Genomic DNA, 57,671 nt, shown 5'->3' on the forward strand with positions numbered 1-57,671 from the left:
AACGACCTCCCATAAACCCCGCAACGCCCGCCTCGATCGCCCCATCTTAATCGAGGCACCGAGACTTACGACCCATAACCACAGGGAGCTATGATTTGAAGAAGGTATCTACCCGCAGCGCCGCATAATATCCGCCGCGGGGTATGGGTCCCGGCGTTCGCCGCGACGACGTGGGGACACACCTTGCCCTAGTCCCGTGACAACCCCTGCAAAAACCCCGTCAAATCATCCGTGACATGATCGACATAGGCGGCGTCGCGGCCTTCCAGTTCCCAGTCCTCGCGGACCACTTCCTTGGCGCCGTCAGGCACCACCAGCACCGTCGTCATGCCGAGCTCGTGCGGCACCACGAGGTTGCGGGCGAGATCCTCGAACATTGCGGATTTTTGCGGATCGACGCCGTGCAGGCTGAGGAATTTCTGGTAGGTCTGCGGCGCCGGCTTCGGCTCCAGTTCGGCGGCGATGATGTCGAACACCGCCTCGAAATGCGCAGCCAGGCCGAGCCGCTCCAGCACGGCGCCGGCATGGTCGGTCGAGCCGTTGGTCAGGATCAGCTTGCGCCCCGGCAGCCTGGCGATCGCAGCTCCCATCGCGGGATTCGGCTCCAGCGGCGAATGATCGATCTTGTGCACGTAAGCCAGGTAATCGTCGGCGTGCACGCCGTGCTCGGTCATCATGCCGCGCATGCTGGTGCCATAGCGGCGGTAATAATCCTTCTGCAGCACCCGCGCTTCTTCCGCCGAGATCTTCAGGTAGGTGCTGATGAACTCGCCGATGCGGGCATCGACCTGCTGCCACAGATTGACGTGATGCGGGTACAGCGTGTTGTCGAGGTCGAACACCCAGGTGTCGATGTGGGTGAATGCGCGGGGTGAGTTCATGATTCGCTCTCCACCGTCGTCCCGGCGAACGCAGGGACCCATACGCCGTGCAGGTTTTTGTTGAGCACAGTGTGAATTGCCTTTTCTTCTGGCGCCGTCATCAACCAACACTCAGTTCGATGGCGGCTATGGGTCCCGGCGTTCGCCGGGACGACGATAGAGGGTGTTCCCATCATGGCATCGCAAACCTTAGCGTCCTGCCGCCACCCGACATATCGACGGCAGTAAAGCCGATCGGGCTGAGGCCGCGGCTGCCGCAATCGCCCTGTTCGTTGATCTCGAATTTGCTCTCGCGGGTGCAGAGCTCCTTGGTGCCGCCCCAGTTCAGCGGCTTGTCCTTCAGCTTGACCGTGCGGTTCTCGCCGTCGACGGCCTCGGCGAAACTGAACACCTGCTTCGGCTGGCCGGTCACGTCGGGATGCAGGCATTTGCCGGGATCGATCCGATACCAGCCGCGGCTGGTCACGGCCTTGCCGTCGTCGGTGGCGACCGCGGCCATGATCTTGTGCGGGGTGTCGTTGCACCAGGTGAGCCCCGTCGCCGACGGCGACTGCACCGCGTCGATCATGGCGGTGAAGAAGTTCGGCGACTGCACGATGTCGGGGCTAAGCCCGCGATTCTTCAGGAACGCGCTCAGCGCTGCCTGCGTCTTCGGGCCATCGACGCCGTCGATCGGGGCGGCGTCATAGCCCGCGATCACCAGCAGCCGCTGGATGCCGGCAAGGCGCGCCTGTTCGTCGTCATACTCGCTGCCCTCGGCGAGATAGGCGACCAGATTGCCGTCGTCAGTCTGCGTCGGCGTGACCTGGGTGAACGGCGCCGGGGTCTGTCCGGTCCGGCACTGGCGCGCCGCGGCGATGATGAAGTTCTCCGGTGCGATGCACAGCGTGTCGTTGCCGCCCTGCGGGATCGGCGAGGCGCCATAGACGCCGAGCGCGCGCGCATTGAGGAGGATGCGATCCGCGGTCAGCTTGCCCTGCAGCACCACGCGGCAGGCGGCGGGATCGATGCGAAACCAGCCCCGGGTGGCGGTCGCCGATTTGTCGTCGATGCCGATCGCAGCCTCGACCACATAGCTCATGCGATTGCAGAGCTTCAGATCGGCCAGCGCCGGCAGCGACGAGACGAACAGCGAGATCGCGGCGGCCGGCAGCGCCAGGACCGTGCGCCTCCCATACCGCCGCATTCTGGCGCGGAAGCGGCGCGTGAACTTCGCGGGCGGGGAGATCGCGCTTGTCACTTGTGGATCAGCGTGCCGGTGCCTTGATTGGTGAACAATTCGAGCAGCACGGCGTGCTGTGTCTTGCCGTCGATGATGACGACGCCCTGCACGCCCTGTTCGAGCGCATAGATGCAGGTCTCGACCTTGGGGATCATGCCGCCGGAAATCGTGCCGTCGGCGATCAGCTTGCGTGCGTCCTTCACCGACAGTTCCGGAATCAGCTTTTTGGACTTGTCGAGCACGCCGGGAACGTCGGTCAGCAGCAGCAGGCGTTTTGCCTTCAGCGCGCCGGCCACTGCGCCGGCAAAGGTGTCGGCGTTCACGTTTAGCGTCTGCCCGTCATGCGAGGTCGCCAGCGGCGCCAGCACCGGGATCAGCTCATAGCCGATCAGCTGGTTCAGCAAGGTCAGGTCAACCTTGTCGGGGTCGCCGACGAAGCCGAGATCGACAGCCTTTTCGATGTTGGAATCCGGATCGACCATGGTGCGCGTCGTCTTCGACGCCTTCACCATGTTGCCGTCCTTGCCGCTGAGGCCGACGGCCTTGCCGCCGGCTTCGTTGATGTAGCCGACCAGTTGCTTGTTGACCGAACCGGCCAGCACCATCTCGACGATTTCGATGGTCGCCGCGTCGGTGATGCGGAGGCCCGCGGCGAATTCGGACTGGATGCCGAGCCGCTTCAACATGGTCGCGATCTGCGGCCCGCCGCCATGCACGACCACCGGATTGATCGCGGTCTGCTCCAGGAGCACGATGTCGCGGGCGAAAGCCTTGGCGAGATCCTCGGCGCCCATGGCATGGCCGCCATATTTAATGACGATGGTTTCCTCGTCATATTGCTGCATGTGCGGCAGCGCCTCGGACAGGATGCGAGCCTGATCGAGCGGGCTGATATGTTGCGAGTCGGTCATGAAGCGGCTCTCGTCATTTCCAGATGTCGGGCCGGGTTCTAGCTGATTGGCGGGCAGGGCGCAAAGTGGGGATTTCTTGCCGCCGCTGCCGTTTTTTTCCTCCCCCCTTGTGGGAGAGGGTGGCGCCTCACGAAGTGAGGCGACGGGTGAGGGGTCTGTCTCCGTGGATGCAGACCTCTCATCCGGCGCGGACTGTGTCCACGCCCACCTTCTCCCACACGAGGAAAAGGAAGAGTCGTCTCATCCGCGCCTTGGCCACGCCGCAGCCACAGCCACCGCCAGCCAGCTCAGAATCAGTAGCGTCCCGCCGGTTGGCGCTGCCATCGGAAACAGGCCGTGTCCGGCATATTGCCGCAGCGTCAGGTCGCCGGCGAACAGGCCGGCGGCGATGACGAAGCCGAAGGCGGCCACGATGCCGATGCGGGGGTGGATGAGGCCACGTTCGGCCAACGCCACCGCAGCGAGAACGGCGGTGGCATGGAACAGCAGCATCGATGACGCCGACGCCAGCCGCGACGCGTCGGCCTGATGCGCGGAGGCCGCCGCCAGTATCACGCCATCGGCGCCCATGATGGCGGCCAGCACGATCAGGATACGACAGGCGCGTGACATCAGCTGCGCTCACCGAGCAGGCGCACCATCGCCGCGCGCAATTCCGGCATGCCGCTGCCATCGCGCGAGGAGGTTACCAGCACGTCCGGAAACGCGGCGGGGTGTTTGGCCAGCGCGGCCGTCGTTTCTTCGATGTGCTTTTCGAGCTCTGTGCGCTTGACCTGATCGGCCTTAGTCAGCACCACCTGATAGCTCACGGCGGATTTATCCAGCGTCTTCAGCACGTCCTGGTCGACGTCCTTGATGCCGTGGCGGGCATCGATCAGCACATAGACCCGCGCCAGCGTGGCGCGGCCCTGCAGGAATTGATGGATCAGCTTGGTCCAGGACGCGACCTTGGCCTTCGGCGCCGAGGCGTAGCCATAGCCGGGCATGTCGACCAGGCGCAGCCCGGCGTTCTCAGGGCCTTCGAAGAAGATCAGTTCCTGGGTGCGTCCGGGCGTGTGCGAGGTGCGCGCCAGCGCGTTGCGGCCGGTCAGCGCGTTGATGAGGCTCGATTTGCCGACATTGGAACGGCCGGCAAACGCCACCTCCACGCTGGCCATCGGCGGCAGCGTTTCGATCGACGGCGAGGCCCAGACGAACTGCCATTCGCCGGCGAAAAGTTTTCGCCCCTCTTCGATCAGCTTCGCATCGGTTTCCGCGGTCATGCGAAGGTTTCCTGTTCTTCGTCATGGCCGGGCTTGTCCCGGCCATCCACGCCTTCTCTTTTCGCGGGTCCCAAAGACGTGGATGCCCGGCACAAGGCCGGGCATGACGAGTTGGGAATATTCGCGTCCAACAACCAGATGCCGGTCGTCAGGTTTTTGAATCGGCCTTCTTGGCGAACGTCGCCTTGAGATTGTCGAACAACTCCACCTTGACGCCGTTCTTGCGCATGATGAAGCTCTGCTGCAGCACCGACAGCAGGTTGTTCCAGGCCCAGTAGATCACGAGACCTGCCGGGAAGCCGGCCAGCATGAAGGTGAAGATCAGCGGCATCCAGTCGAAGATCATCTTCTGGGTCGGATCCGGCGGCGTCGGGTTGAGCTTCATCTGGAACCACATCGTGATGCCCATGATGATCGGCCAGACGCCGAGCATCAGGTACGGGCCGACATGCGGCCCGAGCACCATGGGATCGAACGGGATGAGCCCGAACAGGTTGAAGATCGTGGTCGGATCGGGCGCCGAAAGGTCCTTGATCCAGCCGTAGAACGGCGCGTGGCGCATTTCGATGGTGACGAACAGCACCTTGTAGAGCGAGAAGAATACCGGGATCTGCAACAGGACGGGAAGACAACCGGCGATCGGGTTGATCTTCTCCTTCTTGTAGATCTCCATCATCTCCTGTTGCTGCTTCTGGCGGTCGTCGGGATAGCGCTCCTTCAGTGCGGCCAGTTGCGGCTGCACCGATTTCATCTTGGCCATCGAGGCATAGGATTTGTTGGCGAGCGGGAAGAACAGCAGCTTCACCAGCACCGTCACCAGCAGGATCGAGACGCCGAAATTGCCGACCAGGTGGAAGAAGTAATCCAGCGCCAGGAACATCGGCTTGGTGATGAAGTAGAACCAGCCCCAGTCGATCAACAGGTCGAAATGGTTCAGCTCGAGCTGCTTGTTGTAGCCGCCGTGGCCGGCGAAGGGAAAGTTGATGCCGACGACGTTGGCTTCCTTGGCGCCGGCGAACAGCCGCGCATTGGTGCTGCCGGTGCCGCCGATCGCGACGGTCTGCGGATCCTGCAAATAGTCGGTCTGATAACGGACCTTGGCGCCCGGTTCGGCGAGGAAGCGGGCCTTCAGGCGCGCCGACGTGTCAGGCAACAGCGCCGCAGCCCAGTACTTGTCGGTGATGCCGAGCCAGCCATTGGTGACATTGAACTCGAAGCCTCGGCCGCCACTGCCCAGAACCGGCGCCTCGGCGACGGCTTTGTAGCCGTGTTCCTGCAGGCCCTTGTCGCCGAGATAGCCGATCAGGCCTTCATGCAGGATGTAGTAGCCCGAGACCTCAGGCGTGCCGTGACGAGAGATGAGGGCGAACGGATAGAGCGTGACCGGCGCGGTGCCGACATTGGTGACGTCGTCCTTGACGCTGAACAGATAGCGGTCGTCGATCGAAATGGTGCGGCGGAAGGTAAGGCCTTCGCCATTGTCGTATTTCAGCGTCACCGGGTGGGTCGGCGAAAGCGCGCCGGAGCCTTCCTGCTGCCATACCGTCTCGCGGTCGGGAAGCCGCGCCGTCGAGCCTGCGGCCGCGACCCAGCCGAACTCGGCATAATAGGGATGAGCGGTGTTCGACGGAGAGAACAGCACGATCGCAGGCGATTTGGGGTCGACGGTGTCGCGGTATTGCACCAACGCGAGATCGTCGATGCGGGCGCCCTTCAGCGCGATGCTGCCCGTCACCCGCGGCGTGTCGATCTTGACGCGGGGGGTTGCGGCAATCGCGGCGTCGCGGCTGACGACCGGCGCAGCCGCGCCCGGCTGGGCGGGCGTGGTGGCGGACGGGGCCGAACCTGGCGTCGGCGCGGTGGTGGTAGAGCCCGGCGCTGTCTGCGGCGAGGATTTTGCGAGCTCGGCCTGGGTCTGCGACTGCAGGCGCTGCTTTTCCATCTGCGGCGCGTTGTAGAAATATTGCCACGCGATCAGCACGAGGCCGGACAGAATGACGGCGAGGATGGTGTTGCGATTGTCGGTCATCGTTTCAAGGTCTCGTCATTCAACTCGGGTTCCGGCTCGCGCCGTCGTCTTTATTTTGGTGTCTTTGGACGCGTTGTCTTGACGCGAACCGGTAGCGGCTTCGTTCGGAAGCGCTTTGGCCACTTTTGCCGGCTGCCGGTCGAGACGAAGCAGCGCCTGGCGAAGGTCGTCGAGCATGGTCGTAAAGTCGCGATGCAGCGCCGCGCGCCGCCCGACTAGCACATAATCATGGTGCGGTCGCATCGGTATGACGTCCAGCCGCTTCACCAGTTCGCGAAGCCTGCGCCGGATACGATTACGCTCGGTAGCGGTACCGTTCTTTTTGGTAACGGTAAAACCGATCCGGATCGGGCCATCATCGTCGCGGCAGCGTCCCTGCACCACGAAGGCGGCGCTGTTGGCTCGCGCGCCATTGGCAACGGCGAGGAAGTCCGCCCGCTGCCTTAGCCGATCCATAATAAGGTCTCCGGAGACGTCCGGCTCAGGCGCTCAGACGCTTGCGGCCACGCGCACGGCGCGCAGCGAGAACCTTGCGGCCGCCGGTCGTGGCGAGACGGGCGCGGAAGCCGTGACGGCGCTTGCGCACCAGTTTGCTGGGTTGATAAGTCCGCTTCACGGGTAGTTCTCCGCTAACCTGGCAAGCTGCCGCTGAATTGCAAACTGCCGCTGAATTGATGGTAAGTCCGGTAATGCTGGCCGGCCCAAGACGGGCCATCGACGGCCCCAAATGAGCCGCCCCCGGTCAGACCGGGCCATAGCGGACAATTGCGCGGCTTATACGGGAGCGACCTGTTTTCGTCAATGTTGCGCGGAGCCGCAATCGGGCTTCTTTGAAATGGCACAATTGGGGCGAATATTATTGTTTTCGCGGGGTTTTTAGGGACGGGACGGCAACTCGCCCCTGACATCGGAACCGGCCGACATTAGCGATCGGTAATTTGACCGGTCCGTGGCCGGAACGCATCCTCGCAAATCAGCGTGCGGGCGGCGGCAGTGAAGCCGGTCTTAAGCTCCGATCCTGTGCGTAAAACAAGGTTATCAAGGCGGATATTTCGTGTCAGCGACCGACGACCAGCCGACCATCGAAGCGCCGCGGCCAACGCCGCCGCGCCGGCTCGGCCTGTCCGGCAAGCTGCTGCTGCTCACCATTCCCCTCGTCATGATCGCCGGCCTGATGATCTATGTGCCAGCGATCGCGAATTTCCGCATCAACCGCCTGAACGACCGCATTGCCGCGGCGAGCACCGCGGCGCTGGTGCTGGACGCCGCACCCTCGGGCATGGTCCCGGAATCGCTGGCGCGGCAGATCTTGAAGAGCGTCGGCGCCCGCGCGGTCGCCATCAAGATGGGGCAGCAGCGCCGTCTGCTCGCGAGCGCCGATTTGCCGACGGCGATCGACCACGACATCGATATGCGGACCATCACGGTATGGTCCGCCATCGTCGATTCCATCGAAACCATGCTGGCAACCGACAATCATGTGATCCGCGTGGTGGGACCTGCGCCCGGCGGCGGGCAATTCATCGAGGTCGTCGTCGACGAGGCGCCGCTGCGGCAGGCGATGTACCGCTTCTCGCGCAACACGCTCCTGGTCTCATTGGCTATCGCCATGCTGACGGCGGCGCTGGTCTATTTCGCCATGCATCATCTGTTCGTGCGGCCGATGCGGCGGCTGACCGCGAACCTGGTCGGTTTCCATGAAAACCCGGAAAGTTCGGCGCGCATCATCGTGCCGAGCCAGCGCGGCGACGAGATCGGGGTCGTGGAGCGCGAATTGTCCGACATGCAGCGCGACCTGGTGTCGATGCTGCATCAAAAGAGCCGGCTCGCCGCACTCGGCCTTGCGGTCTCCAAGATCAACCATGATTTGCGCAATCTGCTGGCATCGTCGCAATTATTGTCCGACCAGCTCGCCAGCGTGCCCGATCCGCGGGTGCAGCGCTTTGCGCCAAAACTGATGCGCTCGCTGGAGCGCGCCATCGACTTCTGTCAGTCGACCCTCTCTTACGGCCGCGTGCAGGAAGCCGCCCCCGACCGCCGCATGATGCTGGTCGAGCCCGTGGTGGCCGAAGTGCGCGAATCCGCAGGCCTTGCCGCCGATGCCTCGATCGCCTGGGTCAGCGCGATCGAGCGCGGGCTCACTGTGGACGCCGATCCCGATCAGATGTTTCGCGTGCTGCTCAATTTGGTGCGCAACGCCGCGCAGGCGCTCGAAAGCCGCCCGAAGGGCGATGCGGCGGCGCTGCAGATTCGCATCACCGGCCGCCGCGAAGGCGCGGTCGCGATCATCGAGGTTTCCGATACCGGCCCCGGCGTGCCGGCGCGGGCGCGCGAGCATTTGTTCGAGGCTTTCCAGACCTCCGGCCGGCCCGGCGGCAGCGGGCTTGGCCTCGCCATCGCCGCCGAACTGGTTCGCGCCCATGGCGGCGATATCCATCTGGTCGAAGGCACCATCGGCGCCACCTTCCGTATCTCGATTCCGGACCGCCCGGTGGAACTGCAAAGCGTCCGCAACGAGCGGGCGCGGGCGTAAATCACGCTATTTGCTGCGTTTTGTGACCGATCTGGCCGGTTTGCCCCGGCCAAATCGTTTGCCAAAACCCGCGTTCCGGAGCTTGCCAATCGGACGCGGAGCGGGTAGCTAAAGCGCTCTTTCGCGACGTTTCCGACACCATTCGGATGCATCGGGGCGACTAGCCCACGATGGCCCTAGCGAAAAACGCGCCCGTAGCTCAGCTGGATAGAGCACCAGACTACGAATCTGGGGGTCAGGAGTTCGAATCTCTTCGGGCGCGCCATCAGCTTCAGAACCCCTTATTTTCTGGGATTAACTCGATAGCTCAATAGCTTCGTCCTGCCGCACTGGTATCAAGCGGTGGGATCAACGATGCGTGTAGGAATGGGTCTGATCAAGAACGAACACGGCGTATTCCATGTGCGCCGGAAGGTGCCGAAGGCTCTCGAAGGCGCTACTGCAAGGGTGATGGGCGCCGCTAAAGAGCGCGTCTCATGGCTCAAGAAGTCGCTGGCGACCAAGGACGCGAAGCAGGCGAAAGTCCTCGCGGCTCCCGTCATGATGAAGTTCAACCGGGTCCTCGCTCAGGCCGCGGCTCTGCTTGTTGAACACCCCGTTCGCACAGGACTTACCGAAGCCGAAGTGAGGAGCATGGCGGACTATCACTTCGCGGCTGTGCTGGCTGAAGATGATCGACAGCGGCGAGCGGGCCTGCAACCGTTCACGCCTGAAGACCAAGAGACACTTGAGCGCTTCGGGATGGACGCTCGGTCAGAGCACGATTTGGCTATCATGGAGATAGCCGACAATGCGGAGGGTGCGCTTGCGGCAACTGAGCTTGAGTACATCAAGGAAGAGGTGGAGGAGCTTCTAGACATTTTCCAACTGCGACTGGATGAACGCAGCGATGATTATAGGAAGCTGTCCCTTGCCGTCCTCAGAGAGCATGTACGAGCCTACCGCGCGTTACGTGGGCGGAGCAGGGGTGAGCCGGTCGAAACGCCAAGCCTTCCACCCACGGCTTCGCGGACGCCAAGTGGCGGACTGCTAAGTGCCGCCTACGAGGGCTGGAAGAAAGCCAAGAACGCAGCAGGAAGGACGGCAGATGAGTTCGAGCGGGCGGTGGCTCTGTTCATTCAGCTTCACGGCGATTTGCCGGTAGCGACAATCACACGCGCCCATGTGCGTCAGTTCGTGGAGGCGATGCAGGAGGTTCCTCGGAGGCGGTCCGGCAACTTGTTGAAGGCACCCCTCCCCCAAATCGCCCTGTATGGCCGGAACCATCCGGAAGTCCCAAAGATAACTGCTGCGACGATCAACAAGAACCTCAGCGGCGTGCAGGCCATAGCCGTGTGGGCTTGGGAGAAGGGTGGCTTCATCCACGACGATGTTCGTTGGGCTGATCCATTCGCCAAGATGCGACTGGATGAGGAAGACAGCGAGCGTGAGCCGTTCACGAGCGCTGATCTTTCTATGATCTTCGGCAGTCCCGTATTCCTCAAGGGTGATCGGCCTCAGGGTGGCAGAGATGAAGCCGCATTTTGGCTCCCACTGTTGGCGCTGTTCACGGGCGCACGTCTTGCCGAGCTTGGACAGCTTTCGGTTGATGATGTGACTGCTCTTGAGGGCGCGTCACCTCTGATCAAGTTCAGGAGGGATAGCAAACGGGGCAAGAGCCTCAAGAGCGACAACGCGGCGCGCGCGATACCGATACACCCAGAGCTTCAGCGTATGGGCTTCTTGGGTTACGTCGAGAGTATTCGCCGCACTCAGGGCGATGACGCTTGGTTGTTCATCGGAACTTCTCCCGAAGCGCCCCGAGGTTCCGCAGCCTACTCGAAATGGTTCGGGAGATACCTGCGGGACACTTGTAATGTGACTGATACCAACAAGGTGTTTCATTCGTTCCGGCATAGCTTCAAGGACGCCCTGCGAGCCGCTGAGGTGCCAGAGGACCTTGGGGATGCCTTAACGGGCCACAGCAATCAGAGCGTAGGCCGCAGCTATGGAGCGAAGGGCGCTGATGCCATGGTCAGGCGCTTCACATTGCCCCGCATGGTAGCAGCTATCGAGCGGGTCACGTATTCAGGGCTGGACTTGACAGCCCTCAAGTGGATTGAGAGCCAACACAAGACCGATGCGGAGTGAGATGACTAAACACGAATTTAAATCAGGCAAGCGCGCAGCGGTTCTGCGTCTTCATTCCGAAGTCACCTATGAGGACCTGAAGAGGATCGAGAGCACCGAGGAGAGGCGCGAAGAGCATCCCAAGGCGCTGCCTCGGTCCGCCATCATCGTTGCGGACAAGGTATTCCAATGGCGACCACCTGAAGAGGACATGACGCGAAGCGAGGAGCATGTCAGGACGCTTACGAGGGCCATTGGCACCGGCAAGGTGCGGAAGCCGCTTGATCCGGTTCTGGTCACAGCGGTGGGGCAGTTCTTCTATCTCGTGGACGGGCACCACCGCATGGAGGCGTACCACACAGCGAAGTGGAACAAGCCGATCCCCGTGGAGGTCTATCAAGGCTCGCTGCGTGACGCGCGGGATGAGGCGTTCTCTCGCAACTACAAAGACAAACTGCCCATGTCGCTGGAGGCGAAGAGCGAGGCGGCTTGGCGGCGATATCTTGAGGGCGACCTGAGCCGTAGGGACTTGGTGAAGCGCTTCAGGGTCGCATACGGTACAGTGCAGAACATGAAGCTCGCAAAGGAGGCGCTGAGGGCCAAGGGCGAGGACCCCTCCGAAGTGCGCTGGCGAGATGCGCGAAAGCACGATTGGAAGTCATATGAGGAGTTCGACTACAAGGCTCACGCGAGCAAGGCCGCGACAGAGTTGGCTGATCAGTTGAAGAACGTCAGCAACTTCACCAAGCGCCCCGAGATAACCGCGCGTGCCATAGCTCTGGTCAGTGCGGCCATGCCGCAAGCGTTGGCAGATCAGTGGCGGGAGGATGGTGCTGCGGCTTGGGAGGGCGATGAAGCTCCTTACGTGATTGAGCCGGACATTGCCACCGCTCTCACCATCGTCGCAGGACAGCTTCAGGCGAGCGGACACGGCGAGTTGGCGCGGCAGATCGAGGGGGCGCTTCAGGAGGCTCTTGAGGAGCGCGCCGAGAGCTTCAGGCTCTAAGTGGTACACTCATAGGCGATACATTTTGTACCACCTGCGCATGCCCTGATTAGGCCACAGATGATCCCGGTCGCGGGGTTTTCGTTGGCGTTTTCTCTTTATAGTCCAATAGGTAAGCGCTCACCGCATTGATGTTGTGGGTATGGGACAGCCGTTCAAGTAGTGGGGCTGACCTGTGATTAGGAGGGGGCCCAAAGGGCGTGTGATGGCTCGGGAGGGCTTTAGAGAGTGACCGGTTACACGGCCCTCACACACGCGCGGCTATTCAGGACCAGCCCCAAGCCGCTCCAGAGGGACCCGCCCTAAGCCGCTCCAGAGGACCCCTTGAGGGGCCCCAGCCCCGGGGGCATTCGCAACGCCGTTCGGTCTAACAACAACGCCAGATTTCAGTCGATGATTTGAATTCGATTTCAGGCGAAGGTTTCGAGTTCAAAGCGGCCGGAGGGACCCTAAAGTCCCTTGGCTCCTCGCGCCTTCGCGGGCGGTGGCAGGTCGCAGGTCGGGCAAGCGCCACGTGCGCCGCAGCGTCGGGTAGAGATGAGCCACGGAAATCCACCCAACGCCCACAGACATTACGCGACCGGGCAGCAATGGCTTCAGGTGCCGAGCACGACAGCGAACAGACCAACCAGCGAGATGACGAAGCCCGTATTGGAGCCGAGCAGAACGGACAGGATCAGAGACAGCGTTGCGACCTGCACAAGCATCTTGCGAACTCCCTCAGTCTTCAAGAGCGCGATAGACGGAAGCGCGACCGATCTTGAGCGCCTTGGCGATTGCAGAAGGCCCCATGCCATCGGCCTTCATCGCCTTGACCTTCGCAGGGTCGATGGACGCCTTACGGCCCTTGTAGACGCCTCGTGCCTTCGCATCGGCTATCCCTTCAAGCTGGCGTTCCTTCCGTAGGTTGGTCTCGAACTCCGCGAACACGCCGAGCATGTCGAGGAAGCATTTGCCTGCCGCCGTGCTGGTATCTATCGGCTGTTCCGTAGCCTTGAGAGACGCGCCGCGAGACCTCACGGTGCGAACGATATCTTGAAGGTCCCCAATACTCCGCGCGAGCCGGTCGATGCGCGTGACCATGAGCACGTCACCGTTGCGGAGGAAGTCCAGGACGGTGCGAAGCTCCTCACGTCCTGCGGTAGTTGTGCCGCTGCGCTTCTCTGAGCGGATCAGGTCGCAGCCTGCTGCGTGCAAGGCGCTCTCCTGCACTTCAAGGTTCTGGTCGGTCGTGCTCACTCGGGCATAGCCGATGACGGTCATCTCAGACGCTCCTGTCTCATTTGGCTCTAGACCATGAGACGATGCCGTCTCAGAACGATAAAGTCAACCCTATTGAGACATTATTTTCGTCTCACCGCAGCGTCTCACGGGGGTAAACCCATCTGATACGGCAATTATGGAACAAACCGGGGGAGAAACTACGGTACGGCAGATGAGTGGTTGAGGTTCAACCTTGATCTTCTAACCTGCGTCTCCAGGTTGTCTCATACCCAAATGCAATGACCCCCTCATGGAAACACGCCTTATCACGACCGAAGAGGCCAACATTATCCTTGGCTATGACGAAAACCATTTTCGCGATGCCAAGGCGAAAGAGATTGCGCCAGCGAAGCTCTCGCAATCAATCTCTGCTTTGGCCAATACCGCTGGTGGCGAGCTATTCGTAGGCGTTGCAGAAAACGGCGACGGCACTAGGTCATGGAGTGGCTTTGAGAACGTAGAAGCGGCGAACGGTCTTGTTCAGGTCCTAGAAAGCCTCTCCACTTTGGGCAACCTCTATTCCGCGCAATTCCTGACTGCGCGCGATAAGCAGGGTGTTGTGCTTCACATAGCGATCCTCAAGACGCGCGAAATCATCAAATCGACGCAAGGTGTTGCCTACGTTCGACGCGGCGCACAGAACCTGTCAGTCAATGGTGCTGAGGCTCTGAAACGCCTCGAACTGGACAAGGGCCTGTCCACTTTCGAGGACGACACGATCAACGTGCCCCACGATACGGTGACAAACTCCGTAACTACACTTGAGTTCGTACTCTCTCAAGTCCCAAGCGCGGAGCCCGAGGCTTGGCTGAAATCTCAATTTCTCCTGGTGAACGACAAGCCGACTGTCGCAGGCGTGTTGCTGTTCGCCGATGAACCGCAGGCAGCGCTACCGAAGCGGAGCGCAATCAAAGTTTTTCGCTACGCAACAAAAGAAGAAGGTGTTGACCGCGAAACTCTCTCTTTCGACCCGCTGACTATTGAGGGACCGATTTACGACCTGATCGTCAAAGCCGTCTCCACTACTAAAGAAATCGTTCAAGGCATCAAGCGTATGGGCGAAGCGGGTCTGGAGGAAGTCAGTTATCCTGACGAGACCCTACACGAAATCATCACAAATGCGGTGCTCCACCGCGATTACAGCCACCAAACAGACGTTCAAATACGCATCTACGATGATCGTATTGAAGTAGAAAGCCCCGGAAGATTTCCCGGCCACGTAACAGTTGCCAACGTCCTGACCGAGCAATTCGCTCGCAATCCAAAACTCGTTCGGTTGATCAATAAGTTCCCCAATCCGCCGAATAAGGATGTAGGCGAGGGACTAAATACGGCCTTCGCGGCTATGCGTCGTATTCGTTTAAAAGAGCCCGAAATCAACGAGGCGGACAACGCAATCATTGTTTTTATTCGCCATGAGCCTCTTTCCTCACCTGCTTCGATGGTCATGGAGTACCTGGAGGCCAATCCAACTATAACAAACGAAGTCGGGCGAGGCATCACGGGTTTGAGGCGGGACGTGCAAATGAAGGACGTTTTCGTCGCGCTCCGGAAACGAGGGCTGATTGAGCAGGTGCCGGGCCAAAGGGGACGCGCATCGGCGTGGAGGAAGAAGACCAGTACGTAGTGGTCGTACAGAGATAGCTTCCATAATCTCTGCGCCCCGCCCCACATCCCCGGGTATGGCGGAAAGCGATTAGACGACGTACGCCGGGAAATCGAAGATACAACCGACTGACAGCTATACGGGTCTTGTCGCTAGGGCTTTGCGCGTGTACGAGCACATCCCGATTGTCACACAGGGCACCTCGTCGCATGGAACTCTATTTGTCGGCCAAGCCGTCATCCGTACTCAGGGCCCTCACGGAAGCCCGGTTACTCATGGCAGACCACGATGCAGAATTGAAAGACGCCTTGGACGAGTTGGCTCGCGCAACAGCTTCCTACATCGACAAACAGTACGAGGATGCAAATCCTTACAAGCAAGCCGAAGAAAATAAGGTACGCGATAGTGCAGTCCAGGCCGCGCGAACGGTCGCGGAGATATTGATTGAGCATGGCTGTGATGCTGCGCGTGAAGCGCTCGGCTTTCCCCCTCCCAATCCGCTCGAACAAGAGGAACTACGCGCCACTATCCTACTCAACCCGGAAAGAGCAGCTGCGGGACTTAACTCGGTGATGCTTGAGATCGACGATGATGCGGACCATGGCGTAGCAGGCACTCATTATTGGGTCGCGGCTAACTTATATCTTCCCGCCCTTGTTGGCATTGATGCCTTGCCATTGAAGAGGGAATAAACGCGACTTCCTGTCAACATCCCAGCATCTTTGACGCTGTGTCCTTTAGTGGACGCAAATCTTCAATAAGCCGAGTGTTGGTTGGCTAGAGAACCGTCTTTCGCGGTAAGTACCGCAACTTGGCAAGGGTATCATTCGGTGGTATCACTCGGCGTGGCAGGACAAGATTTTCCTCAGTAAATACAGGGATTTGTGGTGTTGCGCATCGCCTCTCTTCGGGCGCGCCATTTGCCGTTTCAGTGACAGCTTATTTTTCCCGACATGAAGCGGGCCGAACTGCAAGTTGCCGTCGCGTGCTCACCGTCAGTCGGACGAGCCCGAACGGCCTTCGCGCTCGGCATGATCGCCTCCACCCAGGTCTTCGCCTTGCACGCCCGCCGGCGCCGACGCGCCGCGGGATCGAATGACGATCGCGATGATGTCGACCTCGACCTTGAGCAGGTCGAGGTCGCGCGTCATCTCGCGCAATTCCTGACCCTTGCGCGCAATTTCCTCCGAGACGTCGATAGCCATGTTGCGCTCGGTGACCCCGCCCGAGCTGCCGGTGAACATTTTGGCCTTGATCCACTCCAGCCGCGCCCGGTGTGTATCGCGCGTGAATTTCTTTTCGACGAATTGTCGCCGGCTTTCGACATAGGCGGCCAGCAATTCCACGTCGGACATTTTGTACAGAGCGTCGGCTGAAAGGCTCATGGTACCGTGCTGAGGCAGTTGAGATCATGAACTCGCCAGGCGGACGCGCCGCCCCGGCCATGTCGTTCGGAACCTTCTCCCCAGAATATTGACGCGTTAGCGCTCAACCAAGTGGAATCTTCGCCATATCATTCAGGAATTCCGAATCGCTGGAGGAATTGGCGATGGGATTATGGTGACAGTGCACCTAATCTCATAGGAGAGCGCGCCGACTCGGCAGGCGGAAATGGCAACATGGCGAAACACCGGATCTATACAACGAGCTTTGCAAGCGTCTATCCGCTGTACATTGCCAAAGCAGAGAAAAAAGGACGTACAAAAGCGGAGATCGACCAGATCATAGCGTGGTTGACCGGCTATGGTGGTGCAGAGCTGAAAGCGCAACTGGAAAAGCAAACGGACTTTGAAACCTTCTTTGCAAAGGCCCCTCGGCTGAACCCTTCACGAACCTTGATCACAGGCACGGTCTGCGGCGTCCGCGTCGAGGAAATTGCCGAACCAACGATGCGTGAAATCCGCTACCTGGACAAACTCATCGATGAACTCGCAAAGGGGAAAGCGATGGAGAAGATTTTGCGGAAGCCGTAATCGATTTGCTCGCGAGCGGCCGCTTCAGACGATGACGGCAGCAATTCGTTGTCGTGGGGCGGGCCGAAATCTGCGTCTCGGCCGTCCTAGCCATTCGGACGACGTGTGGCCTATGTCAGTCGAACGGAGATGCCGCCATCCACGATCATCGGGCTTCCCGTCATGAAGCTCGAGCGGTCGGAAAGCAGGAAAAGAGCCGCCTGCGCCACCTCCTTTGCATTCGCCATGCGCTTCATTGGATGCAGATTTGCGATGAAATCCAAAGCGGCAGGATTTCCCTCTCCGCCGCTTGGCGTAATCGTGCCGCCCGGCAACAGTGAATTGACCCGGACGCCATCTGCGGCGTGGTCGGATGCCAATGACCGCACCAGGCCGATCAACCCGGCTTTGGACGCCGCATAGGCCCCCATTCCCGGCATTCCCCCGTTGCTGAAGCCCACAAAGGAAGACGTGAAGACAATCGAACCTTGCCCTCGCTTCTTCATGACCGGTATCTGCGCCTTCGCGGCCAGGAACGCGCTTGTCAGATTGACCAACATGACATCGTTCCAATTGGCGATTCCCATATCGGCGACCGGCCCCATCTCTCCCACGATGCCGGCATTGTTGAATGCGCCATCCAACCCACCGAACTCCCTTATGGCGAGATCGACGAGAGCATTGGCGTAGTTTTCATCCCTTACATCGCCCGAAAGGAATACAGCCTTGCCATTGCCTTGATTGATTTGCCCGGCAAGCGTTTCCAGCTCCGCCGATCGGCGCGCGCCAAGGACCACATTGGCGCCCTCGGCTGCGAACAGCAACGCCGCCGCTGCGCCTATCCCACTGCTTGCGCCAGTGACGATGATCGACTTGTTTTTCAGTTCCATAACGAGCGCTCCAGAAGGTTGTGTCAGGGCGCTCTAACAGTTGCGTACGCAGCGCAGCCACCCGTTTCCCGACCTCAAACAACTGGTGTCGGCGACATCGCAAGAGAGACATCGCAAGAGAAATGGATCGTGCCAACCTGCCGATGAAGCCAGCCCATCACGGATGAGCAAAGGTTACGCCTCTCAGTTTCGCCAATCGCGAGGGGTCCGCCAGAACGACTGGCTTGCCTCGTAGTAGACAGTGCCGGGATCGAGGCCGACGTCGCGGAGCATCCGCTCGTCGAGGCTGGCGAGTTCGCGGCGCGCCACGCGGCGGTGGCGCCACTCGCGCAGCGTCGCGACGATCAGGTCCAGGATCAGGCTCCAGGTCGCGCGCGGCGTCACCACCGCGTGAGCAGGGACAGCGGCTGCCGGCTCGTGCGTGGCCGGTGTCCGCGGGGTCGAGCGTTGCGCCGGTATCCGGTCCAGAAGTTTGGGCGCGATGATCGGCTGACGGCGTTCTGACACCAATGTCGACATGATCGTCTCCTCTTCTCTGTGTTGCGGCCATTCGAAAGAAATATCGTAGTAATTTCAGTGTGTTATGTCGTATTTTGCCGACCCGTGACGGTGTCGGCGATTGCTGTTCTGATTATGCGCCGCCATACCTGACAGGATGTGTCAGGTATTTTCTGCTAGGCTGCGGAAATGCGCGCGAGCCGGCTGTTGTCGATCCTGTTGCTTCTGCAAGCCCGCGGCCGGATGACGGCCGAAGAGCTGGCGAGCGAGTTCGAGGTTTCGGTTCGCACCATCTATCGCGACGTCGATCAGCTCAGCGCCGCAGACGTTCCGATCTATGCGGATCGCGGCCCGAGCGGCGGATTTCAGTTGCTCGACGGCTACCGCACCAAGCTCACGGGCCTTTCGCCCGCCGAGGCCGAGACGTTGTCGCTCGCGGGCCTGCCGGGACCCGCTGCGCAACTCGGGCTCGCCGACGTGCTCACGGCGGCCCAACTGAAATTGAGCGCGGCATTGCCCGAACGGGCGCGTGCGAATGCAGGCCGTGTCGCCGCACGGTTCCACCTCGATCCCGTTGGCTGGTTTCGAAGTGCCGGTGACGCCAGGCTGCTGCCGGCGATCGCCAACGCGGTGTGGAACGAGAAGTGCATCGACGTGCACTACCGGCGCGCCGAGGGCGCGGTCGAGCGCCGGCTGCAGCCGCTCGGCCTCGTGCTCAAGGCGGGCATCTGGTATCTCGTCGCGCAGGTCGGCGATCAGCCGCGCACCTATCGCGTCTCCAACTTCATCGATCTTACAGTGACCGAGGAGTCGTTCGAACGGCGGAAGGATTTCGACTTGTCGCGCTTCTGGGTCACCTCATCGCGCGCGTTCGAAACCAGCGTCTACCATTCCAACGCCACGCTGCGCGTGACGGCGCGTGGCCTCGCCAAGCTCGAAGTCCTCGGCTCACTCGTCGCTCAGGCGGCCGCCGCGACGGCAACGCCGATGGATGCCGACGGCTGGATCCGCATTACGATCCCGATCGAGTCGGTCGAGCGGGCCGCGTCCGGTCTGATCGCGCTCGGCGCCGACGCCGAGGTCGTCGCCCCCCCCGAACTGCGCGAGCGGCTCGCCAAGACGGTGCAGGATCTGGTCCGCCTCTACGCGCCCATGCAGCTGGCGGAGCGCCGTCCGCGACAGCGCAAGCGCTGAAGGCCGCACCGCGCCCGACGGACCACCGCTTGCAATAAAAATTGCTTGTGAGTCAACTTTTATCGACGCCAAAGTTGCGACGGTGTTGATGCCGCGACGGCGACGCCCTTCAGTTCGGCGTTGCCACGATATCGAAATTTTTCATGGCCGGATTGCAGGCCATCTTGGCCGCCTTCTCGCAGCTTTCCAAAGCGGATCTCTGCGCGGGTTCAAGCCCGCCGGTACTCGCGGAATAGCTCGGGACGCCGTTCGGCGCGCGGACCAGCACTTTTGGGGTGTAGAGCGAGAAATATCCCTCGAGCCACGGCCGGCGGGTCGCCGGCATATTGTACTTCCGCATCAATGCGTCGAGCTGTTGCGCACTCCAGGTCGGCAGGTTCTGCGCGCGCAGGAAGGGGTCGAGCGCCGCCAGCCAATGCTGCCGCCCTGCCGGAAGTTCGAAGATGTTGTGACCGTCGGCCGGTTGCAGCGACGGAGCGATTTTCAAGGTGGCGACGCCGCCTTGTGCGACATAGGCCGCATGCACCTTGCGTGCGGCGTCGGGCCCGAAATTGCCGTCGTTCTCCGAATAGACCCACAGCGTCGGCGTCTTTGTCTGGCTGCCGAAAGACGCCAGCGCCGCGATCGGCATATCCTGCGGGCAGGCGAGTTGCCCTTGGGCGTCGGTAATCCGCATGGCGCCGGCGAGATTCACGACCGCTTTCAGCCCCGGGGTATTGCGCGCCGCAAGCGCGAGCGCGGCGCCGCCTCCCACGGAGCCGCCGATCGCGATCACCTGCGAGGCGTCGGCATCGGCGCGCCCGGCCACGACGCGCAACGCGCGCTCGAGATCATCGGCCTCCACCGAGAAGTAGCGGCGCAGGTCGGCATCATTGCATTTGGCATAGGCCGCATTGGTGGGTTGGCCCGTTGTCCCGCCCGACACCCCGTAACCGCGCCGCACCACGGCGACAGCGAGATAGCCGCGATAGGCAAGGTCGCGGGCCTGCGGCGCCATCAACGGGGCGCGCATGTTCATGAGTTCGGACGGCAGCCGAGGCTTGCCATGCGTGAGCAAAGCGACCGGCAACCGTCCCTTCGCGGCAGCCAGCCGTACGATCAAGGCTTCCAGCCGGTAGTTTCCACCCGGCGCGCGAATATCGAGGAAGGTGATTTCTTCGAGCAGGGCCGGGTGGTCCAGTGGCGAGGCAGGCCCGGCTTGCGTCAGGCCGGGCGTGGAGACTGCCATGGACATGATCATTGTCACGGCGGCCGCGATCGCAGAAATGGACCTCATCGTCGAACCTCCGCAGGCGCATTGCGCGGCGTGGCCTGAAACATGCAGCGCATCACAGCCATCATGTCGCACGATCATCACCGCCACACGCTTGGCCCGCGCCGATCGTGTGGTCCAATCATCAACCTCACTCGGGTGGCATAGAACCGTGATCTGGCTCACCTAGCCAGGCATTAAACCGTGTCCACGGATGAGATGCGACACGATCCGTTCGACCGGATCGTACGGCATGGTAATCGCGAGATACCGCACCGGCATGTGGCGCACCAGTCGTTGCCGAGATTGCCCGGTTCGCAGCCCCGTCTCTGGTCAAACGGCGGCGGACAAACTATCGTCGCTTCATGTCAGTCCCAAAGCGCGTCCATGCCGATCGGTGTTGCGGCGCGATCATCGACTATCAGGATTTCTTTTTGGCGCAGCTCGAGCCGCGCAACCGCTCTCGCCTGCGCAAAAACATGCGCAACTTCGCGCGCCTTCTTGCGTATATGCGTATTCCGACGGTCGTCACACTCGAGCGGCCGGTCCACCGAAAAGGCGCGGTGCCGCAGGATATCAAGGCGCCGCTCGGCAGCGCCGCAAAGGTTTTCGAGAAGGATTTCTTCGACCTCACCAAGGAGAAGCCGATCCGGGCCCATCTGAAACGGCTGAAGAAGACGCAAATCGTCGTTGCGGGTTGCGAGACCGATGTGTGTGTCCTGCAATCCTGCCTTGGTCTTCTCGAAATGGGTTTTGAGGTTTTCGCGGTCGAGGAGCTGCTGTTTTCGTCGGCGCGCAATGTCGATGCGGCGTTGGTGAGGCTGAGGTCCGAGGGAGTGATCATCCTGTCCTACAAGACGCTGTTCTTCGAGCTGGTCGAGGCCGTGGCAGGTGCGCCGCATGCCGAAAAGATGGTCGCGGCATTCGGCGAATTTCCTTCCGATCTCCCGGAAGAAGCTGTGTCTTGAGGTGGAGGCGTCCCCGCCTGGCGCGCTGTTGCCGCTCGACGGCGGGCTGACGCTGATGGTGCGAATGCGAAATTCCCTGGTGGTGAAATAGATGTCGGACAAGAAAGTGGATGTCGTCGTGCTCGGCGCGGGCATCGTCGGCGTGTCCGCGGCCTATGCCGCGCGGCAGCAGGGGTTTTCGGTCGTGCTCGTCGACCGGCGTGAGCCCGGCAGCGAGACCTCCTACGGCAATGCCGGCATTCTCTCCAGCGGCTCGATATCGCCGCTGAACAATCCGTCGCTGTGGAGCGCGCTGCCGAAATACCTGACCAACCGGCACGCGGCGCTGCGCTGGAACATCGGCTGGTCGATTCGCAACGCGGAATGGGTGCTCCAGTTTCTGGCCAACGCGATCCCGTCTCGAACCAGACCGCGGGCCGCGGCTTTGCACGGGCTCATCGGCGCATCGCTGAAATTGCATCGGGACTGGATCGTGAAAGCGGGCGCAGGACACCGCATCCGCGAGACCGGCTGGCTGAAGGCGTGGCGCGGCGACGCGATCGATGTGGCGAAGCGGGAACAGGCCTTGCTGACCGAATTTGGTATCGAAAGCCAGTTGCTCGACCGCCAGGCGATTTCCGCGCTCGAGCCAGGCATCGTACCGGTCTATAAAGTGGGGCTACTGCATTCGCAGACGGCCTCGGTCGATTCGCCGGGCGCGGTGGTGAAAGCCTATGCGCGCATGTTCGCGGGCGCAGGCGGCGAGATCCGGCAGTCGGAGATTAGGGCGATCATGCCTGACGGCGAGGGGTGGCGCGTGGTGCTCGCCGATGGCGCGCTTTCCGCGCGCCATGTCGTGGTCGCGCTCGGACCGTGGTCGGCGGAAATCCTGCGGCCGCTCGGCTATCGCGTGCCGCTGGCGTTCGAACGCGGCTACCATCGCGAGTTCAAGCCGAACCCGGCGCGCGCGTTGCGGCGTCCAATCCATGACGCCGATGGCAGTTTCCTGATGACGCCGATGGAGCAGGGCATTCGCGTCACCTCCGGCGTCGAACTCACCGACCATGATGCGCCTTCGTCCTACGCCCAGATCGATGCGGTGGAACCGCTGGCGCGCGAGGTGGTCGAATTTGGCGAGCAGGTCGGCGACACCTGGCGCGGCGCGCGGCCGACGCTGCCCGACAGCCTGCCGATGATCGGCCCGGCGCCGCGGCATGCCGGCCTGTGGCTGGCGTTCGGCAACCAGCACATCGGCTTCACCACGGGGCCTGCGACCGGCGCCGCGATCGCCGCCATGATCAGGGGAACGCCACCATCGTACGACGTCACTCCGTTCGCGCCGAGTCGCTACATCTGAGTTCGTGGCATGATGCATGGTAGCAGTTGCCTGTCGCCGCTTTTTCCGATGGTGCATGTCTTGCCGGGTTGTCATTCCTGCGTTACCCAACGCTATCCAACAATTCCCCAGCCAACATCGCCGCAATCCAGAAGCCTGCCATGACCCCACCCACCGTCACATCCTCGCAAGTACGCACCGCGCTTCTGCTGCGCGATGAAATCGCGTTGCTCGATCTGCGGCACGAGGCGGCTTTCGCCACCGGCCATCCGCTGTTTGCCGCCAACATGGCGGCCGACCGCATCGCGCTCGAAGCGGAGACGCGGCTGCCGCGCAAGGACGTGCCGATCGTGGTTTACGACGCGGGCGAAGGCTTCGTCCCGCAGGCGATCGATCGATTCAAAACGCTGGGATACGCCAATGTCCGCGCGCTCGACGGCGGGCTGCAGGGCTGGCAGGCGGCGGGCTTTGAGCTGTTCCAGGACGTCAATTCCTACGCCAAGGCGTTTGGCGAACTGGTGGAGCATCGGCGCCACACGCCGTCGCTGGCGGCGGAAGAGGTCGCAAGCCTGATTGTGCGCAAGGCCAATATCCGGATTCTCGACGTTCGCCGCTTCGACGAATACGCCACCATGAACATCCCGGGCTCGATCAGCGTGCCCGGCGGCGAGCTGGTGCTGCGCGCCGGCGAGGCGGCGCCGGATCCCGAAACCACCATCATCGTCAATTGCGCCGGCCGCACCCGCTCGATCATCGGCACCCAGTCGCTGATCAATGCCGGCGTCGCCAATAAAGTCGTGGCGCTGCGCAACGGCACCATTGGCTGGACATTGGCCAAGCAGGATCTCGAACACGGCGCCATCAGGCGCGGCGCGATCGGCGCTTCCGAACAAGCCAAGGCCAACTCGCGCGATGTCGCCTATCGCGCCGGCGTCCGCCGTGTCGGCCGGGAAGAGGCGCTGGCGCTGGCGGCGCAGACCAGCCGCACGCTCTATCGTTTCGACGTCCGCGACGGCGAGGAATATGCCGCCGGTCACCTCCAGGGCTTCCGCCATTACGCCGGCGGGCAGCTGGTGCAGGAGATCGACATGGCAGCACCGGTGCGTGGCGCGCGGATTCTTCTGTCAGATAATCTCGGCGTCCGCGCCGACATGACCGCGTCCTGGCTCGCGCAGATGGGATGGGAAGCCTATGTGCTCGATGGCGGCTATGACGGTGCGCTGGAAGTCGGCACGCCCGTGGTCCTGCCAAAGCCCGATCCGTCGCACCGCTACCGGCGTCCCTATGAGGGAACCGATGTCTCGACCGCTGCAATGCAGGCCTATCTCGACTGGGAGTATGGCCTGGTCGAGCAGCTCCGGCGCGACGCCAGCCATGGTTTCTTCGTGATTTGAATGGCTACCTCGTAATTTGATGCCGAAAGGCGGCGGCAGGGTCCTTGTCGGCGTGATAGTCTTGGCCTTGCTGGGCGCCGCGAGGTGAGTCGAAAGGCAATGAGAGACAAAAAGGACATCGTGGAAAACTGGCTGCCGCGTTACACCGGCACACGGCTTTCTGAATTCGGAGATTATGTTCTCCTGACCAATTTCGACAATTACGTCGAATGGTTCGCCGCAGGAAACGGCGTTCTGGTCAACGGCATCGATCGGCCGATGCCCAACGCCACGGCCGACGGCATCACGCTGATCAATTTCGGCATGGGAAGCCCGAACGCCGCGACCGTGATGGATCTGCTCAGCGCCATCGCGCCGAAGGCCGTGTTGTTTCTCGGCAAGTGCGGCGGATTGAAGCGTAAAAACCAGATTGGCGATTTGATCCTGCCGATCGCGGCCATCCGGGGCGAGGGGACGTCGAATGATTATTTGCCGCCGGAGGTCCCCGCGCTGCCCGCGTTCGAGTTGCAGCGCGCGGTGTCGACGATGATCCGCGATCTCGGTCGCGACTATTGGACCGGTACCGTGTACACCACCAATCGCCGCGTCTGGGAACATGATGATCGCTTCAAGGAAATCTTGCGCCGCACGCGAAGCATGGCGATCGATATGGAGACGGCGACGATTTTTGCGGCAGGATTCGCCAACCATATTTCGACCGGCGCGCTGCTTCTGGTGTCCGATCAGCCGATGATACCCGAGGGTGTGAAGACCGAAGCGTCGGACCGGACGGTGACCGAGAACTATGTCGAGATCCACATCAGGATCGGGATCGAAGCCCTGAAGCTGGTGCGCCGCCGAGGTCGCAGCGTCAAGCATTTGCGTTTCGAAGACGATTTCGACCGGGGCATCGAGACGTAAGGGATTCCCCTGATGTCAGCGCCACGCCAGTAGTATCGCGACCAGGATGACGAGGCTCGCCGACAATACTTTCCAGAACACCAGCGGATTGCGCTCATAGAGCGCCCGCCGCTTCACGGCGGCGGGCTTTGCCCACATGGCGCCATTTTCCAGTTCGTGGGCGAATTCGATGACGTCGCCGAAGCGTTGGGTGGGGTCGACGGCGAGCGCCTTGCCGATCACGGCATCGAGCCAGGCCGGCAGATCGGGACGGTAGCGCGACAGCGAAACCGGTTTGCCGAAGCGTGGCCGCGAAAATGGTTCGATCTCGCCATAGGGGTAGGCGATGCTGAACATGCGGTAGACGGTCACGCCAAGCGCATAGAGATCGGAAAATTCGTCTCCAGCGCGGCCGCTGAAGAGCTCGGGCGCCATGTAACTCGCGGTGCCCGGAATATCCTGCGCCGGGAAATCCTCGAGCAGCGGCACCCGGGCGACGCCAAGATCGACCAGCCGCAATCCGCCGGCCGCCAGCAGGATGACGTTGTCAGGCTTGATGTCGCGATGGATGATCCCGGCGCGATGCAAGGTGGCCACCGCACGTGCCAGCTTGGTCGCAATCCCGATACCTTCGGTGAGCGAGAGCTGCGGCGAGCGGTTCAGGCGCTGCTCGAGCGTTTCGCCCTCGTACAGCGGCATCACCGAATAGAGCCGCGTCTGGCGTCCGGCGGGAACCTCGATGATCTCGCCGATCCACAGGCTTCTGACTCGGGCCGCCACCCATGCTTCGCGTACGAAGGCGAGACGATATGAACCTTCGCTGGCAACGCGGGGGTGAGGAAATTTCAGCACCAGTTTGCGGTTCTGCCGCTTGTCGATGGCGACGAACAGCCGGCTATAGCGGCCGTCGGAAAGCACCTCCTGGAGCACGAAATCGTCGATGGTCTCGCCGGACGACGGCAGCTCCAGGATGGGAAGGGTTTCGATTGCGTGGGTGAGTTCGTTGCGGTCGGCCGGCGGCAGGTCGATGACGTCGAGCACCAACGCGGTCATGTTGTCGCTGCTGCCGGCGGCCAGCGCCGTGTCCACCAGCTTGCGCGCGGTTTCTTCAGGCGAAGCGCGCTCGTCGAGCAGTACCTGCAGGCGGCCGTCGTCGAGGGCGCCGTGAATGCCGTCGCTGCAGATCAGGAGTCGATCATGTTGCCGCAGGCCGACCGCGGTATAGTCGACGCGCGCGAAATCCTCGAAGCCGATGGCGCGGTTGAGCAAATGGGCGAGGTCGCCGCGTCCTGCGACGTGGTCCTTGGTCAGCCGCTCCAGACGGCCTTCGCTCAAGCGGTAGGCGCGTGTGTCGCCGATGTGAACAATGTGACAGGTGCGGCGCGACAGGATCATTGACGAGAACGCGCAGCTCATGCCGCTGAGCCGGGAATCGACGCGGCCCTGCGCATAGATCCAGCTGTTGGCGGCCTCCAGCGCCCGCGAGGCGATGCGCCGAACGCCCAGCGTTTCGGGAAGCGAATAGTAGGCGTCGAGAAAACAACGCACGGTCAGTTCGGCGGCTTCCCGTCCGCCCTTGTGGCCTCCGACGCCATCCGCCACCGCGGCAACGATGTCGCGGTTGAATGCGCCGGTCTGACCGAGGCAGGCCGCGACGTAGTCTTCGTTGGTCGCCCGCTTGCCGGTCTCGCTGACGAAACCGACGCGCACCTGAAGATTTCTCTGCGAACCGATCGTCACGTCAGAGACCCGCCGAGCCCTTGGAAGCGCGCGTCGTCAGACCCGCGCTCCCGATGCAGCGCCCCATGTCGTGCGCCATCGGACCTTGACCATGGCAAGTCCGATAAAGCCAAGCAATGCCAGCACCCCGAAAAACAGGAAGCCGGCCCCGAAGCCGCCGGTTGCGGCCTTGGCGGTGCCGAGCGCCTGGGCCAGGAAAAAGCCGCCGACGCCTCCGGCGCACCCGACCAGACCGGTCATCAGGCCGATGTCCTGACGGAAGCGGAGCGGGATGAGTTGAAACACCGCGCCGTTGCCCATGCCGAGCGCCAGCACGCCGACCGAGAACAGCAGCACCGACATCCACGCGATGCGCGGCATCTGCAGCAGCGACCAGCCCGCCGCGGTCGGCGCCGCCGGTCCTTCCGGCATGAAGGCGATGACGAGATAAGCGGCAACCACAACCGCGAACAGCACCGACAGCGAGCGGATGCCGCCGATGCGGTCGGCAATCAGCCCGCCGACCGGGCGGAAGCCGGAGCCAAAGGCGACGATCAGCGAGACCAGCAGACCTGCCGCGACGCCGGAGACGTGATACTGCACGGTGAAATACAGCGGCAGCGCGTTGGCGAGGCCAACGAAGCCGCCGAAAGTGATGAAGTAGAAGAACATGAACCAGCGGCTGTCAGGATCGCGCAGCAGCGTGGCATAGGCCTTCAGCGAGATCGGTTTGCGCTCGCCCGGCGCATCCTTGGCCGCGAAGACGTAATATGCGAGCACCAGCACCATCGGAATCAGCAGGAAACCGAACACGGCCTGCCAGCCGAAATGCTCGGCGATCGTCGGTGCGAGCATCGTATCGATGACGACGCCCATATTGCCGGCGCCTGCGATGCCCATCACCACGCCCTGATATTGCGGCGGGTACCAGCGGCTCGCCTGTGGCAAAGCGACGGCGAAGGACGCGCCGCCAATGCCGAGCACCAGGCCGAAGATGATGATCGCGAGCTTGCTGTCAAGCCCGTACCGCCATACCCACGCCGTCGCCGCGGTGACGATGAGCTGCGCGATAATTCCGGTTCGCTTGGCGCCGATGATATCGGCCAGGATGCCCATCGGGACGCGCAGCAGCGCGCCGGCCAGAACCGGGATGGCCACGAGGGTAAACTTCTCGCTGACCGCGAGGTTCATGTCGTGCGCGATGTAGACCATCAGCGGGCCGAGCGCGACCCAGGCCATGAAACTGATGTCGAAGTAAAGAAACGCGGCCAGCAGCGTCGGCCAATGGCCAGCCTTCTTAAACTCAGCAAACTTCATTGCGACAGCCTCGCGATCATGCGGCCGATGGCGTGCGCGCAGGTGCGGCAGGTCTCGGCACGACAGATGGAATATGGGTGAAAGCGAGAGCCGTTCTCGTCATTGAGACGGTCTCGATTGGCGCTAAAGGCAGCAATATCTGTGCCATTCGATTGCGAGCGGCACTTTGCCTTTAATCGCAACGCGTTGACCGCTATTCCGCCGCCAGGGAAGAAAACCCGATCTGCTGCAGCGGGCAGCAAACCGCGCCACTCAAACGCGCAGGGTGGTGCTTTTTTGTGCGGTGCGCACAAGCGCCCGAATTCGCGGCAGCCGATAAACCCATTGATATCGCTCGCGGAATCGCTGCTGCCGAGTTGGCACGCGTTTTGTATTCAAGGAAATATCGATCGTCATTGATGATGGTCAGCTGCCCGCGGATGGGCTCCTCAAAACTCCCAATCTCTATTCCACCGATCGACGACGCATGGCGCGTCGACGCGCGGTGTCGTCGGAATGCGAAAGGCAGATCATGCTCGAGAAAGTTAGCAGGCAGAAGCTGGTGGTGATCGGCAACGGCATGGCCGGCATCCGCACAGTGGAAACGCTGCTGGAGCGTGCGCCTGATCTCTACGACATCACGGTGTTCGGTTCCGAGCCTTACGGCAATTACAATCGTATCCTGCTGTCGCCGGTTCTCTCCGGCGAGAAGTCCGTCGACGACATCATGCTGAATACCGAGCAATGGTATGACGACAACGGCATCACGCTGCGCAAGGGCGAGACGATCGTGATGATCGACCGGCGCACCTGCGAAGTCGTCACCGCCACGGGCGCGCGCGTTGCTTATGATCGGCTGCTGATCGCGACCGGCTCCAACCCGATCATGTTGCCGCTCCCCGGCAAGGATCTTCCCGGCGTCATCGGCTTTCGGGATATCCAGGACGTCGAGCGCATGGTTGAAGCCTCGACGAGCCATCCGAACGCCGTCGTGATCGGTGGAGGCTTGCTCGGCCTCGAGGCCGCCAACGGGTTGATGAAGCGCGGCATGAACGTCACCGTCGTGCATCTGCTCGACTGCCTGATGGAACGCCAGCTCGATCCGGTTGCAAGCGGAATGTTGCGCAAGTCGCTGGAAGAGCGCGGCATGGTGTTCAAGATGCCGGCGCAGACGCAGGCGGTCCTGGGCGAGGACCGCGTCACGGGCGTGCGCTTTGCCGATGGCGTGGAGCTGCCGGCCGACCTGGTCGTGATGGCCGTCGGTATCCGCCCGAACATCGAGCTCGCGCAGAAGGCGGGCATCCATTGCGAGCGTGGCATTGTCGTCTCCGACACCATGCAGACCTATGACGGGCGCATCTACGCGGTCGGAGAATGCGTGCAGCACCGTCGCCAGACCTACGGTCTGGTCGCGCCGCTGTTCGATCAGGCCAAGGTCTGCGCCAATCAGCTCGCCATGAAGGGCTTTGCCAGCTATTCGGGATCGGTGGTCTCGACCAAGCTGAAGGTGACGGGCATCGACCTGTTCTCCGCCGGCGATTTTGCGCCCGGCGCCGACAAGGAAGAAGTCGTGATGCAGGACGCCGCGCGTGGCGTCTACAAGCGGATCGTCCTGCGCGACAAGAAGATCGTCGGCGCCGTGCTTTACGGCGATACGGTCGACGGGCCCTGGTATTTCCAGCATCTGCGCGACGGCACCGACATCTCGCAGATGCGCGAGCGCCTGGTATTCGGCGCGGCCAATCTCGGCGACGGCGGTCACGCCGGCCAGAATTCGGTTGCCGCGATGGGCGACGAGGCCGAGATCTGCGGCTGCAACGGCGTCTGCAAGGGCACCATCGTCAAGGCGATCGCCGAAAAGAAGCTGTTCACGATCGATGACGTGCGCGCCCACACCAAGGCGTCATCGTCATGCGGCTCATGTACCGGCCTCGTCGAGCAAGTGCTCGCGTTCACGCTCGGTGGCGATTATTCGACGGCGCCGAAGGTCAAGCCGATGTGCAAGTGCACCGATCACAGCCATGACGACGCGCGCCGCGTCATCGTCGAGCAGCAGTTGAAGACCATCCCCGATGTCATGAAGTTCATGGATTGGAAGACCGCCAACGGTTGCCATTCCTGCCGGCCGGCGCTGAACTATTATTTGCTCGCCACCTGGCCCGGCGAATATCGCGACGACCAGCAGTCGCGTTACATCAACGAACGCGTTCATGCCAACATCCAGAAGGACGGCACCTATTCGGTGGTGCCGCGGATGTGGGGCGGCGTGACCACGCCGGACGAATTACGGGCCATTGCCGACGTCGCCGACAAGTTCAAGATTCCGACCGTCAAGGTCACCGGCGGCCAGCGCATCGATCTGCTCGGCGTCAAGAAGGAGGATCTGCCGGCGGTGTGGGCCGACCTCAACGACGCCGGCATGGTGTCGGGGCATGCCTATGCCAAGGGGCTGCGTACGGTGAAGACCTGCGTCGGCTCGGAATGGTGCCGCTTTGGTACCCAGGACTCGACCGGGCTCGGCATCAAGATTGAAAGATTCATGTGGGGGTCCTGGGCCCCGGCCAAGGTGAAGATGGCGGTGTCGGGTTGTCCGCGCAACTGCGCCGAATCGACCTGCAAGGATGTCGGCGTGATCTGCGTCGATTCCGGATACGAGATCCATTTCGCGGGCGCCGCCGGCCTTCACATCAAGGGAACCGAATTCCTCGCCAAGGTGGCGACCGAGGAGGAGACGCTGGAGTTGATCGCGGCACTGACGCAGCTCTATCGCGAGCAGGGCTGGTATCTGGAGCGGATATACAAGTGGTGCGATCGTGTCGGTCTCGATGCCATCCGCAAGCAGGTGGTCGAGGATCTCACCAACCGCAAAGCGCTGTACGACCGCTTCGTGTATTCGCAGCAGTTCTCGCAAAGCGATCCATGGGCGGAACGCGCCCAACGCGGCGTCGATCGCAACGAGTTCGCGCCGATGGCGGAGCTGGAACTCGCATGACCGGAGCTCGCATGACACGGTGGATTGAAATCGGAGCCCTGGACCAGATTCCGCGCCTCGGCGCCCGCGTGGTGCGCACGGCGTCGGGAAACATCGCGGTATTCCGCACCGAAGACGACGAGGTGTTCGCGCTGGACGACCGTTGCCCGCACAAAGGCGGACCGTTGTCGCAAGGCATCGTGCACAACAAGCGCGTCACCTGTCCGCTGCACAATTTCGTCATCGAGCTTGCGAACGGCGAGGCGGTCGCTCCTGACGAGGGATGCGCGCACTCGTATCCGGCCAAGGTGGAGAACGGCACCGTGTGGCTGTCCGTTCGTGAGGTAGTCGCCGCTTCCGCCGATTGAGGGTAACGACGCGTGCCAGTCAAGACGACATGTCCCTATTGCGGCGTCGGCTGCGGCGTCGTGGCCGACAGGGATCCGGCGGGGGCGGTCACGGTCCGGGGTGATCAGCTGCATCCGGCAAATTTCGGGCGGCTGTGCGCGAAAGGATCGGCGCTGGCTGAAACCGTCGATCTGGAAGGACGCCTGCTCGAGCCCATGGTCAACGGCCGCGCTGCGACCTGGGATGCCGCGCTCGGCCATGTCGCCGATGGATTCAGCAAGGCGATCCGGGAGCACGGGCCTGACGCGGTGGCGTTCTACGTCTCGGGCCAGCTTCTCACCGAGGACTACTACGTCGTCAACAAGCTCGCGAAGGGCTTTGTCGGCACCGCCAATATCGATACCAATTCGCGGCTGTGCATGGCCTCCAGCGTGGTGGGTCACAAGCGTGCCTTCGGCAGCGACACCGTTCCGGGTTGTTATGAAGATCTGGAACTGGCCGACCTGCTGGTCCTGGTCGGATCCAATGCGGCCTGGTGCCATCCCATCCTCCACCAACGCATGCTGGCGGCGAAGGCGAAAAATCCCGCTTGCCGCATCGTCGTCATCGACCCGCGCCGGACGGCGACCTGCGAGGGCGCCGACCTGCATCTGCCGGTTCGTTCGGGCAGCGACTCCGTTTTGTTCAACGGATTGCTGGCGTATCTTGCGAAGAACAAGGCGGCCGATGGCGCGTTCGTCGGCGATTTCACCACCGGCGCCGAGGCGGCGCTGGCGCAAGTCGCCGGCCAGACCGTGGCGCACACGGCTGACGTCTGCGGGCTGACGGGCAGTGCAGTCGAGCAGTTTTTCAGCTGGTTCGCCAGGACCGAGCGCGTCGTCACGCTCTATTCCCAGGGCATCAATCAGTCGAGCAGCGGCGTCGACAAGGTCAATGCGATCATCAACTGCCATCTGCTGACCGGCCGGATCGGAAAGCCCGGCATGGGGCCGTTCTCACTCACCGGCCAGCCCAATGCGATGGGCGGACGCGAAGTCGGTGGGCTGGCCAATCAACTCGCCGCCCATATGGAGATCGAGAATCCGCGCCATCGCGAACTCGTGCAGCGCTTCTGGCGCTCGCCCGTCATCGCGGAAAAGTCCGGGCTCAAGGCGGTCGAGATGTTCGACGCGATGGCCGACGGGCGTATCAAGGCGGTCTGGATCATGTCCACCAATCCGCTGGTCAGCCTGCCGGATGCCACTCGCGCGCGCGCCGCACTGGATGCCTGCGATCTCGTCGTGGTGTCGGATTGCATGCGGCATACCGACACGACGCGTCACGGCCATGTGCTGCTGCCTGCGACGGCATGGGGCGAAAAGGACGGCACCGTCACCAATTCCGAGCGCCGCATCTCCCGGCAACGGCCGTTCTTGCCGGCGCCCGGCTCCGCGCGTCCGGATTGGCGGATCATCTGCGATGTCGCCCGCCGCATGGGATTTTCGGGCTTCGACTATACGAGCGTGGCCGAGATATTTCGGGAGCACGCCAGCCTCTCCGGCTTTGAGAATAATGGCGTGCGGGATTTCGATCTCTCCGCCTTGAGCACGCTCGATGATCGCGCTTACGAGACGCTGGCCCCGGTACAATGGCCGGTGACGCGGGATTATCCGACCGGCACGCAGCGGCTGTTCGAGACCGGAGGCTTCTTCACCCCCGATCGCAAGGCGCGCTTTATTCCGGTTGCGCCGCGCCCACCCAAGAACCCGACCAGCCGCGAGCATCCCCTGATTCTCAACACCGGCCGGATTCGCGACCAGTGGCACACCATGACGCGGACCGGGAAATCGCCGCGACTGATGATGCACATGTTCGAACCCTGCGCCGAATTCCACCCCGAGGATGCGCGCAAGGCGGAGCTCGACGACGGCGCGCTCGCCCGGCTCTCCAGTCCCTGGGGCCAGATGGTGGCGCGCGTGACCGTCACCGCCGAACAGCGGCGCGGCTGCGTGTTCGTGCCGATGCACTGGAATGGCGAGTATGCCGGCGACGGACTGATCAACGCGCTGGTCAATCCCGCGACCGATCCGATATCCGGACAGCCGGAATCCAAGCATACGCCCGTGAAGGCCGAGCCCTATCTGCCGAAATGGCATGCCTTCATTCTAAGCCGTTACGAGATCGAGCGCCCGGAGAAGGGGTACTGGGTTTCCGGCCGGTCGGGCATGTGCTGGCGCATGGAGCTGGCGATCGAGGAACGGCCGCCGAGCTGGCGCGATTGGGCCCGCGCGCAGCTCCGCGCCGAGCAGGCGGACATCGAATGGATCGCCTATCGCGATCCGAGCATCGGCCGGTATCGCTATGCGAGCATTCGCGACGGGCGGTTGGAGGGATGCATCTTCATCGCCTCGGACCACAAACTGGTGTCGCGTTCATGGCTGACCAATTTGTTCGCGGAAAACACGCTCTCGCCCAAGGCGCGGATGTCGCTGCTCACAGGGCAGCCGCTGGAAGCCGGCGAAGATATCGGGCCGATCGTCTGCTCGTGCTTCGGTATCGGGCAACGGCAAATCTCCGCCGAAATCAGCAAAGGCGCGAGAAATGTCGAAGCTATCGGCCAGCGCCTGAAAGCCGGCACCAATTGCGGGGCATGCAAGCCGGAGATCGGCAAGCTGCTCAATGGCGCGCCTGTGCCAAAACCCCTGCCGGCGTGAATTTTTCCGATTCCCGGCCTATTTGCCGTGTCCATCCTTGCCCGTGACGAACACGTCGCGATGGGGAAATTTCCCGAACAGTTCAGGCGGCTGGCTGAAATTGGTGGCGAGCACGTCGGCCGGGTTGGCCGCGATCCATTGCGACAGGTCGATGGTCTCGTAGATACCGGAATTGAAGCCGATCAGGATGCGCGCAGGCTTGTCGCCGATATTTTCAATGGAGTGCCCGTAGCCTTGCGGGATATAGCCGACGTCGCCCTGCTGCAACTGCTCTATCCTTGTGCGCCCGTGCGAGCCGAACAGCGTGACGCTGACGGTGCCGTCCAGCACGTACTGCCACTCGTCGGCATTCGGATGCCAGTGCAGTGTTCGCAGCGCACCGGGATCGAGATCGAGCACGACGCCGGTGATGGTTTTCGCAATCGGAAAGCGGCTTGAATCGACGCGCCATTCCCGGCCGCCCTGAAAGATGCCGTGCGGCGGCTGCGCCAGCAGGCGGTATCTGTGCGTTTGCGGCGGCAGCTTCCAGCCCTGCAGCGGCACCGACGGCTCCGCGGGTGGCGGCTTGCCGCGGGCAAAATACACTTCGTCGTTGGGGAAATTGTCGAACGCCGATTCCGGCACGCCGAAGTTCTTCGCCAGCAGCGCTTTCGGGATGTGGCCGATCCAGTCGGTGATGCTGAAGGTGCCGAACTCGGAAAAATAACCGTTGTCGAAGATCAGAATGAAACGGCAGGGCTTGTCGCCAAGACATTGCAGCATGTGGCCGTGACCGCGGGGAAAGTACCAGACGTCGCCCGGATCGAAATCGTTGGTCTCGGCAAAGCCGTTGGGATCGACGACGGTGGTGCGAACGCGCCCCTCGAACACGAACGCCCATTCGGCCGCGGTGGCGTGCCAGTGCATCTCGCGCATCGCGCCGGGCTCGAGCCGCATCGAAACCCCGGCAATTCCCTTGGAGATCGGCAGCTGCGTAACGGTGGCTTCCTTGCCGTAGCTGTTGCCGATCACCTTGCCGGCGGATTTCTCCAGCGCGAACTTGAAGGTCGGCAGGTCCTTTCCCGACAGCGCGGGATCGGGGACGTTGTTCATGAAGCTGGGATCGCCGGCGACCGCCACTTGCGATCCGGCCAGCGTCGCCAGCGAGGCGATGGCAGCGGCGGCAGCGAGAAACTCCCGGCGTTGCGGATCGGACATGTTGGTCTCCCTGGTGAGCGAAAATCCTCCGGCGGGCGGCCGTGCCGCCTCTCGTGCCGGCACGGGCTAGCGATCTCACGGGATCATGCTGGCGGCCAGGCTTCACGTCCAGCCTGTGCAGGTCCGCTCGCGGTGCAACCCGGACCTGGCCAATGGCGATGTCGGCCACGCATAGTCCTGCTGCGCTCTTCCCATCGCTCGTCTTCCAGTCGTCACTGTGCTAATTTGAGCCAACAGGAATAGCTCCAGGAGCTTTCTGACCGGTAGCCGCATGTTCGTCTTAGGCGACAGAGAGATGCGATGATGGCTATGTGACGGCTCTTGTCTCGCGACCAGACTTGATGACGCGGCTAACGCGAAGGGCTTGTCATGAACCAGACGATTCCAGTCAATGAGCCCGGACGCCTTGTCGCGCTGACAAACTACGCAATCCTCGACACGCTTCCAGAAGCCGGTTTCGACGAAATCACCGAACTGGCGGCGCAGATCTGCGGCTGCCCCGCCGCTTTGGTCAGCTTCGTCGACGCATCGCGGCAGTGGATCAAGGCGAAGTATGGTCCACTTCCAGCAGAGCTTTCCGAATGCCCGCGGGAAATTTCGATCTGCACGGCCACGATCTGCAACAACGACATCCTCTACATTCCCGACCTGATAAAGGATCAACGATTCAATACCAGCCCGCTAGTGACGGGCGATATGCACATTCGCTTCTATTGCGGCGTTCCCCTCATCACGCAGGACGGCTATGCGCTGGGCACTTTGTGCGTGATCGCCTTCGAGCCGCGGGAACTTACCTTCGGGCAGCAGGAGGCGCTCAGACGACTGGCACACCAGACGATGGTTCACCTCGAATTGCGCCGGCAATTGCTCGTGCGCAACGAGATGCTGCGTGAGTTGGAGCGTGCACGCGACCAGGCCGTCGCCGGGAAAGCCGAATCGGACAAGCTGCTGCTGAACATCCTGCCGTCATCCATCGCAGCCGAGCTCAAGGCAAATGACCGCGTTCAGCCGCGCTTCTTCGATTCTGCGACGGTGATGCTGATCGATTTCACCGGCTTCACCCGACTGGTCGAAACCATGGAGCCGGCGAGCGTCATTGACCAGCTCGACCAGCACTTCACCAGGTTCGACGACATCATGGCCAAGCATCGCCTCGAAAAACTCAAGACGATCGGAGACGCCTATCTCGCTGTCGGCGGCGTGCCGGAGCCTAACCGCTCGCACGCCATCGATGCCGCGTTGGCGGCGCTGCAGGTCATCGATCACCTGGCCAGACTCAATCGGCAACGCGAGAAGCTGCACCTTCCGGCGTGGCAGGTAAGAATTGGAATCAATACCGGACCGATCATCGCCGGCGTCGTCGGGAAACACAAATTCACCTACGATATCTGGGGAAATACCGTGAATATAACCCAGCGCGTCGAAGCCGCCGGCGCTCCCGGACGCATCAGCATCGCCGAATCAACCTGGCAGCACATCAAAACGCGATTCGAGACCGACGCTCGTGGGGCCGTCGAAGTGAAGCATCAGGGTTTGGTGAATATGTATTACCTCAACCGCATCCGGCCCGAATTGTCCTCTGATCCGGCCGGGATAACGCCAAACGACCGGTTCTGGAAACAGGAATGAGCGCGCGCTTTGCGCCAGCGCCCGGGAAGGGCGCCATCGCCGGATCATCTCGATGGAACGGCGCGCCGTGCAGACTTGCCTTCAGCGGAAATGGCAGGCGACCCAGTGCCCGTCGGCGCTTTGCTTGAGCGGCGGGGCCTCGCTCTTGCATAACGGAAACTGCGCGATCGGGCATCTGGTGTGAAAGTGACAGCCGGTCGGCGGAGAAATCGGGTTCGGCACTTCGCCCGACAGCCGGACGCGCTGCCGCTTCACTTTCGGATCCGGTATCGGCACCGCCGACAGCAGCGCTTCGGTGTAGGGATGCCGCGGCGAGGCATAGAGTTCGTGGGCTGACGCCATCTCGACAATGCGCCCGAGATACATCACCGCGATACGCTTGGAGATATGCTCGACCACCGCAAGATCATGGGCGATGAAGAGATAGGCGAGCCCGAACTTTTCCTGCAGATCTTCCAGCAGGTTGATGACCTGGGCCTGGATCGAAACGTCCAGCGCCGACACCGGCTCGTCGCAGATGATCAGCTTGGGCTCGACCGCAAGCGCCCGCGCGATGCCGATGCGCTGGCGCTGGCCGCCGGAGAATTCGTTCGGATAGCGGCTCATATGGTCCGCGCGCAGGCCGACGGTTTCCAGCAAATCCACCACGCGCTCTTCGAACTGCTGTTTGGTCTTGGTCAGTTGGTGGATGATCAGCGCTTCGCCGACGATCGCGCCCACATTCATGCGCGGATTGAGCGACGCGTAAGGGTCCTGAAAGATGATCTGGATGTCGCGGCGCAGGATGCGAAGGTCGTCGGCCTTGAGCGACCGGACATCCTTGCCGTCGAAATGGATTTCGCCCGAACTCGGTTCGATCAGGCGAAGCACGCAGCGGCCGGTGGTCGATTTGCCGCAGCCGGATTCCCCGACCAGGCCCAGCGTTTCGCCGCGGTCGACGTGAAAATCGACGCCGTCGACCGCATGAACGCTGGCGGTTTGACCGCTGAACAGCCCGCCCTTGAGCGGAAATTCCTTGGTCAGTTTTGCGACTTTGAGCAGCGGCTCGCTCATTGAACCACCGTCGTTTCGGCGTGGATGCAGGCCACCTTGTGGCCGGGTTCGAGCTCACGCAAGGCAGGCTGAGCGCGCACACATTCATCGGTCGCAAAACCGCAGCGCGGCGCGAAGCGGCAGCCCTCGGGCGGGTTGATCAGCTTCGGCACCGTGCCGGCGATGGTCTGCAGCCGGGCCTTGCGCCCGCCGCCCCTGTCGACGCGCGGGATCGAGCGGATCAGGCCCTGCGTATAGGGATGGCGCGGGTTGGCAAACAGCTGCTCGACCGCGGCTTCCTCCACCACCTTGCCCGCATACATCACCACCACGCGCTGGGCGACTTCGGCGACGACGCCCATGGCGTGGGTGATCAGCATGATCGACATGCCGAGGCGCGATTTCATGTCCTGCAGCAGATCGAGGATCTGCGCCTGGATCGTGACGTCGAGCGCCGTGGTCGGCTCGTCCGCGATCAGGAGCTTCGGATGGCAGGATAGCGCCATCGCGATCATCACGCGTTGCCGCATGCCGCCGGAAAACTGGTGCGGGTAGTCGTTGACGCGGCGCGCCGGGTTCGGGATCTGGACGAGCGCCAGCATGTCGATGGTCCGCTCCAGCACGGCGCGGCGTCCGAGGCCTTCATGCAGGGCGATTACTTCGCCGATCTGGTCGCCGATGGTGTAGACCGGATTGAGCGAGGTCATCGGCTCCTGGAACACGATGGCGATTTCCTTGGCGCGAATCCGGTTCATCTCGTCCGCCGCCATCGGCACCAGGTCGCGGCCCTGCCACAGGATCTGCCCGCCGGCGATCCGCCCGGGGGGCATTGCGATCAGCTTGAGCACGGAAAGCGCCGTGACCGTCTTGCCGCAACCGGACTCGCCGACCACGCAGACCGTCTCCCCGCGCCGGACGGCAATATCGACGCCGTCGACCGCCTGCACGACGCCGTCATCGGTCGCGAAATGCGTCTTCAAGCCCCTGATGTCGAGCATGGGCGCTTCGTCAGTCGGTTTCGCACCCACGCTCGCGGTATCCTCCGGACGCAACATTACATGACTCTCCGGGGGTCGAGCGCGTCGCGCAATCCGTCGCCAATGAAATTGATGGTGAGCACGGTCAGGAAAATCGCGGCGCCCGCGAACAGCGCCCAATGCGGTGCGATGTCGAGATAATCCTTGGCGTCGAACAACAGCCGCCCCCAGGTCGGGATGTCAGGCGGAAAACCGAGGCCGAGAAACGACAGCGTCGATTCCGCGATGATCGCCGCCGCGACGTCGATGGTGCCGGCCACGATGACAGGCCCGAGCGAGTTCGGCAGGATGTGCCTGATCACCAGCCGCGGCGTGGTGGCGCCGAGCGCGCGCGCCGCTTCGACGAATTCCTTTTCGCGCAGCGACAGGAACTGCGCGCGCACCAGCCGCGCCACCGGCATCCAGCGAAACGCACCGATCACGAGCACGATCAGGATGAAGACGCCGCCCTCGGGGCCGACCCAGTTCTTGAGAAAATCCCGGAACAGATAGATCACCAGCAACAGCAGCGGCAGTTGCGGCAACGCCAAGAACAGGTCGGTGATCCACATCAGCGCGGCGTCGACGCTGCCGCGGGAGATGCCCGAGATCGCCCCGATCAGCACGCCGACGATGATGGCGACCGCCATCGCCGCGAAGCCGACCGCCAGCGAAATGCGTCCGCCATACAGCATGCGCGCCAGCAGGTCCTGGCCGAGATCGTCGGTGCCGAACGGGTGGTCCCACGACGGGTGAGCGAGCCGCGCGGTGAAATCGATTTCGTTGATCGGTATCCGCCAGATCAGCGGCCCGAACAGAACGGCCGCGGTCAGCAACGTCAAAATGCCGATGCTCGCCACCGCCATGCGATGGCGGCGAAATTTTCGCCACACCTCATAGCCGGGCGAAATGTGACGCGGGCGTCCCTCGAGCGGAACGACGACGTCAGCGATAGGAGATGCGTGGGTCGAGCCAGCCATAGATGATATCGGCCAATAGGTTGAAGACGACGACGAGACAGGCGAACACGAAGGTCACCGCCATGATGACCGGTGTGTCGTTGGCGAGGATGGCGCTGATCAGCAGTGAACCAATGCCGGGGATGCGGAAGATCTGTTCGGTGACGATGGCGCCGCCGAACACGGCCGGCATTTGCAGCGCGACCAGCGTCACCACGGGAATCAAGGCGTTGCGCACCACGTGCTTGATGACGACCTTGCCTTCATTGAGACCCTTCGAGCGTGCCGTGGTGACATAATCGAGGCGGATCACGTCGAGCACCGCCGAGCGGACGTAGCGGGTATAGGAGGCGGCCTGAAACAGCCCGAGCACCGAAATCGGCATGATCGCCTGCTTGAAATATTCGAAAGCCCAGGCCCAGCCGGTGGCCGGGATATCGACCCGGTAGACGAACGGCAGCCAGCCGAGATTGATGCTGAAGATCAGGATCAGCAGCAGTCCGGTGAAGAAGGTCGGCAGCGAGAAGCCGATGAAGGCAAAAGTGTTGGCGATCTGGTCGAAGATCGAATAGGGCCGCATCGCCGCATAGACGCCGACCGGCAGCGCCACCGCCAGTGCAAGGATCTGCGACGAGCCGACCACGAACAGCGTGGTCGGAACCCGCTGCAGGATCAACTGGTCGACGTCGATGCGGCTGGCGAACGAAAAGCCCCAGTCGCCCTGCAGCATCGCGGCGAGCCAGCGCAAATAGCGGATGAAAATCGGATCGTCGATGCCGAACTTCACCCGCAGCGCCTCCCGGACTTCGGGCGGCACATTGGAGTTGGTGGCAAGTTCGCCGAACGGATCGCCCGGCGCCAGCGCCAGCAGCACAAAGAGAATGAGGCTGATGCCGAGCAGGCTGGGCAGGGCGATGATCAGGCGCCGGAGGATGTATTTTCCCATGGTCGTCCTGCCACCGCCCGTTCAGATCTTGCGCATCGCAAAGCTCACCTCAGGTCTCACGGTACCAGTTCGCGATCTGCCATAGATCGTTGTCCCAGCCGCTGAGAGGCACCGCCAGATTGCCGGCGACGGCCGAGACTTTCGGCCGGCGGAGCAGGGGCTGGATGTAGTTGTCCGTCACGACGAGGTCGTTGAGCTTGATGAACATCGCGGCCCGCTTCACGGCATCGAGTTCCTGCTCGGCCTGCTTGTAAATCTCGTCATATTCCTTGTTCTGCCAGCGCGAGACGTTGCGGCCCTGCCACTTGTTTTCCTTGTTCGCCGCGCGCCACGACAGATACTGGTTCATGAAGAACCCGGGGTCGGGCTGCGTCATGGTGGTGTTGTACATCTGCGCATCGCAATAGAAATGCGTGTAGGTGTCGGGATTGGCGGCGTCGGAGGAGAAAAACACCGATGCCACCACCGACTTCAGCTCGACGTCGATGCCCGCCTTCTGGCAGGCCTGCTTGATGATGGCCTGCGTTTTCTGGCGGGGCGCGTTGATCGAGGTCTGGTAGACGAACCGCAGCGGCTTGCCGTCCTTGGCGCGAATGCCGTCGCCGCCTTTTTTCCAGCCGGCGGCTTCCAGGATCGCGTTGGCCTTCTCGATGTTGAACTCGAATTTGATGTTTTTCGAGCGAACCTTCTCCGGGGCGTTGAGGAAGTTTGCGGTGGCGCTCGCCGTTCGGCCATAGATGAACTTCTCGATCGAGGCGCGATCGATCAGGAGATTGATGGCCTGGCGCACCGCCGGGTCGCTGAACAGCGGATGCTTGGTCTTGACGCTGGCGCGTTCGCCGTCGACCTCCGCGGCCGGATCGGTCGAGTTGAGCATGATGAATTCGATATTGCCGGTCTCGACGATGCTGACCTTGCCCTTGCCGGCGCCTTCCAGCTTGGTCAGGATTTCATCTTCGACCTGCATGTTCCAGGCATAGTCATATTCCCCGGTCTGCAGCACCGCGCGCGCGGCCGACACCGCATCGCCGCCGCCCTTGATTTCGATCGTATCGAAATACGGACGGTTGGGCATGTGGTAGTTCGGATTGAGCTTGCCGCGGACGATGTCGCCCGGCTTGAAATCGACGAAAACGTAAGGACCGGTACCCACCGGCTTGAGGTTGGCCGGCGCGTCGCGCGACTTGCCGCCGATGTAATCGGCAAACAGATGTTTCGGGATGATCATGCCGTAGGTGCCGACAAAGGCATCGGCCCAGAACGGCGTCGGCTTTGAAAACGTCACGCGAACGGTGAAATCGTCGACCTTTTCGACCTTGGCGTCCTTGTAGCTGGCGATCGAGACCGCGGCGGTCTCGGGATTGCGCGCATATTCCCAATTGAACACGACGTCGTCAGCCGTGAACGGCATGCCGTCATGCCATTTGACGCCCCGTTTCAGCTTCCAGACCACCGAGAGGCCGTCCTCGGTGAGGCCGTTGTTTTCCTTGCTCGGAATTTCGGCGGCCAGCACCGGGACCAGATTGCCCTCCTGGTCCCATCCGGCCAGCGGCTCGTAAAAGACGCGGGAGCCGTCCTGGTCCTTGGTGCCGACGGCGAAATGCGGGTTGAGCAGGGTGACCGCCTGCCAGTACAGGATTTTCAAAAGCCCGCCGCCGCCGGCCTTGGTCGGCTTGTAGGGGATCGCGGTCTGGGCCATCGCCACCCCGGATTGGGCCAGCATCATGCCGGCCATCGGTGCCGTCAGGCCGACGGCGATCATCTGCTGGACAAAAGACCGCCGCGACAAGCGTCCGGTCTTGACGTCTGCAATGAGATCTCGAAGTTCCCGTTCTTGCATCGGATTGGCTCCTCGGCTGGTGCAAAATGTCTGGCTCACGCCCTCTGGCGCCCCTGCCGCCGCAGGGGGCGTGGACCAAATGATCGGACCACCAAGGAAATGGATCAGGTTAGTACCAGCCTGTCAAAGCAGGAACCGGGCCACGCTTCGCCAAAACCGTCTTGACCAAAAGTCCGGCTTGACCCGGCGGACCAAGCGACCGGTTCGCCACGAGACCGGTTATCCGGACTGCAGCCACGCTAGTTCGTTGGGAAAAGCGGCGTCCGCGCCTAATTGCGGTGGCGCACCATGACCGGCTCAAGCCCGGCAACGACCGCCGGCGCCTGCGACGAAATGCTCGCGGTCGACGGCAAGCTCGCGACGGGTGCCGGGGTGCGATAGCGCGGCAGTTGATCCCCAAGCGAATAGAACACGCACAGCGCCAGGCTCGACCAGACCGCCAGGCTGAAATACAGCGACATCCAGGCAATCTCTTCCTTCCACTCGGCAATGTCGTGCGTCACGATCCAGCGCGTGCGCACGTCGCGCAGACCCTCGAGCGGGTGCAGCAGCGGATTGCCGTCGGCGACATCGGCCCGCCACCGGTTCAAATACATCGGGACGTCGACGGTCATCAGGAACGCCAGATAAAACGCGATCCCGACGATAGTGACGATCAGGATCGCGCGCACCGCACCGTCGAACTCCGGCAGCAGGCGGCAGAGACCGACGCCGATGATGAAGAAGACGACGGCCCAGATCGAATTCTCGATGGCGTTGTTCAGATATTTGGTGGTCAGCACCGCGTGCCAGGAAAAGCACTCCGCGATCACGATCAGCGGCACGATCACCCAGGCGGCGTTCACGGTGGTGTCCGCGCCCGTCATGGTGCCGAGCTGGTGCAGGATAACAGCCCATTGTGCCGCGAAGGCGATCTCCGCCACGGTCGCAACCGAGCGGCCGACGAACACGCTCGACAGCCAGGTGTCGAACAGGCAGATCCGTTGCACGTCGGCGCGCGGCAGGATCGAGCGGAAGGCGCAACCGAACACATAGGCCGCGCTGAGCGCGAGCATCAGCTCCACGCCGGACGTGCTGGCTGGATTTCCAATCGGCTGTCCGTGGAGCTGGCGGTACAGCACGAACCAAACCGCGATATTGGCGCCGCTGACCAACGTCAGCATGCCCCACCACCGGATCACCGGATTCGACCAGGCCAGGGAGGCTGGTTGCGCACGCCATTCCAAGCTCATTTACCGCTCCGCATTTAATCGAACTGACATCTGATTGTTTTACTTCTGTCATGAATCGCTGCGAATCACGACAAAAATATGCGTGGGTCGGAGTCTTGCGGGAGTGACGGCGAGCGCGTCGGCGTTCTGCACTTGAGGAATCGGTCTTGTCGGCACTGATGGACGCCGCTGTCATAAAACTGTCATCAAAAGTTCAGGTCGCGATCAAATGTATTGCCGCTTGTATTCGTCAAGCCGAATACGTCAGTCGCGTTCTTGCCAATAATGAATTTGCAGAGATCAAGGGAGCAATTTTGCAGGTTGATCATGCTGCAAGTGGCTGGATCGGCCGGGAAGGAAGCCCTTGCAGGCTCTCACGCAGCCGACCGCCCGATCGCACTGGGACGTGAACCCATAAATTCAGAGTGGTCGGCGGACGTCCGCGTTGCTGCGCGTTTCGGACTCAAGTCGGACATCACGGCACTCCGAGAGGTGCCAACAACGGAAGTCGCATTCATTCGATTACTTCGTTGCAACCGGTCCCTGGCTGCTCTTGGTCATTCGGGCAGCCCGGCTTGCCGCAATCCTTCTTCGTATCGCAAAAGGTCTTCGGCCCGCCTAAAAGGGCCCAACACGTCTTTGAGAGTGGAAACACGTAGCGTGGGGTTCAGTCGCCGCAGCCGAGCCACTGCCTTATGTGCTTGCTCCGGCCGCCCGGCCATTGCATTGCTTGCGGCGGCGATCCGTAATCCAGGTTGATAGTCCGGATTGTCCTGCAATGCCATTGCCGCCCACGATGCCGCTTCGTCATAGCGGCCCAGGAAGAAATGTGCATTCGCGGTCCCGCTTGGCATTCTTAGCAGCGACGGATCAAGTGGGCTCAGGCGCATGGCACGCGCGAAGCGCTCGATCGCCGCTTCCGGCTCACCGAGCCAGATTTTTACCCAGCCGCCGAAACTCCATGCCTCGGCCCAATTGGAATTGAGCACAAGCGCGCGATCGATCAAGCCAGCGCCCACCTCGAGATCGCGAACGACAAACGCTAGCGCCCACCCGCCGGAGGCGAGCGCGATCGGGTCATCCTTGCCCAACTCAACCGCCCGCTGAGCGAGCCTTGTCACCTCAGCAATCTCGTTCGGTGTGACTGAAATCCAGCCATTGGCCCTAGCTATGGCGTAGCAATGGGCGGCACGACCGTAGGCAGATGCAAAATCCGGGTCGAGCTCGATCGCGCTGTTGAACAGGCGTAATGCCTCTTCGTTCGCTTGCCTGCTTGCAACCTGATAAAACCTGGGCAACCCGCGTAAATAGAGGGCATAGGCGTCGAGACTCTCGGTCGGCTTGCGCTTGGCACGCTCGATCTCGGCTTTTTCCACCGCCGGCGCGATCGCCCCCACAACGCTCTCGGTGACCTGATCCTGCAGATTGAAGATGTCGCCGAGGCCACCATCAAAACGTTCTGCCCAAAGATGTGCCCCGGTGGCGGCATCGACGAGCTGTCCCGTGATGCGCACCCGGTTTGCGGCCTTCCGAACGCTGCCTTCCAACACGTAGCGCACCCCAAGTTCGCGCCCGATCTGCTTCACGTCGACGGCGCGCCCCTTGTATGTGAAGCTCGAGTTGCGAGCGATGACGAACAGCGCCTTGAAATGAGATAGCGCTGTGATGATGTCATCTACCATCCCGTCCGCGAAAAATTCCTGTTCCGGATCGGAGCTCAGGTTGGTGAAGGGGAGAACGGCGATCGAGGGTTTATTGGGTAGAGCAAGGGTCTCATCAACAGGCCAGCGGTTCGGCACGGCTGGCACGGCGCGACCGTATGGGACGCGCCAGACCCGCATCGGCTCGGCGATATTCTTCAAGGATTGCGAACCCAAATCCTCAAACGTTACGTCTACCTTGCCACGAATTTGCCGACGAGCGTCGTCCGAGATGCTGATGCCGCCCGGCTCTGCCGTCCCTTCGAGACGCACTGCAATATTGACCCCGTCACCAAAGATATCGTTTTCTTCGATAATAATATCACCGACGTGAATGCCGATGCGGAGTTCGATCTGCTTGCCGTGCGGCACGTCGATATTTTGTTCGGCCATGCCGCGTTGAATTTCGTCGGCACATCGTACGGCGTCGACCACGCTGGCGAACTCGGCAATAGCGCCGTCCCCGGTATTCTTGACGACGCGTCCGTGATGCTCAGCGATTTTGGGATCGAAAATCGTTCTTCTAAGCGCTTTCAGTCGCGCCAGCGTGCCCTCTTCGTCTATCCCTATCAAGCGGCAAGAGCCCGCGACATCCGCCGCCAGAATAGCTGCCAGCCGCCGCTCTACGTGCTCGCTGCTCAAGACGCACCCCCAAAGCTCGGGGAAGATTGAATGGGTATATAGCAGAATTGTGGGCCGGCGTCCGGCTATGCCCATGTCCGAAACGGGTCAATCGCGTCGATTTTTGCATGTCGGGCATGTCCGGTTGGCGGTTAGTCTTGGAAGTGCGCTCAGGTGCTCCCTGGCGCGACCTGCCCGCCAGCAAGAAGCCTGGGCAAACATCCCGCCGAAACGAAATCGCAAAGACGCGATCTGCTTCAGCCCGTTCCTCGCGCACGAAACTTGATCGATCGGTTCTTCAACAAGATCAAGCAATGTCGGTGTGTCGCGACCCGATACGACAAACTCGCGGCCAACAACTTAGCGTTCATGAAGCTCGCATCAATCCGCCATTGGCTGCGCGTTGATGAGTCCGCGCCCTAATTACTTGCTATTCAGGTTGGATACCGAGTTCCTGGATGACCTTGCCTGCGGACGCATGCTCGGCATCGAGAAACCGCTTCGCGCCTGCAGGCGTCACCGCGTCACCAATGCCGACATCAAAGCCGAGGGCGGGGGCGCGCTCCTGCACCTCCGGGGACTTTAATGCGCCCGCAATCTCGGAGCTGAGCTTCTGGATGATGTCGGTGGGCGTGCCAGCCGGCGCCATCAACATGAACCAGCCTTGCAGGTCGACGCTCTTCAACGTTTCCGCGATCGCCGGCACGTCCGGCAACGAGCCGATGCGCTTGCTGCCCGCAACGGCAACAGGTCGAAGCGTGCCCGCCGCGATGAAGGATTCTGCAATCGATGCCGCTTGTATCGTCACCTGGACGCGTCCCGTCATGCTGTCCTGCACCGCGTTCGTGGTCGTATTGTAGGGGACCAGAACGAAGCCGGTCCCGGCCTGCTTGTTGATCGATTGTGCGATCAGGCCCGAGAGGTTGCGCGGACCGTCGACCGCCATGCTCAGGGATCCCGGCGCTGACTTTTCCAGCGCGATCAATTCCGCAAGCGTCTTCGCCTTCACCTCGGGGTTGACGAGAAGGACGTGGTTGCTTCGGGCCACCATGGCGACCGGCACAAAATCCTTCATCGGATCGTAGGGAAGCTTCTTGAACGTATAGGGGTTGGTGACAAGCGCGGCCGAAGTGGCAAACAGGAAGGTGTATCCATCGGGGGCGGCGCGGGCGACGGCCTGCGTGCCAACGAGGTTCGCGGCGCCTGGACGGTTCTCGACGACGAACTGCTGTCCGAGCGCCCGCGAGAGTTTGTCGGCGATAATGCGACACAGCACATCCGGGCTGTTGCCCGCCGCCTGCGGCACCACGACCGACACGGGTCTTTGCGGCCATGATTGTGCGTACGCCGGACCCGAGAGGCAGAGCGCAATGCCGGTCAACAGCACGCGGCGGGATAGTTTTGGCATGGTGATCCTCCCTGAAATATTCGCCTGCGATTTCTGATCGCTTGAGGCGGCATCCTCTCGGACAAATGTCGGCGCGGGCTACCCGCTTCGATCAAATCTCGTCGGCGACGCCATTGCGCAGCACGCCAAGGCGATCGATTTCGACCTCGACGGTATCGCCCGGCTTCAGCCAGAGCGGCGGGGTTCGCTTGGCGCCCACACCGCCGGGCGTCCCCGTTGCGATCACATCGCCCGGCTCGAGGCGCGTGAAGGACGAGCAGTATTCGATCTGCCGCGGAATATCGAAAATCATCTGATCGATCGTCGCATCCTGGACGATCTGACCGTTGACGCGCGTCTGCAGCCGCAGCGGTGCGACGTCGCCGAGTTCGTCCGGCGTCATCATCCAGGGACCGAAAGCACCGGTCTCCGGAAAGTTCTTGCCGGGCGTGAACTGATGCGTGTGGCGTTGAAAATCGCGCACGCTGCCTTCGTTGTAGCAGGCATAGCCGGCGATGTGGTTCCATGCGTCAGAACGCGCGATATGGCGTCCGGGCTTTCCGATGATGATCGCGAGCTCGCCTTCGAAGTCGAGATCGTGCGAGAGTTTTGGCCGGATGATGTTGGCGAGATGCCCGGTCTGGCTGTTGGCAAACCGGCCGAACACGGTGGGGTTCTCGACTTCCGCGCGTCCGGTTTCCTTGCGGTGCATCTCGTAGTTCAGGCCGATGCAGAGAATCTTGTCGGGATTGGGAATGACCGGCAGCCAAATGATCTCAGCCGTGGGGTAACGCTTTGCCGTGCGGATGGCGTCGCGCACCGCGGGCAATGCGTCGGCGGCGATCGCCGATTTGAGATCGGGATAGCGATCCCTGAGCAGCGCGCCGACGTCAATCGCTTCCTCGCCCTCGATCACGCCCCAGGTGCGGCTGTTGCCGATCGTAAAACTCGCCAATTTCATTGTGATGTCCTCGCTCTGGAAACCGCGTAACGGTGATGAGTGTTGGTGCCTTCAAGCTGCAATCCCTGATGGATCATTGAAGCCGTCCCGCAAGCTCTGACAGCATCTTGCCGAGCGCGCGTTCGTCGTTGGCGACGCCGAAGACGTAGTGGTCCGGCCGGACGATCGCGGCGCGGCAGCCGTGGCGGTCGAACCAGGCTGCGAGAACGCCATCTTCTTCAGCGACGGCGTCGTGCCCGGCCTGATCTGCCGCGTCAGCAGGACGGACGCGGATCAGTCGCATGCCAAGCCCGGTCAGATGCGCCCGCACATCAGCGGTCAAATCCGGCGCGTTTCGCTGGTCCAGCACAAGCCGCCATCCAACGCCCGCAGTGATGTCGAGCAGACGCCGCCCTTCTGCCGTTCTGATCCAGGGCTGCGGAAACAGCGTGCCGTGCGCCGGATGCAGCGGGAACGCCAGCAGGCCTTTCTGAAGCGGCGGGACAATCTCCTGGCGGGTGAAGGTGCGGGGGAGGCCGCCGCCTTCGGCAAGGATGCGGATATCGCGCGCCTCGGCCGCGACGGGATCGCGCTCGCAAATCACGTGCCCGATCGCCTTGATCCGGGTGGTGAGTTGGCGAACATGCTCGCTTCGCTCCTCGCCATAGGTGTCGAGGAGCGTGGGGCCGGATTGTCCTTTGAGTACCCGATCAAGCTTCCATACGAGATTTCCGACATCGCGAATGCCCTGGCACATGCCCTGGCCGATAAACGGCGGTTGCTGATGCGCGGCATCGCCGGCGAGGAATATGCGGCCCCGCCGCCACTCCTCCGCAACGAGCGCATGAAACCGGTAGCTCGCCGCACGCCACAGCGTGGCGTCGTCAGGCTTGATCCATCGGCTGAGCAACCGCCAGACTTGATCAGGCGCTTCCATCTCACGGGGATCTTCACCCGGCAGCAGCATGATCTCGAAACGGCGATGATTGCCGGGGCCGACGATGAACGACGTCGGGCGCGACGGATCGCAGAATTGCGCCGCCGTCTCCGGCAGCTTGCCGAGTGCGGCATCGTTGACCCGGAGATCGACGACAAGCCAGGGCTCATCGAATACGAGGTCTTCGAAGGTGATGCCAAGCGCTTGCCGTGTTCCGCTCGAGGCGCCGTCGCAAGCGATCATATAGTCGGCGGTGACCGAACGCGTCGCTCCCTTGTCGTCGCGCAGTTGCAGCGACACGCGCTCCGGCGATTGGTCGAAGCCGATGAGCTCAGTTCCGAGTTCGACGTCGACGCTGTCATAGGCCGCCGCGTGCGCGCGCAGCGCCGCCTCGACCGGCGGCTGCGTGAACACCATGCTGGGGGTGTATCCAAGCGGATAGGGTTCCGGAACCATATCGATCCGGCGTATCAGCTGGCCCTTGGCGCCGAAATGCTGCGAGGCAGGAAACGGTGCGATGTAGGGCAGCACGCGCTCTGCGGCGCCGAGATTATCGAGCAGGCGAAGGATCTCATGATCGATCGCGATCGCGCGCGGCTTGTCGTAGACGTCGCGCTGACGGTCGATCGCCAGGGTACGGATATTCCTGTCTCCGAGCAGGCTGGCCGCGATGGCGCCTGACGGGCCGTGACCAACCACGACCACTTGGAAATCGCTCCGGTGCTGCTCTGATGAAAGCGTCACTCAGGACTCCAGTCGAGATTCTAAAGCGAAGCGGATCGGGCGGTTAAGCATCGGCGTAGAGCACGGCCGTCTGGGCCGCCTTGACGTGATCGGCCTTGGGAGGGGCGATGCCCCAGTGATCTGTCCTGCCTGACGGCCAGACCCATTCCGACGGCCCGCGCACCACATAATTGTCGTCGACCTGCAGAACTTCGGCGGTGTATTCGATGACGATCCCGACCGGATCGATGAAATAGGCGAAGACGTTGTCGCCCGGGCCGTGGCGGCCGACGCCCCAGGCGATTGGAAATCCGGCGTCGATCATGCGGCCCGAGCCCCGCATGACCGCTTCCAGGTTCGGCATCATGAAGGCGACGTGATTGAGTCCGTTCACGGCGGCATCGGCGATAACGATCGCGTGGTGGTCGTCATTGCAGCGGACGAACGCCATGGCTTTGGTGCGATCCGTCAGGCGAAAGCCAAGCGCCCGCTGATAGAACGCGGCCGAGCCGTCGACATCCCCAGCGTTCAGATTGACGTGAGCCAGTCTCGTGGGCCGGTTCGCGGACGGAAGAGATGCGGTGTGCCGCATGTCCCCGTAAACAAAGCGCAGCACGCCGCCGCCGGGTGCCCGAATGGCCATGACCGTCCCGCCATCGGGACCGGAATTTTGGACAGGGCCATGGAGCAGCGTCGCGCCCTGCTGCTGTGATGCCGCAGCGATAGAGTCGAACTTCCCATCGGAATCCAGTCGGAAGGTGACAGCCCGGAGCGCCGGGCGATCGCCCTGCCGCAAGGCGACCACATGATGATCGGTACCGCTGGCCCGCAGATACGTCACGCCGTCGTGGCGCGTCACCAGATCAAGCCCCCAGACGGACGTATAGAAATGCTCCGACTGGCCGATCTCAGGCGTTTCGAGCTCGACGCTGCGCAATGCCGTGACGGGAAAATGGGTCATTCCGTAGCGTGCTCCCAAATCCGGGAAACGTTGAGCGTTGTCGCAAGCAGCGTGGCTTTCGGTCCCGCTGGACGTTTCCTCGGTTCTTGGAGACTCCTAACCTATATAAAATGCGCTTAGCAACAGTAATTTATATATTACGTACGAATACGAGAAAGTGTATACAATGGAATCGGACACCGGGTTGGGGACCGAAAGGAGAGTTTGGGCGTGGTCACCACATCAGCGCTTCGCTTGGCGTCCGTTACGCCATCCTCCACGCAAGCGAGCACGGTCTATGATCGGCTGAGGGAAGACCTGCTTTCGGGGAGGCTTGAGCCAGGCCGGAAGTTGCAGATGCGTTTCCTGACCGAGACGTATCAGACCAGCCAGACGCCTTTGCGCGAGGCGCTCAATCGCCTGGCGGCCGATGGCCTGGTCGAATGCCGCGAACAGCGCGGGTTTTACGTCGCGGACATCAGCCGGAACGAATTGATTGAACTGACCAAGACCCGGTGCTGGGTCGAAAGCCTTGCGCTGCGGGAATCCATGGCGGCCTCGACGCCGCAATGGGAAGAGCTGCTGCTGCTCGCGGAGCATCGTCTGGCCAGGACGCCTCGTTCGCTCAACACCGAACGCTTCGAAGACAATCCGGAGTGGGAAAGACTGCATCGCGTCTTTCACAGAACCCTGATCGGAAATTGTGGATCTCAATCACTGATCGCATTTTGCGGACAACTTGCCGACCAGCTGTACCGATATCGGCGTCTGTCGATCCAAAGGGCCTTTCCATCGAGGCACGTGAGCGACGAACATCAGGCGATCATGGCGGCCGTATTGAGCAAGCAGGCGGACGATGCCGTGGCCTTGCTGACGGCGCATTACAATCAAACGGCCGAAGTCATCCTGAGGGATCAGAAGATATTCCCGGAATTGCAGAACGACGGCGAACTCGCATAGGCCGCGCGTCGTGATCAGACGCCAGCCGCTGGCGTGCTTGAAAGCTCAAGCCTGCAGCTTTCTCTGCGCCATTTCCGCCGCAAGCAGGATCGCAGCATGTGCGGCGCCGATCCCCGCGATTCCCTTCCCGGCGATGTCATAGGCCGTTCCGTGGGCCGGCGTACAGATCGGAAACGGAAAGCCGCCCAGCAGCGTCACGCCACGATCGAAGCCCATCAGCTTCATCGCGATCTGGCCTTGGTCATGATACATCGTCAGCACCGCATCGAATGCGCCGCCTTTGGCGCGCAGGAACACGGTATCTGCGGGAAACGGGCCTTCGGTCGCGATCCCGTCAGCGCGCGCCTCTTCTACCGCGGGACCGATCGCGTCGATCTCTTCCCGCCCGAAATTCCCGCCATCGCCGGCATGGGGGTTGAGACCGGCGACCGCAATGCGCGGACGCTTGAATCCGGCTGACCGCATCGAGGCATCCGTTAGCCGCAGCGCGCGCAGGACGCGTTCCCTGGTGATGTGCGAAGCGACCTCCGCAAGCGGGATATGCGACGTGACGCGGGCATTCCAAAGCCCGTCCAGTACGTTGAATTCGCTTGCCGGGCCGTCTAATCCGACCACGTCGGCCGAAAAGCTGATCTCGTCGTCATAGACGGGATGTGCAAGCCGCATGGCATTCTTGTTGAAGGGCGTAAAGCAAACGGCGTCGGCCCGGCCGTCACGTGCCATCGTCAGCGCTTGACGATAATTCGCCAGCGCAAACCGGCCGCCTTCGGCTGTCGCGGTGCTTCGCGCGACCAATGCCGGATCGAGATGGCCGAGATCGATGAAAACCGGGGCCCGCGCTTCCTTCGAGAGATCGGCGTCGGGCGATGCGGATATCAGGTCGAGCTTTACCGCGGCAACGCGCGCGCCATCATCGAGGACGCGGCGGTCACCGATGACGACGATCCGGGCCTTGGCGACGACGTCATCGAGAGCAAGGAGCCGGGCCGTCAGTTCCGGGCTGATGCCGGCGGGGTCGCCCATCGCAAGCGCTATGATCGGTCTCATCAGGATCTCCGGGGCCTTAATCTAGGGTCAAATTGTTCTGTGCGACGATCATGGCTTCACCTCCGACCGCGGCATCATCCGGCCGATCGTTCGCCAGATTGTCGGCATCAGCAGCAGGGCCGCGCCAAGCAGGATCAGCGTTGTCACCAGCGGTTTGGCAAAAAATATTCCGAGCGAGCCTTTCGACATCAGCATGGATTGGCGAAACGCGTCTTCCGCCTTGTCGCCAATCACGATCGCGAGCACCAGCGGCGCCAGCGGATAATGAAGCTTCTTGAACAGATATCCGAGCACACCGAATCCCATCATCAACATGACGTCGAGATAGGAATTGGAAACCGAATAGGCTCCGACGGTGCAGATGATGACGATCACAGGCGCAATGATGAAGAACGGCACGCGCATCAGCGCCGCGAAGATCGGTACCGTCAGCAGCACCAGCACCACGGCGACGACGTTGCCGAGATACATCGAGGCGATCAGTCCCCAGACGAAGTCCTTCTGCTCGACGAACAGCATCGGTCCGGGATTGAGTCCCCAGATCATCAGGCCGCCCATCATGACGGCCGCGGTCGCCGATCCCGGGATGCCCAGCGACAGCATCGGAAGCAGGGCGCTGGTGCCGGCGGCATGATCCGCGGCTTCCGGAGCGACGATGCCTTCCGGCTCGCCCTTGCCGAAATTCGCGCGCCGGGGCGAAAGACGCTTGGCGATGCCGTAGCTCATGAACGATGCGGCGGTCGGGCCTCCCGGCGTGATACCCATCCAGCAGCCGATCGCCGCGCTGCGCAGCAGCGCCCAGCCATGTTTCGGAAGACCCACGAGCGTACGGAAGACTTCGCGCCATTCCACCTTGGAGGAGATCGCCTTGACGTGAAATTCCTCTTCCACGGCAATCATCAACTCGCCGATCCCGAACAGGCCCATGACGGCGACCACGAAGCTGACGCCCTTCACCATCTCGTCGATGCCCATGGTGAGCCGCACGCTGCCGGAGACCGTGTCGATCCCGACGGCCGCCAGGGCGAAGCCGATCGCGAGCGATACCAGCGTCTTGATCGGCGGCGAGCCGCCCATCCCGATGAAACTCGCAAACGCCAGAAAATAGACCGCGAAATATTCCGGCGGCCCGAAGGCCAGCGCCACTTGCGCGACCCATGACGCCGCAAGCGTAATCAGAACGACACCGGCGAGCGCGCCAAAGGCAGCCGAGCCGAACGCCGTCGCCAGCGCCGTGGTCGGCCTGCCGTCGCGCGCCATCGGATAGCCGTCGAACGTGGTCGCGACCGAGGAGGGCTCGCCTGGAATGTTGAACAGGATGGATGTGACCGAGCCGCCGAACAAGGCGCCCCAATACATCGACGAGAGCAGGATGATGGCCGAAACCGGCTGCATTCCGAAGGTGAGCGGCAGCAGCAGCGAAACGCCGTTGGGTGCGCCGAGGCCGGGCAGCACGCCGACGAGAATGCCGAGCAGCACGCCGATCACCATCAGGAAAATATGATTGCCTGACAGCGCGATGCCAAAGCCATGCATGAGAGCTTCGAGATTTTCCAACGAAGCGCTCCCCTAGAAGCCGAACAAGGTGCCGAGCGCGCCGCGCGGCATCGAGATATGGAACGTCAGCTCGAACATCAGATAGAGCGCCAACGCCGCCCCGATCGCGGCGACGGCCGCGAGCAACAGCGAGCCGCGCCTGTGCCAGGCCAGCGCGCCGAACACATAGAGCGCGGCGGCCGGATACATCCCGATCAGCGGAATGACTCCGACAAAGACCGCGGCCGGGACGAACAATGTTGCCAATCGCCTGAATTCGCTTGGCCCGAGAATAACGGCCCGCGCGTGCAACCACCCCTGCACGAGATTGAACAAACTGCCGGCCAGGATGACGAGGCCGACGATCAATGGAAAGGTGCCGGACTCGACACCGGCGGCGGACCAGCCGATGCCGTTGTCGAGGCTGGAGACGATCACGGCTGCGCCGAACGCCCCGGTGATGAGCGCCGTCGCCGCTTCCAGACTGCGTCCAGAGACCATCGTCCGAACTCTAGTTGGAGATCAGCCAGCCTTCATCGGCGGCAACCTTGCGGGTGCGTTCGATATCTTCCTTGATGAACTTGTTGAAGGCATCACCGGTCAGGAAAGTGTCGGTTTGCGAGGTCCGCTCGATATATTCCTTCCATTCCGGCGTGGCCTGCACCTTCTTCATCAGATCGACATAGAAGGCGGCCTGATCGGCGGTCACCTTTCCCGGCAGCCAGACTGTACGCGGTTGCTGGAATTGCGGAATGGCAAGGCCGGATTCAACGCAGGTCGGGATGTCGTGCCAGTTCTGCGTTGCCGTGACCTTGGGTCCGTCGGGCAGGCGCTGCGGGCTGAAGGCGCACAGCGGACGCTGCGTGCTGCCCTTCCACTGTCCGATGCTTTCGCTGGGATTGTTGACGTGGGCGTCGATATGGCCGCCGGCCAGTTGCACCGCGGCTTCGGCGCCGCTCTTGAAGGGAATGTAGACGAATTTCACCTTGGCCGCCTTGTCGATCATGCGGGTGAGGGTTTCATCGGTGTCCTTTGATTGCGCGCCGCCCATCTTGACATCGCCCGGCGGCTTCGCGGCAACGGCTTTGAGGAAATCCTGCACGTTCTGGTAGGGCGCGTCCTGCTTCACCCAGAGCAGGAATTCGTCCTGCACCATCGCGGCAATCGGCGTCAGGTCGGTGTAGTTATAGGCGACCTTGGAGACCATCGGCTGGTTCCACGCGTTCGATGTGCCGAACACGACCTTGTAGGGATCGCCCGCCATCGCCTTGGTGTAGGTGTAGCCCTCGGCGCCGCTGCCGCCGGCCTTGTTGACGACGACGATAGGCTGCTCGACCAGCTTATACTTGGTGATGATGTTCTGGACCGCACGCGCAAAATTGTCCGTGCCGCCGCCCGGGCCTGCCGTTGCAATGAATTCGATCGGCTTGGCCGGTTGCCACGCGGCATTCGCCGCTCCCGTGAGCCCAATGGCGAGACCGAAGGCGATCGCAGCGAATGTCGGCTTCTGAGACATCTAGTCCTCCCGTGTATCTCTGATTTTTGTTTTCTTGGTCTTGGTGTCGTCTCAGGCTTTTGCGTCAGCCCGCTTCATCCCTTGCAAACTCCGGCGCGGCAATCGCGCCTTCCTTGTGAAGCGCTGCAATTTCGTCGGCGTCAAAGCCGTAAGCGCCGAGGATTGCATTGGTATGTTCGCCGTAGAGCGGCGCGCCCGACCGCACCTTGCCGGGCGTCTGCGAGAACTTGATCGGCAATCCAATCGTCTTCACGCTGCCGAGCGTGGAATGCTCGACCTCGACCACCATTTCGCGCGCGATCGTCTGCGGGTCGGCGAGGGCCTGCAGCATGTCGTTGACGGGGCCGCAGGGGACGCCGGCCTCCTCAAGCGCAGCCAGCCAATACTCGGCGGATTTGGTTTTGAAGCGCCCCGTGAGCACGGCTTCCAGTTCCTTCAAATGTCCCATTCGATCGGCGCCGGTCGCAAACCGCGGATCCCGCGCCAGTTCGATCGCGTCAAGCACTTCGAGCGTGCGCATCCAGTTTTTCTGGTTGGCGCCGCCGACCACGATCCATTTGTCTGATGTTTCGAACGCCTGGTAGGGCGCATTGAGTGGATGGGCCGAACCCATCGCCTGCGGCGCCACGCCGGTGGCCATCGCGATGGCGGCCTGCCAGTAGGTCTGAACGAGGGCGGCCTCGAACAGGGAGGTTTCGACCCATTGCCCCTCGCCGGTTTTGAGCCGGTGGGCATAGGCGGCGAGGATGCCCATGGCCGCGAGAATTCCAGCCGTGATGTCGGACAGCGGCGCGCCGCATTTGACCGGTGGTCCGTCGGGCCGCTCGCCGGTGAAGCTCATGATGCCGCTCATCGCCTGCGCCACCAGATCGAAGCCGCGGCGATGCTTGTACGGGCCGGTGCGGCCAAAGCCGGACAGCGAGCAGTAGATCAGGGCAGGGTGCGCCTTTTTGATATCGGCGTAACCGAAGCCGAGCTTGTCCATCACCCCGGGGCCGAAATTCTCAACCAGCACGTCTGCCGATCCGATCAGGCGCCGCAGCACCTTTGCGCCGCCCGGTGTCTTCAGATCGAGCGCAATGCCCTTCTTGTTGCGGTTCATCATCAGGAATGAGGCCGCCACGTCGCCGATCCTGGGAGGGACCATGTAGCGGGTGTCGTCGCCGGCCGGAATCTTTTCGATTTTAATGACCTCGGCGCCCATGTCTGCGAGCATCAGCGTGCAGGTCGGGCCCGCCATGACGTGCGTCAGATCGACAACCTTCAATCCACTCAGGGGGCCCATGGTTTCTCCCGCAATGTTGTTGTTCTTGTTGCTTAGTCACCAGTCCATTGCGGCTGGC

At 62.1% G+C, this 57,671-nt stretch carries 51 protein-coding genes, 1 tRNA gene and 1 pseudogene (1 of these 53 running past the window's edge); 20 read left to right on the plus strand and 33 right to left on the minus strand.

Annotation, left to right across the window (positions count from 1 at the left end):
- Positions 1-188 precede the first annotated feature (188 nt).
- The 8 genes from JQ597_RS25435 to rpmH all read right to left on the minus strand — a co-directional run bounded on the left by JQ597_RS25435 (position 189) and on the right by rpmH (position 6,921).
- On the minus strand, positions 189-881 hold the full coding sequence (locus JQ597_RS25435; RefSeq protein ID WP_249148193.1) for a pyrimidine 5'-nucleotidase: 693 nt from the start codon (positions 879-881) through the stop codon (positions 189-191).
- Between the two features lie 172 nt (positions 882-1,053).
- Positions 1,054-2,040 (minus strand): DUF1036 domain-containing protein, encoded by a 987-nt coding sequence (locus JQ597_RS25440; RefSeq protein WP_212268037.1) that lies wholly within the window; start codon positions 2,038-2,040, stop codon positions 1,054-1,056.
- Between the two features lie 77 nt (positions 2,041-2,117).
- Positions 2,118-3,014, minus strand: a complete 897-nt coding sequence (gene argB / locus JQ597_RS25445) for an acetylglutamate kinase (protein WP_192739163.1) — start codon at positions 3,012-3,014, stop codon at positions 2,118-2,120.
- Positions 3,015-3,254: 240 nt separating this feature from the next.
- A complete protein-coding gene (locus JQ597_RS25450; protein WP_212267848.1) occupies positions 3,255-3,626 on the minus strand; it encodes a DUF423 domain-containing protein in 372 nt (123 codons plus the stop codon).
- The gene (yihA, locus tag JQ597_RS25455) at positions 3,626-4,276 is read right to left on the minus strand and encodes a ribosome biogenesis GTP-binding protein YihA/YsxC (RefSeq protein ID WP_212209327.1); all 651 of its coding nucleotides are present in this window, start codon (positions 4,274-4,276) and stop codon (positions 3,626-3,628) included. The genes JQ597_RS25450 and yihA overlap by 1 nt, the downstream gene beginning before the upstream one ends.
- Positions 4,277-4,424: 148 nt before the next feature.
- Positions 4,425-6,305 carry a membrane protein insertase YidC gene (gene yidC / locus JQ597_RS25460; RefSeq protein ID WP_212267850.1) on the minus strand — a complete coding sequence of 627 codons (1,881 nt, stop codon included), beginning with the start codon at positions 6,303-6,305 and terminating at the stop codon, positions 4,425-4,427.
- A gap of 15 nt (positions 6,306-6,320) precedes the next feature.
- Positions 6,321-6,761 carry a ribonuclease P protein component gene (gene rnpA, locus JQ597_RS25465; protein WP_212267852.1) on the minus strand — a complete coding sequence of 147 codons (441 nt, stop codon included), beginning with the start codon at positions 6,759-6,761 and terminating at the stop codon, positions 6,321-6,323.
- 25 nt (positions 6,762-6,786) lie between these two features.
- Positions 6,787-6,921, minus strand: coding sequence for a 50S ribosomal protein L34 (gene rpmH / locus JQ597_RS25470; protein WP_006609582.1), 135 nt, complete (start codon positions 6,919-6,921; stop codon positions 6,787-6,789).
- A gap of 438 nt (positions 6,922-7,359) precedes the next feature.
- On the opposite strand from rpmH, the gene JQ597_RS25475 reads away from it, so the two are divergent.
- The 4 genes from JQ597_RS25475 to JQ597_RS25490 all read left to right on the plus strand — a co-directional run bounded on the left by JQ597_RS25475 (position 7,360) and on the right by JQ597_RS25490 (position 11,953).
- Entirely contained in the window at positions 7,360-8,838 is a 1,479-nt protein-coding gene (locus tag JQ597_RS25475) for an ATP-binding protein (protein WP_312011062.1), read from the plus strand.
- A gap of 188 nt (positions 8,839-9,026) precedes the next feature.
- Positions 9,027-9,103: transfer RNA gene (locus JQ597_RS25480), tRNA-Arg, on the plus strand.
- A gap of 101 nt (positions 9,104-9,204) precedes the next feature.
- Entirely contained in the window at positions 9,205-10,968 is a 1,764-nt protein-coding gene (locus JQ597_RS25485) for a site-specific integrase (protein ID WP_212267854.1), read from the plus strand.
- A gap of 1 nt (position 10,969) precedes the next feature.
- The gene (locus tag JQ597_RS25490) at positions 10,970-11,953 is read left to right on the plus strand and encodes a ParB N-terminal domain-containing protein (RefSeq protein WP_212267856.1); all 984 of its coding nucleotides are present in this window, start codon (positions 10,970-10,972) and stop codon (positions 11,951-11,953) included.
- A 720-nt stretch (positions 11,954-12,673) separates the two neighbouring features.
- On the opposite strand, the gene JQ597_RS25495 is transcribed toward JQ597_RS25490, so the two are convergent.
- Positions 12,674-13,216, minus strand: coding sequence for a recombinase family protein (locus tag JQ597_RS25495; protein WP_212267858.1), 543 nt, complete (start codon positions 13,214-13,216; stop codon positions 12,674-12,676).
- A 250-nt stretch (positions 13,217-13,466) separates the two neighbouring features.
- Here JQ597_RS25495 and JQ597_RS25500 point away from each other — a divergent pair, with 250 nt between their 5' ends.
- Positions 13,467-14,843 carry an RNA/DNA-binding domain-containing protein gene (locus JQ597_RS25500; protein ID WP_212267860.1) on the plus strand — a complete coding sequence of 459 codons (1,377 nt, stop codon included), beginning with the start codon at positions 13,467-13,469 and terminating at the stop codon, positions 14,841-14,843.
- Between the two features lie 254 nt (positions 14,844-15,097).
- Entirely contained in the window at positions 15,098-15,514 is a 417-nt protein-coding gene (locus tag JQ597_RS25505) for a hypothetical protein (RefSeq protein WP_212267862.1), read from the plus strand.
- Between the two features lie 303 nt (positions 15,515-15,817).
- Here the strand turns inward: JQ597_RS25505 and JQ597_RS25510 are convergent, their stop codons facing one another.
- Complete coding sequence (locus JQ597_RS25510; RefSeq protein ID WP_212267864.1) at positions 15,818-16,207, minus strand: hypothetical protein; 390 nt, start codon at positions 16,205-16,207, stop codon at positions 15,818-15,820.
- 234 nt (positions 16,208-16,441) lie between these two features.
- Here JQ597_RS25510 and JQ597_RS25515 point away from each other — a divergent pair, with 234 nt between their 5' ends.
- Positions 16,442-16,795 carry a DUF2200 domain-containing protein gene (locus JQ597_RS25515; RefSeq protein ID WP_212267866.1) on the plus strand — a complete coding sequence of 118 codons (354 nt, stop codon included), beginning with the start codon at positions 16,442-16,444 and terminating at the stop codon, positions 16,793-16,795.
- A gap of 110 nt (positions 16,796-16,905) precedes the next feature.
- Here the strand turns inward: JQ597_RS25515 and JQ597_RS25520 are convergent, their stop codons facing one another.
- Positions 16,906-17,664, minus strand: a complete 759-nt coding sequence (locus JQ597_RS25520; RefSeq protein WP_212267867.1) for an SDR family oxidoreductase — start codon at positions 17,662-17,664, stop codon at positions 16,906-16,908.
- A 183-nt stretch (positions 17,665-17,847) separates the two neighbouring features.
- The gene (locus JQ597_RS25525; RefSeq protein ID WP_212267869.1) at positions 17,848-18,183 is read right to left on the minus strand and encodes a DUF1127 domain-containing protein; all 336 of its coding nucleotides are present in this window, start codon (positions 18,181-18,183) and stop codon (positions 17,848-17,850) included.
- Between the two features lie 168 nt (positions 18,184-18,351).
- Between JQ597_RS25525 and JQ597_RS25530 the strand changes: the two genes are divergently transcribed.
- On the plus strand, positions 18,352-19,356 hold the full coding sequence (locus JQ597_RS25530; protein ID WP_212267871.1) for a helix-turn-helix transcriptional regulator: 1,005 nt from the start codon (positions 18,352-18,354) through the stop codon (positions 19,354-19,356).
- A gap of 109 nt (positions 19,357-19,465) precedes the next feature.
- On the opposite strand, the gene JQ597_RS25535 is transcribed toward JQ597_RS25530, so the two are convergent.
- The gene (locus JQ597_RS25535) at positions 19,466-20,584 is read right to left on the minus strand and encodes an alpha/beta hydrolase family protein (RefSeq protein ID WP_212267873.1); all 1,119 of its coding nucleotides are present in this window, start codon (positions 20,582-20,584) and stop codon (positions 19,466-19,468) included.
- Here JQ597_RS25535 and JQ597_RS25540 point away from each other — a divergent pair.
- The 5 genes from JQ597_RS25540 to JQ597_RS25560 all read left to right on the plus strand — a co-directional run bounded on the left by JQ597_RS25540 (position 20,583) and on the right by JQ597_RS25560 (position 25,185).
- Complete coding sequence (locus JQ597_RS25540) at positions 20,583-20,798, plus strand: hypothetical protein (RefSeq protein ID WP_212267875.1); 216 nt, start codon at positions 20,583-20,585, stop codon at positions 20,796-20,798. The genes JQ597_RS25535 and JQ597_RS25540 overlap by 2 nt on opposite strands.
- 175 nt (positions 20,799-20,973) lie before the next feature.
- A complete protein-coding gene (locus JQ597_RS38520; protein WP_212267877.1) occupies positions 20,974-21,576 on the plus strand; it encodes an isochorismatase family protein in 603 nt (200 codons plus the stop codon).
- A gap of 91 nt (positions 21,577-21,667) precedes the next feature.
- Entirely contained in the window at positions 21,668-22,912 is a 1,245-nt protein-coding gene (locus JQ597_RS25550) for an NAD(P)/FAD-dependent oxidoreductase (RefSeq protein WP_212267879.1), read from the plus strand.
- A gap of 140 nt (positions 22,913-23,052) precedes the next feature.
- Complete coding sequence (locus tag JQ597_RS25555; RefSeq protein WP_212267880.1) at positions 23,053-24,285, plus strand: rhodanese-like domain-containing protein; 1,233 nt, start codon at positions 23,053-23,055, stop codon at positions 24,283-24,285.
- Between the two features lie 99 nt (positions 24,286-24,384).
- Positions 24,385-25,185: an AMP nucleosidase gene (locus JQ597_RS25560; protein ID WP_212267882.1), complete on the plus strand. Its 801-nt coding sequence runs from the start codon at positions 24,385-24,387 to the stop codon at positions 25,183-25,185.
- Between the two features lie 15 nt (positions 25,186-25,200).
- On the opposite strand, the gene JQ597_RS38325 is transcribed toward JQ597_RS25560, so the two are convergent.
- Together JQ597_RS38325 and JQ597_RS25570 are read right to left on the minus strand one after the other, a co-directional pair.
- On the minus strand, positions 25,201-26,874 hold the full coding sequence (locus JQ597_RS38325) for a bifunctional protein-serine/threonine kinase/phosphatase (RefSeq protein ID WP_212267884.1): 1,674 nt from the start codon (positions 26,872-26,874) through the stop codon (positions 25,201-25,203).
- Between the two features lie 66 nt (positions 26,875-26,940).
- Positions 26,941-28,200 (minus strand): nitrate/nitrite transporter, encoded by a 1,260-nt coding sequence (locus JQ597_RS25570; protein WP_212267886.1) that lies wholly within the window; start codon positions 28,198-28,200, stop codon positions 26,941-26,943.
- 511 nt (positions 28,201-28,711) lie between these two features.
- On the opposite strand from JQ597_RS25570, the gene nirB reads away from it, so the two are divergent.
- From nirB to JQ597_RS25585, 3 genes are read left to right on the plus strand one after another with little or no spacing between them, the layout of a single operon-like run.
- Positions 28,712-31,171, plus strand: a complete 2,460-nt coding sequence (nirB, locus tag JQ597_RS25575; protein WP_212267888.1) for a nitrite reductase large subunit NirB — start codon at positions 28,712-28,714, stop codon at positions 31,169-31,171.
- A gap of 11 nt (positions 31,172-31,182) precedes the next feature.
- Positions 31,183-31,518 (plus strand): nitrite reductase small subunit NirD, encoded by a 336-nt coding sequence (nirD, locus tag JQ597_RS25580; protein ID WP_212267890.1) that lies wholly within the window; start codon positions 31,183-31,185, stop codon positions 31,516-31,518.
- A 12-nt stretch (positions 31,519-31,530) separates the two neighbouring features.
- Positions 31,531-34,191 (plus strand): nitrate reductase, encoded by a 2,661-nt coding sequence (locus JQ597_RS25585; RefSeq protein ID WP_212267892.1) that lies wholly within the window; start codon positions 31,531-31,533, stop codon positions 34,189-34,191.
- Between the two features lie 18 nt (positions 34,192-34,209).
- Here JQ597_RS25585 and JQ597_RS25590 read toward each other — a convergent pair whose 3' ends face one another.
- Positions 34,210-35,388, minus strand: a complete 1,179-nt coding sequence (locus JQ597_RS25590; RefSeq protein ID WP_212267894.1) for a cupin domain-containing protein — start codon at positions 35,386-35,388, stop codon at positions 34,210-34,212.
- 369 nt (positions 35,389-35,757) lie between these two features.
- Here JQ597_RS25590 and JQ597_RS25595 point away from each other — a divergent pair, with 369 nt between their 5' ends.
- A complete protein-coding gene (locus JQ597_RS25595) occupies positions 35,758-37,017 on the plus strand; it encodes an adenylate/guanylate cyclase domain-containing protein (RefSeq protein ID WP_212267896.1) in 1,260 nt (419 codons plus the stop codon).
- A gap of 81 nt (positions 37,018-37,098) precedes the next feature.
- Here the strand turns inward: JQ597_RS25595 and JQ597_RS25600 are convergent, their stop codons facing one another.
- The 6 genes from JQ597_RS25600 to JQ597_RS25625 all read right to left on the minus strand — a co-directional run bounded on the left by JQ597_RS25600 (position 37,099) and on the right by JQ597_RS25625 (position 44,042).
- Positions 37,099-38,070 (minus strand): ABC transporter ATP-binding protein, encoded by a 972-nt coding sequence (locus tag JQ597_RS25600; protein WP_212267898.1) that lies wholly within the window; start codon positions 38,068-38,070, stop codon positions 37,099-37,101.
- Complete coding sequence (locus JQ597_RS25605) at positions 38,067-39,047, minus strand: ABC transporter ATP-binding protein (protein ID WP_249135737.1); 981 nt, start codon at positions 39,045-39,047, stop codon at positions 38,067-38,069. Before JQ597_RS25605 ends, JQ597_RS25600 begins: the two co-directional genes overlap by 4 nt.
- A 56-nt stretch (positions 39,048-39,103) precedes the next feature.
- A complete protein-coding gene (locus tag JQ597_RS25610; RefSeq protein WP_212267902.1) occupies positions 39,104-40,045 on the minus strand; it encodes an ABC transporter permease in 942 nt (313 codons plus the stop codon).
- Positions 40,011-40,970, minus strand: a complete 960-nt coding sequence (locus JQ597_RS25615) for an ABC transporter permease (RefSeq protein WP_212267904.1) — start codon at positions 40,968-40,970, stop codon at positions 40,011-40,013. The genes JQ597_RS25610 and JQ597_RS25615 overlap by 35 nt, the downstream gene beginning before the upstream one ends.
- A gap of 49 nt (positions 40,971-41,019) precedes the next feature.
- Entirely contained in the window at positions 41,020-42,810 is a 1,791-nt protein-coding gene (locus JQ597_RS25620; protein WP_212267905.1) for a peptide ABC transporter substrate-binding protein, read from the minus strand.
- 269 nt (positions 42,811-43,079) lie between these two features.
- The gene (locus tag JQ597_RS25625; RefSeq protein WP_249148196.1) at positions 43,080-44,042 is read right to left on the minus strand and encodes a hypothetical protein; all 963 of its coding nucleotides are present in this window, start codon (positions 44,040-44,042) and stop codon (positions 43,080-43,082) included.
- A gap of 146 nt (positions 44,043-44,188) precedes the next feature.
- Between JQ597_RS25625 and JQ597_RS25630 the strand changes: the two genes are divergently transcribed.
- Positions 44,189-44,431: a hypothetical protein gene (locus JQ597_RS25630; protein WP_212267907.1), complete on the plus strand. Its 243-nt coding sequence runs from the start codon at positions 44,189-44,191 to the stop codon at positions 44,429-44,431.
- A 147-nt stretch (positions 44,432-44,578) separates the two neighbouring features.
- Here the strand turns inward: JQ597_RS25630 and JQ597_RS25635 are convergent, their stop codons facing one another.
- Complete coding sequence (locus JQ597_RS25635) at positions 44,579-46,363, minus strand: adenylate/guanylate cyclase domain-containing protein (protein ID WP_249148197.1); 1,785 nt, start codon at positions 46,361-46,363, stop codon at positions 44,579-44,581.
- Positions 46,364-46,538: 175 nt separating this feature from the next.
- Between JQ597_RS25635 and JQ597_RS37775 the strand changes: the two are divergent.
- Positions 46,539-46,765, plus strand: a pseudogene (locus JQ597_RS37775) (IS5/IS1182 family transposase); the annotation flags it as partial.
- A 7-nt stretch (positions 46,766-46,772) separates the two neighbouring features.
- On the opposite strand, the gene JQ597_RS25645 reads toward JQ597_RS37775, so the two are convergent.
- The 4 genes from JQ597_RS25645 to JQ597_RS25660 form a co-directional block, all read right to left on the minus strand.
- Positions 46,773-47,750 carry a Bug family tripartite tricarboxylate transporter substrate binding protein gene (locus tag JQ597_RS25645; protein WP_212267914.1) on the minus strand — a complete coding sequence of 326 codons (978 nt, stop codon included), beginning with the start codon at positions 47,748-47,750 and terminating at the stop codon, positions 46,773-46,775.
- Positions 47,751-47,841: 91 nt separating this feature from the next.
- Positions 47,842-48,690 (minus strand): fumarylacetoacetate hydrolase family protein, encoded by an 849-nt coding sequence (locus JQ597_RS25650; RefSeq protein ID WP_212267916.1) that lies wholly within the window; start codon positions 48,688-48,690, stop codon positions 47,842-47,844.
- Between the two features lie 73 nt (positions 48,691-48,763).
- Positions 48,764-50,350 carry a bifunctional 3-(3-hydroxy-phenyl)propionate/3-hydroxycinnamic acid hydroxylase MhpA gene (gene mhpA / locus JQ597_RS25655; protein ID WP_212267918.1) on the minus strand — a complete coding sequence of 529 codons (1,587 nt, stop codon included), beginning with the start codon at positions 50,348-50,350 and terminating at the stop codon, positions 48,764-48,766.
- 43 nt (positions 50,351-50,393) lie between these two features.
- On the minus strand, positions 50,394-51,290 hold the full coding sequence (locus tag JQ597_RS25660) for a VOC family protein (protein ID WP_212267920.1): 897 nt from the start codon (positions 51,288-51,290) through the stop codon (positions 50,394-50,396).
- A 234-nt stretch (positions 51,291-51,524) separates the two neighbouring features.
- Between JQ597_RS25660 and JQ597_RS25665 the strand changes: the two genes are divergently transcribed.
- Positions 51,525-52,229: a GntR family transcriptional regulator gene (locus JQ597_RS25665; protein ID WP_249133607.1), complete on the plus strand. Its 705-nt coding sequence runs from the start codon at positions 51,525-51,527 to the stop codon at positions 52,227-52,229.
- Between the two features lie 45 nt (positions 52,230-52,274).
- On the opposite strand, the gene JQ597_RS25670 is transcribed toward JQ597_RS25665, so the two are convergent.
- From JQ597_RS25670 to JQ597_RS25695, 6 genes are all read right to left on the minus strand, one after another.
- Positions 52,275-53,276 (minus strand): 4-hydroxythreonine-4-phosphate dehydrogenase PdxA, encoded by a 1,002-nt coding sequence (locus JQ597_RS25670; RefSeq protein ID WP_212267922.1) that lies wholly within the window; start codon positions 53,274-53,276, stop codon positions 52,275-52,277.
- 48 nt (positions 53,277-53,324) lie between these two features.
- Positions 53,325-54,833, minus strand: a complete 1,509-nt coding sequence (locus JQ597_RS25675; RefSeq protein WP_212267924.1) for a tripartite tricarboxylate transporter permease — start codon at positions 54,831-54,833, stop codon at positions 53,325-53,327.
- A gap of 12 nt (positions 54,834-54,845) precedes the next feature.
- Positions 54,846-55,313 carry a tripartite tricarboxylate transporter TctB family protein gene (locus tag JQ597_RS25680; protein ID WP_212267926.1) on the minus strand — a complete coding sequence of 156 codons (468 nt, stop codon included), beginning with the start codon at positions 55,311-55,313 and terminating at the stop codon, positions 54,846-54,848.
- 10 nt (positions 55,314-55,323) lie between these two features.
- On the minus strand, positions 55,324-56,328 hold the full coding sequence (locus JQ597_RS25685; protein ID WP_212267928.1) for a Bug family tripartite tricarboxylate transporter substrate binding protein: 1,005 nt from the start codon (positions 56,326-56,328) through the stop codon (positions 55,324-55,326).
- A 64-nt stretch (positions 56,329-56,392) separates the two neighbouring features.
- On the minus strand, positions 56,393-57,613 hold the full coding sequence (locus JQ597_RS25690; protein ID WP_212267930.1) for a CaiB/BaiF CoA transferase family protein: 1,221 nt from the start codon (positions 57,611-57,613) through the stop codon (positions 56,393-56,395).
- Between the two features lie 32 nt (positions 57,614-57,645).
- Positions 57,646-57,671 carry the final stretch of an enoyl-CoA hydratase/isomerase family protein gene (locus JQ597_RS25695; RefSeq protein WP_212267932.1) on the minus strand. It continues 766 nt past the right edge of the window, so only the last 26 of its 792 coding nucleotides appear in the window; the start codon falls outside the window, past its right edge; the stop codon is at positions 57,646-57,648.

Source organism: Bradyrhizobium sp. AUGA SZCCT0177 (assembly GCF_018130125.1).
Taxonomy (GTDB): domain Bacteria; phylum Pseudomonadota; class Alphaproteobacteria; order Rhizobiales; family Xanthobacteraceae; genus Bradyrhizobium.

Bases quoted from the DNA above. Each gene is read 5' to 3' on its own strand.
- JQ597_RS25535 (WP_212267873.1), bottom strand. From the start codon at position 20,584: ATGGCAGTCTCCACGCCCGGCCTGACGCAAGCCGGGCCTGCCTCGCCA.
- nirB (WP_212267888.1), top strand. From the start codon at position 28,712: ATGCTCGAGAAAGTTAGCAGGCAGAAGCTGGTGGTGATCGGCAACGGC.
- JQ597_RS25435 (WP_249148193.1), bottom strand. From the start codon at position 881: ATGAACTCACCCCGCGCATTCACCCACATCGACACCTGGGTGTTCGAC.
- JQ597_RS25450 (WP_212267848.1), bottom strand. From the start codon at position 3,626: ATGTCACGCGCCTGTCGTATCCTGATCGTGCTGGCCGCCATCATGGGC.
- JQ597_RS25555 (WP_212267880.1), top strand. From the start codon at position 23,053: ATGACCCCACCCACCGTCACATCCTCGCAAGTACGCACCGCGCTTCTG.
- JQ597_RS25685 (WP_212267928.1), bottom strand. From the start codon at position 56,328: ATGTCTCAGAAGCCGACATTCGCTGCGATCGCCTTCGGTCTCGCCATT.
- JQ597_RS25620 (WP_212267905.1), bottom strand. From the start codon at position 42,810: ATGCAAGAACGGGAACTTCGAGATCTCATTGCAGACGTCAAGACCGGA.
- JQ597_RS25660 (WP_212267920.1), bottom strand. From the start codon at position 51,290: ATGACCCATTTTCCCGTCACGGCATTGCGCAGCGTCGAGCTCGAAACG.
- JQ597_RS25680 (WP_212267926.1), bottom strand. From the start codon at position 55,313: ATGGTCTCTGGACGCAGTCTGGAAGCGGCGACGGCGCTCATCACCGGG.
- yidC (WP_212267850.1), bottom strand. From the start codon at position 6,305: ATGACCGACAATCGCAACACCATCCTCGCCGTCATTCTGTCCGGCCTC.
- JQ597_RS25690 (WP_212267930.1), bottom strand. From the start codon at position 57,613: ATGGGCCCCCTGAGTGGATTGAAGGTTGTCGATCTGACGCACGTCATG.
- JQ597_RS25550 (WP_212267879.1), top strand. From the start codon at position 21,668: ATGTCGGACAAGAAAGTGGATGTCGTCGTGCTCGGCGCGGGCATCGTC.
- nirD (WP_212267890.1), top strand. From the start codon at position 31,183: ATGACACGGTGGATTGAAATCGGAGCCCTGGACCAGATTCCGCGCCTC.
- JQ597_RS25485 (WP_212267854.1), top strand. From the start codon at position 9,205: ATGGGTCTGATCAAGAACGAACACGGCGTATTCCATGTGCGCCGGAAG.
- JQ597_RS25645 (WP_212267914.1), bottom strand. From the start codon at position 47,750: ATGCCAAAACTATCCCGCCGCGTGCTGTTGACCGGCATTGCGCTCTGC.
- JQ597_RS25510 (WP_212267864.1), bottom strand. From the start codon at position 16,207: ATGAGCCTTTCAGCCGACGCTCTGTACAAAATGTCCGACGTGGAATTG.
- JQ597_RS25605 (WP_249135737.1), bottom strand. From the start codon at position 39,047: ATGCTCGACATCAGGGGCTTGAAGACGCATTTCGCGACCGATGACGGC.
- rnpA (WP_212267852.1), bottom strand. From the start codon at position 6,761: ATGGATCGGCTAAGGCAGCGGGCGGACTTCCTCGCCGTTGCCAATGGC.
- JQ597_RS25520 (WP_212267867.1), bottom strand. From the start codon at position 17,664: ATGGAACTGAAAAACAAGTCGATCATCGTCACTGGCGCAAGCAGTGGG.
- JQ597_RS25615 (WP_212267904.1), bottom strand. From the start codon at position 40,970: ATGGGAAAATACATCCTCCGGCGCCTGATCATCGCCCTGCCCAGCCTG.
- JQ597_RS25515 (WP_212267866.1), top strand. From the start codon at position 16,442: ATGGCGAAACACCGGATCTATACAACGAGCTTTGCAAGCGTCTATCCG.
- JQ597_RS25670 (WP_212267922.1), bottom strand. From the start codon at position 53,276: ATGAGACCGATCATAGCGCTTGCGATGGGCGACCCCGCCGGCATCAGC.
- JQ597_RS25625 (WP_249148196.1), bottom strand. From the start codon at position 44,042: ATGAGCTTGGAATGGCGTGCGCAACCAGCCTCCCTGGCCTGGTCGAAT.
- JQ597_RS25505 (WP_212267862.1), top strand. From the start codon at position 15,098: ATGGCAGACCACGATGCAGAATTGAAAGACGCCTTGGACGAGTTGGCT.
- JQ597_RS25495 (WP_212267858.1), bottom strand. From the start codon at position 13,216: ATGACCGTCATCGGCTATGCCCGAGTGAGCACGACCGACCAGAACCTT.
- JQ597_RS25570 (WP_212267886.1), bottom strand. From the start codon at position 28,200: ATGAAGTTTGCTGAGTTTAAGAAGGCTGGCCATTGGCCGACGCTGCTG.
- JQ597_RS25595 (WP_212267896.1), top strand. From the start codon at position 35,758: ATGAACCAGACGATTCCAGTCAATGAGCCCGGACGCCTTGTCGCGCTG.
- yihA (WP_212209327.1), bottom strand. From the start codon at position 4,276: ATGACCGCGGAAACCGATGCGAAGCTGATCGAAGAGGGGCGAAAACTT.
- JQ597_RS25500 (WP_212267860.1), top strand. From the start codon at position 13,467: ATGGAAACACGCCTTATCACGACCGAAGAGGCCAACATTATCCTTGGC.
- JQ597_RS25590 (WP_212267894.1), bottom strand. From the start codon at position 35,388: ATGTCCGATCCGCAACGCCGGGAGTTTCTCGCTGCCGCCGCTGCCATC.
- argB (WP_192739163.1), bottom strand. From the start codon at position 3,014: ATGACCGACTCGCAACATATCAGCCCGCTCGATCAGGCTCGCATCCTG.
- JQ597_RS25540 (WP_212267875.1), top strand. From the start codon at position 20,583: ATGGACATGATCATTGTCACGGCGGCCGCGATCGCAGAAATGGACCTC.
- JQ597_RS25560 (WP_212267882.1), top strand. From the start codon at position 24,385: ATGAGAGACAAAAAGGACATCGTGGAAAACTGGCTGCCGCGTTACACC.
- JQ597_RS25650 (WP_212267916.1), bottom strand. From the start codon at position 48,690: ATGAAATTGGCGAGTTTTACGATCGGCAACAGCCGCACCTGGGGCGTG.
- JQ597_RS25525 (WP_212267869.1), bottom strand. From the start codon at position 18,183: ATGTCGACATTGGTGTCAGAACGCCGTCAGCCGATCATCGCGCCCAAA.
- JQ597_RS25610 (WP_212267902.1), bottom strand. From the start codon at position 40,045: ATGGCTGGCTCGACCCACGCATCTCCTATCGCTGACGTCGTCGTTCCG.
- JQ597_RS25490 (WP_212267856.1), top strand. From the start codon at position 10,970: ATGACTAAACACGAATTTAAATCAGGCAAGCGCGCAGCGGTTCTGCGT.
- JQ597_RS25530 (WP_212267871.1), top strand. From the start codon at position 18,352: ATGCGCGCGAGCCGGCTGTTGTCGATCCTGTTGCTTCTGCAAGCCCGC.
- JQ597_RS38520 (WP_212267877.1), top strand. From the start codon at position 20,974: ATGTCAGTCCCAAAGCGCGTCCATGCCGATCGGTGTTGCGGCGCGATC.
- JQ597_RS25600 (WP_212267898.1), bottom strand. From the start codon at position 38,070: ATGAGCGAGCCGCTGCTCAAAGTCGCAAAACTGACCAAGGAATTTCCG.